At 71.5% G+C, this 51,942-nt stretch carries 47 protein-coding genes (1 of these 47 cut by a window edge); 22 read left to right on the top strand and 25 right to left on the bottom strand.

The features are described from left to right. Nucleotides 1-1,016, bottom strand: a 1,016-nt coding sequence (locus tag M8I34_RS15395) for an ATP-dependent 6-phosphofructokinase (RefSeq protein ID WP_250050030.1), incomplete at its 3' end; no start/stop codon positions are given. A gap of 231 nt (nucleotides 1,017-1,247) precedes the next feature. Here M8I34_RS15395 and pta point away from each other — a divergent pair. The 3 genes from pta (at nucleotide 1,248) to pyk (ending at nucleotide 6,078) form a co-directional block, all read left to right on the top strand. Then, the gene (pta, locus tag M8I34_RS15390) at nucleotides 1,248-3,344 is read left to right on the top strand and encodes a phosphate acetyltransferase (RefSeq protein WP_250050029.1); all 2,097 of its coding nucleotides are present in this window, start codon (nucleotides 1,248-1,250) and stop codon (nucleotides 3,342-3,344) included. Between the two features lie 48 nt (nucleotides 3,345-3,392). After that, complete coding sequence (locus M8I34_RS15385; RefSeq protein ID WP_250050028.1) at nucleotides 3,393-4,604, top strand: acetate kinase; 1,212 nt, start codon at nucleotides 3,393-3,395, stop codon at nucleotides 4,602-4,604. A 61-nt stretch (nucleotides 4,605-4,665) separates the two neighbouring features. After that, the gene (gene pyk / locus M8I34_RS15380; protein WP_250050027.1) at nucleotides 4,666-6,078 is read left to right on the top strand and encodes a pyruvate kinase; all 1,413 of its coding nucleotides are present in this window, start codon (nucleotides 4,666-4,668) and stop codon (nucleotides 6,076-6,078) included. Here pyk and M8I34_RS15375 read toward each other — a convergent pair. The 4 genes from M8I34_RS15375 to M8I34_RS15360 all read right to left on the bottom strand — a co-directional run bounded on the left by M8I34_RS15375 (nucleotide 6,065) and on the right by M8I34_RS15360 (nucleotide 10,241). Continuing rightward, nucleotides 6,065-7,255, bottom strand: coding sequence for a hypothetical protein (locus M8I34_RS15375; protein ID WP_374210913.1), 1,191 nt, complete (start codon nucleotides 7,253-7,255; stop codon nucleotides 6,065-6,067). The two genes, pyk and M8I34_RS15375, sit on opposite strands and share 14 nt — an antisense overlap. A gap of 85 nt (nucleotides 7,256-7,340) precedes the next feature. Beyond that, the gene (locus M8I34_RS15370; protein WP_250050025.1) at nucleotides 7,341-7,907 is read right to left on the bottom strand and encodes a DUF6114 domain-containing protein; all 567 of its coding nucleotides are present in this window, start codon (nucleotides 7,905-7,907) and stop codon (nucleotides 7,341-7,343) included. A 130-nt stretch (nucleotides 7,908-8,037) separates the two neighbouring features. Beyond that, nucleotides 8,038-8,655 (bottom strand): DUF6230 family protein, encoded by a 618-nt coding sequence (locus M8I34_RS15365; RefSeq protein WP_159470017.1) that lies wholly within the window; start codon nucleotides 8,653-8,655, stop codon nucleotides 8,038-8,040. Between the two features lie 611 nt (nucleotides 8,656-9,266). Further along, a complete protein-coding gene (locus tag M8I34_RS15360) occupies nucleotides 9,267-10,241 on the bottom strand; it encodes a tetratricopeptide repeat protein (protein WP_250050024.1) in 975 nt (324 codons plus the stop codon). Between the two features lie 403 nt (nucleotides 10,242-10,644). On the opposite strand from M8I34_RS15360, the gene M8I34_RS15355 reads away from it, so the two are divergent. Then, nucleotides 10,645-11,289, top strand: a complete 645-nt coding sequence (locus M8I34_RS15355; protein ID WP_250050023.1) for a TetR/AcrR family transcriptional regulator — start codon at nucleotides 10,645-10,647, stop codon at nucleotides 11,287-11,289. Between the two features lie 58 nt (nucleotides 11,290-11,347). Here M8I34_RS15355 and M8I34_RS15350 read toward each other — a convergent pair whose 3' ends face one another. Together M8I34_RS15350 and M8I34_RS15345 are read right to left on the bottom strand one after the other, a co-directional pair. After that, nucleotides 11,348-12,352, bottom strand: coding sequence for a GDP-mannose 4,6-dehydratase (locus tag M8I34_RS15350; RefSeq protein WP_250050022.1), 1,005 nt, complete (start codon nucleotides 12,350-12,352; stop codon nucleotides 11,348-11,350). Beyond that, nucleotides 12,349-13,512: a glycosyltransferase gene (locus M8I34_RS15345; protein WP_250050021.1), complete on the bottom strand. Its 1,164-nt coding sequence runs from the start codon at nucleotides 13,510-13,512 to the stop codon at nucleotides 12,349-12,351. The genes M8I34_RS15350 and M8I34_RS15345 overlap by 4 nt, the downstream gene beginning before the upstream one ends. 57 nt (nucleotides 13,513-13,569) lie before the next feature. Here M8I34_RS15345 and M8I34_RS15340 point away from each other — a divergent pair, with 57 nt between their 5' ends. Together M8I34_RS15340 and M8I34_RS15335 are read left to right on the top strand one after the other, a co-directional pair. Beyond that, nucleotides 13,570-14,292, top strand: a complete 723-nt coding sequence (locus M8I34_RS15340) for a response regulator transcription factor (RefSeq protein ID WP_250050020.1) — start codon at nucleotides 13,570-13,572, stop codon at nucleotides 14,290-14,292. After that, the gene (locus M8I34_RS15335; RefSeq protein ID WP_250050019.1) at nucleotides 14,289-15,692 is read left to right on the top strand and encodes a HAMP domain-containing sensor histidine kinase; all 1,404 of its coding nucleotides are present in this window, start codon (nucleotides 14,289-14,291) and stop codon (nucleotides 15,690-15,692) included. Before M8I34_RS15340 ends, M8I34_RS15335 begins: the two co-directional genes overlap by 4 nt. Nucleotides 15,693-15,781: 89 nt before the next feature. Here the strand turns inward: M8I34_RS15335 and M8I34_RS15330 are convergent, their stop codons facing one another. From M8I34_RS15330 to M8I34_RS15320, 3 genes are all read right to left on the bottom strand, one after another. After that, nucleotides 15,782-16,123 carry a hypothetical protein gene (locus tag M8I34_RS15330; protein WP_250050018.1) on the bottom strand — a complete coding sequence of 114 codons (342 nt, stop codon included), beginning with the start codon at nucleotides 16,121-16,123 and terminating at the stop codon, nucleotides 15,782-15,784. Nucleotides 16,124-16,154: 31 nt separating this feature from the next. Continuing rightward, complete coding sequence (locus tag M8I34_RS15325) at nucleotides 16,155-17,330, bottom strand: hypothetical protein (protein ID WP_250050017.1); 1,176 nt, start codon at nucleotides 17,328-17,330, stop codon at nucleotides 16,155-16,157. Between the two features lie 95 nt (nucleotides 17,331-17,425). Continuing rightward, nucleotides 17,426-17,764, bottom strand: coding sequence for a hypothetical protein (locus M8I34_RS15320; RefSeq protein ID WP_250050016.1), 339 nt, complete (start codon nucleotides 17,762-17,764; stop codon nucleotides 17,426-17,428). A 282-nt stretch (nucleotides 17,765-18,046) separates the two neighbouring features. On the opposite strand from M8I34_RS15320, the gene M8I34_RS15315 reads away from it, so the two are divergent. Further along, nucleotides 18,047-18,580: a hypothetical protein gene (locus M8I34_RS15315; protein ID WP_250050015.1), complete on the top strand. Its 534-nt coding sequence runs from the start codon at nucleotides 18,047-18,049 to the stop codon at nucleotides 18,578-18,580. 149 nt (nucleotides 18,581-18,729) lie between these two features. Here M8I34_RS15315 and M8I34_RS15310 read toward each other — a convergent pair whose 3' ends face one another. The 4 genes from M8I34_RS15310 to M8I34_RS15295 all read right to left on the bottom strand — a co-directional run bounded on the left by M8I34_RS15310 (nucleotide 18,730) and on the right by M8I34_RS15295 (nucleotide 23,013). Continuing rightward, nucleotides 18,730-20,430 carry a methylmalonyl-CoA mutase gene (locus M8I34_RS15310; RefSeq protein WP_030981996.1) on the bottom strand — a complete coding sequence of 567 codons (1,701 nt, stop codon included), beginning with the start codon at nucleotides 20,428-20,430 and terminating at the stop codon, nucleotides 18,730-18,732. 194 nt (nucleotides 20,431-20,624) lie between these two features. Further along, nucleotides 20,625-20,957: a DUF3817 domain-containing protein gene (locus tag M8I34_RS15305; protein ID WP_244418659.1), complete on the bottom strand. Its 333-nt coding sequence runs from the start codon at nucleotides 20,955-20,957 to the stop codon at nucleotides 20,625-20,627. Nucleotides 20,958-21,041: 84 nt separating this feature from the next. Further along, nucleotides 21,042-21,551 carry a MarR family winged helix-turn-helix transcriptional regulator gene (locus M8I34_RS15300; RefSeq protein ID WP_250050014.1) on the bottom strand — a complete coding sequence of 170 codons (510 nt, stop codon included), beginning with the start codon at nucleotides 21,549-21,551 and terminating at the stop codon, nucleotides 21,042-21,044. Nucleotides 21,552-21,594: 43 nt separating this feature from the next. Beyond that, nucleotides 21,595-23,013: an MFS transporter gene (locus tag M8I34_RS15295; protein ID WP_250050013.1), complete on the bottom strand. Its 1,419-nt coding sequence runs from the start codon at nucleotides 23,011-23,013 to the stop codon at nucleotides 21,595-21,597. An 83-nt stretch (nucleotides 23,014-23,096) separates the two neighbouring features. Between M8I34_RS15295 and M8I34_RS15290 the strand changes: the two genes are divergently transcribed. After that, nucleotides 23,097-24,077 carry a DUF5937 family protein gene (locus M8I34_RS15290; protein WP_250050012.1) on the top strand — a complete coding sequence of 327 codons (981 nt, stop codon included), beginning with the start codon at nucleotides 23,097-23,099 and terminating at the stop codon, nucleotides 24,075-24,077. 103 nt (nucleotides 24,078-24,180) lie between these two features. Here the strand turns inward: M8I34_RS15290 and M8I34_RS15285 are convergent, their stop codons facing one another. Then, on the bottom strand, nucleotides 24,181-24,492 hold the full coding sequence (locus tag M8I34_RS15285) for an MTH1187 family thiamine-binding protein (protein ID WP_250050011.1): 312 nt from the start codon (nucleotides 24,490-24,492) through the stop codon (nucleotides 24,181-24,183). After that, the gene (locus tag M8I34_RS15280; RefSeq protein WP_244418664.1) at nucleotides 24,489-24,839 is read right to left on the bottom strand and encodes a DUF3817 domain-containing protein; all 351 of its coding nucleotides are present in this window, start codon (nucleotides 24,837-24,839) and stop codon (nucleotides 24,489-24,491) included. The genes M8I34_RS15285 and M8I34_RS15280 overlap by 4 nt, the downstream gene beginning before the upstream one ends. Before the next feature lie 213 nt (nucleotides 24,840-25,052). On the opposite strand from M8I34_RS15280, the gene M8I34_RS15275 reads away from it, so the two are divergent. The 4 genes from M8I34_RS15275 (at nucleotide 25,053) to M8I34_RS15260 (ending at nucleotide 27,702) form a co-directional block, all read left to right on the top strand. Then, nucleotides 25,053-25,691 carry an AIM24 family protein gene (locus M8I34_RS15275; RefSeq protein WP_037838644.1) on the top strand — a complete coding sequence of 213 codons (639 nt, stop codon included), beginning with the start codon at nucleotides 25,053-25,055 and terminating at the stop codon, nucleotides 25,689-25,691. Beyond that, nucleotides 25,691-26,341 carry an AIM24 family protein gene (locus tag M8I34_RS15270; protein ID WP_030981978.1) on the top strand — a complete coding sequence of 217 codons (651 nt, stop codon included), beginning with the start codon at nucleotides 25,691-25,693 and terminating at the stop codon, nucleotides 26,339-26,341. The genes M8I34_RS15275 and M8I34_RS15270 overlap by 1 nt, the downstream gene beginning before the upstream one ends. Continuing rightward, entirely contained in the window at nucleotides 26,338-27,111 is a 774-nt protein-coding gene (locus tag M8I34_RS15265) for an AIM24 family protein (protein WP_030981975.1), read from the top strand. The genes M8I34_RS15270 and M8I34_RS15265 overlap by 4 nt, the downstream gene beginning before the upstream one ends. A 114-nt stretch (nucleotides 27,112-27,225) precedes the next feature. Then, entirely contained in the window at nucleotides 27,226-27,702 is a 477-nt protein-coding gene (locus M8I34_RS15260) for a MarR family winged helix-turn-helix transcriptional regulator (protein WP_250050010.1), read from the top strand. 57 nt (nucleotides 27,703-27,759) lie between these two features. On the opposite strand, the gene M8I34_RS15255 is transcribed toward M8I34_RS15260, so the two are convergent. Continuing rightward, nucleotides 27,760-29,184 (bottom strand): HAMP domain-containing sensor histidine kinase, encoded by a 1,425-nt coding sequence (locus tag M8I34_RS15255; protein ID WP_250050009.1) that lies wholly within the window; start codon nucleotides 29,182-29,184, stop codon nucleotides 27,760-27,762. Then, nucleotides 29,177-29,893 carry a response regulator transcription factor gene (locus M8I34_RS15250; RefSeq protein ID WP_250050008.1) on the bottom strand — a complete coding sequence of 239 codons (717 nt, stop codon included), beginning with the start codon at nucleotides 29,891-29,893 and terminating at the stop codon, nucleotides 29,177-29,179. The genes M8I34_RS15255 and M8I34_RS15250 overlap by 8 nt, the downstream gene beginning before the upstream one ends. 109 nt (nucleotides 29,894-30,002) lie before the next feature. Between M8I34_RS15250 and M8I34_RS15245 the strand changes: the two genes are divergently transcribed. Beyond that, nucleotides 30,003-30,710 carry a PepSY domain-containing protein gene (locus M8I34_RS15245; protein ID WP_250050007.1) on the top strand — a complete coding sequence of 236 codons (708 nt, stop codon included), beginning with the start codon at nucleotides 30,003-30,005 and terminating at the stop codon, nucleotides 30,708-30,710. Between the two features lie 878 nt (nucleotides 30,711-31,588). Here M8I34_RS15245 and meaB read toward each other — a convergent pair. Then, entirely contained in the window at nucleotides 31,589-32,548 is a 960-nt protein-coding gene (gene meaB, locus M8I34_RS15240) for a methylmalonyl Co-A mutase-associated GTPase MeaB (RefSeq protein WP_030981966.1), read from the bottom strand. Between the two features lie 73 nt (nucleotides 32,549-32,621). Then, complete coding sequence (locus M8I34_RS15235) at nucleotides 32,622-33,797, bottom strand: acetyl-CoA C-acetyltransferase (RefSeq protein WP_250050038.1); 1,176 nt, start codon at nucleotides 33,795-33,797, stop codon at nucleotides 32,622-32,624. Nucleotides 33,798-33,970: 173 nt separating this feature from the next. On the opposite strand from M8I34_RS15235, the gene mce reads away from it, so the two are divergent. The 7 genes from mce to M8I34_RS15200 all read left to right on the top strand — a co-directional run bounded on the left by mce (nucleotide 33,971) and on the right by M8I34_RS15200 (nucleotide 44,725). Further along, nucleotides 33,971-34,411, top strand: a complete 441-nt coding sequence (gene mce, locus M8I34_RS15230) for a methylmalonyl-CoA epimerase (RefSeq protein WP_030080125.1) — start codon at nucleotides 33,971-33,973, stop codon at nucleotides 34,409-34,411. Between the two features lie 208 nt (nucleotides 34,412-34,619). After that, entirely contained in the window at nucleotides 34,620-38,870 is a 4,251-nt protein-coding gene (scy, locus tag M8I34_RS15225; RefSeq protein WP_308372316.1) for a polarized growth protein Scy, read from the top strand. Between the two features lie 113 nt (nucleotides 38,871-38,983). Then, nucleotides 38,984-39,922 (top strand): cellulose-binding protein, encoded by a 939-nt coding sequence (locus M8I34_RS15220; protein ID WP_030981956.1) that lies wholly within the window; start codon nucleotides 38,984-38,986, stop codon nucleotides 39,920-39,922. Nucleotides 39,923-40,121: 199 nt separating this feature from the next. Continuing rightward, nucleotides 40,122-41,159 carry an ABC transporter ATP-binding protein gene (locus tag M8I34_RS15215; RefSeq protein WP_244418670.1) on the top strand — a complete coding sequence of 346 codons (1,038 nt, stop codon included), beginning with the start codon at nucleotides 40,122-40,124 and terminating at the stop codon, nucleotides 41,157-41,159. Nucleotides 41,160-41,162: 3 nt separating this feature from the next. Then, on the top strand, nucleotides 41,163-41,936 hold the full coding sequence (locus tag M8I34_RS15210) for an ABC transporter permease (RefSeq protein ID WP_244418671.1): 774 nt from the start codon (nucleotides 41,163-41,165) through the stop codon (nucleotides 41,934-41,936). Between the two features lie 183 nt (nucleotides 41,937-42,119). Then, nucleotides 42,120-43,406 carry an ABC transporter ATP-binding protein gene (locus M8I34_RS15205; RefSeq protein ID WP_250050006.1) on the top strand — a complete coding sequence of 429 codons (1,287 nt, stop codon included), beginning with the start codon at nucleotides 42,120-42,122 and terminating at the stop codon, nucleotides 43,404-43,406. Between the two features lie 425 nt (nucleotides 43,407-43,831). Beyond that, the gene (locus M8I34_RS15200; RefSeq protein WP_374210915.1) at nucleotides 43,832-44,725 is read left to right on the top strand and encodes an ABC transporter permease; all 894 of its coding nucleotides are present in this window, start codon (nucleotides 43,832-43,834) and stop codon (nucleotides 44,723-44,725) included. A gap of 69 nt (nucleotides 44,726-44,794) precedes the next feature. Here the strand turns inward: M8I34_RS15200 and M8I34_RS15195 are convergent, their stop codons facing one another. Beyond that, on the bottom strand, nucleotides 44,795-45,139 hold the full coding sequence (locus tag M8I34_RS15195) for a hypothetical protein (protein ID WP_030080108.1): 345 nt from the start codon (nucleotides 45,137-45,139) through the stop codon (nucleotides 44,795-44,797). 187 nt (nucleotides 45,140-45,326) lie between these two features. Between M8I34_RS15195 and M8I34_RS15190 the strand changes: the two genes are divergently transcribed. After that, nucleotides 45,327-46,376 carry an LLM class flavin-dependent oxidoreductase gene (locus tag M8I34_RS15190; RefSeq protein WP_250050005.1) on the top strand — a complete coding sequence of 350 codons (1,050 nt, stop codon included), beginning with the start codon at nucleotides 45,327-45,329 and terminating at the stop codon, nucleotides 46,374-46,376. 175 nt (nucleotides 46,377-46,551) lie between these two features. Here the strand turns inward: M8I34_RS15190 and M8I34_RS15185 are convergent, their stop codons facing one another. Then, the gene (locus M8I34_RS15185) at nucleotides 46,552-46,944 is read right to left on the bottom strand and encodes an SCO5389 family protein (RefSeq protein WP_250050004.1); all 393 of its coding nucleotides are present in this window, start codon (nucleotides 46,942-46,944) and stop codon (nucleotides 46,552-46,554) included. 249 nt (nucleotides 46,945-47,193) lie between these two features. Between M8I34_RS15185 and nucS the strand changes: the two genes are divergently transcribed. Continuing rightward, nucleotides 47,194-47,856: an endonuclease NucS gene (gene nucS / locus M8I34_RS15180; RefSeq protein WP_244418675.1), complete on the top strand. Its 663-nt coding sequence runs from the start codon at nucleotides 47,194-47,196 to the stop codon at nucleotides 47,854-47,856. An 83-nt stretch (nucleotides 47,857-47,939) separates the two neighbouring features. Here nucS and M8I34_RS15175 read toward each other — a convergent pair whose 3' ends face one another. The 3 genes from M8I34_RS15175 to M8I34_RS15165 form a co-directional block, all read right to left on the bottom strand. After that, the gene (locus tag M8I34_RS15175) at nucleotides 47,940-50,573 is read right to left on the bottom strand and encodes an ATP-binding protein (protein WP_250050003.1); all 2,634 of its coding nucleotides are present in this window, start codon (nucleotides 50,571-50,573) and stop codon (nucleotides 47,940-47,942) included. Nucleotides 50,574-50,911: 338 nt separating this feature from the next. Then, nucleotides 50,912-51,235 (bottom strand): STAS domain-containing protein, encoded by a 324-nt coding sequence (locus tag M8I34_RS15170; protein WP_006603077.1) that lies wholly within the window; start codon nucleotides 51,233-51,235, stop codon nucleotides 50,912-50,914. 147 nt (nucleotides 51,236-51,382) lie between these two features. Then, nucleotides 51,383-51,942: the 3' portion of a 3-hydroxyacyl-CoA dehydrogenase family protein gene (locus M8I34_RS15165; RefSeq protein ID WP_030081289.1), read on the bottom strand. 289 nt of this gene lie beyond the right edge of the window; only the last 560 of its 849 coding nucleotides appear in the window; its start codon lies off the right edge, out of view — the gene reads right to left on this strand; the stop codon is at nucleotides 51,383-51,385.

The following is a 51,942-nucleotide window of genomic DNA, read 5'->3' as shown; positions in this document are numbered from 1 at the left end:
GACTCGGCCTCGTCCATCCGCCAGGCGGGCACCGTCTTGAGCTCGGTGACCGCCTCGTGCAGCGGCACCATCGTGATGTCGGTGCCGCGCAGCGCGGTCATCCTGCCGAAGTCGCCGCGGTGCGCGGCCTCGACGGCGTGCCAGCCGAAGCGGGTGGCGAGCACCCGGTCGTACGCGGTGGGGGTACCGCCGCGCTGGACGTGGCCGAGGATGACCGGGCGGGCCTCCTTGCCGAGGCGCTTCTCCAGCTCGACGGCGAGGTGGTTGCCGATGCCGGTGAACCGCTCATGGCCGAACTGGTCGATTGCGCCCTTCTTGTAGTCCATGGTCTCCTCGGCCGGGTGGGCACCCTCGGCGACGCAGACGACCGCGAACTTCTTGCCCCGGGCGAACCGCTCCTCGACCATCTTGACCAGGTCGTTCACATCGAAGGGGCGCTCGGGCAGACAGATGCCGTGGGCGCCGCCGGCCATGCCGGACTCCAGCGCGATCCAGCCGGCGTGCCGTCCCATCACCTCGACGACCATGACCCGCTGGTGCGACTCCGCGGTGGTCTTGAGGCGGTCGATCGCCTCCGTCGCGACACCGACGGCGGTGTCGAAGCCGAAGGTGCGGTCGGTCGAGGAGATGTCGTTGTCGATGGTCTTGGGGACGCCGACGACCGGCATTCCGGCGTCCGCCAGCATCCGGGCGGCGGTGAGGGTGCCCTCGCCGCCGATCGGGATCAGGACGTCGATGCCGTAGTCCTTGGAGAGGTCCTTGGACTTCTCGCAGGCCTCACGGAGCCGGTTGCGCTCCAGCCGGGACGAACCGAGGATGGTGCCGCCGCGGGCGAGGATGCCGCTGACCGCGTCGAGATCGAGCTTGCGGAAGCGTCCTTCGAGGAGGCCCTTGAAACCGTCCTCGAAGCCGATGACCTCGTCGTCGTGTCCGGTGAGGGCGCGGTGGACAACAGACCGGATCACAGCATTCAGGCCAGGGCAGTCGCCGCCTGCGGTGAGGACTCCGATACGCATCGTGCTGTGTCTCCTGTGCTCGCTGTTGGTTCGTGTGAGCCGGTCCGATTGTTTCACGGACGACCGGCCCTCCCCGCATACACGGACCCCACCCCTACTGTCCTCGCACGGGCTCCGCAAGGGAAACTGGGAGAGCGACTTAGCTAGACACGCAGGTATTGTCAAGAGGGGCACGCCCGCAATAACGGCTGATTTTGACCTTGTGGCCATCGATTGGATGGGAGAGCACGCGTGACGCGCAGCGTGTACGTGACCGGTATCGACCGCGGCGACGGCCGCCAGGTCGTCGAGCTGGGGGTCATGGAGCTGCTGACCCGCCATGTCGACCGAGTGGGGGTCTTCCGCCCGCTGACCCACAGTGACGGGCCCGACCGGCTGTTCGACCTGCTGCGGTCCCGCTACCGGCTCACCCAGTCCCCCGACAGCGTGTACGGCCTCAGCTACGAGGAGGCCGCCGCCCTCCAGGCCGAACGCGGCATCGACGAGCTGGTCTCCCGGCTCGTCGAGCGCTTTCATGCCGTGGCCAGGGAGTACGAATTCGTGCTGGTCCTCGGCTCGGACTTCGCGGGCACCAATCTCCCGGCCGAGCTGAACCTCAACGCGCGGCTCGCCAACGAATTCGGCGCCGCCGTGCTGGCCGTCGTCGGCGGCCAGGGCCAGGAGGCCGAATCGGTGCGCGCCGAGGCCCGCAACGCCTACGGCGCCTACCACTCGATGGGCTGCGACGTCGTGGCCATGATCGTCAACCGGATCGCCCCCGAGCACCGCGAGGCCGTCGTCGACCGGCTCGCCGCCCGGCTCCCCGTGCCCTGCTACGCGCTCCCCGAGGACGGCTCGCTCTCCGCGCCGACCGTCGGCCAGATCGTGCACACCCTGGGGGCCGAGGTGCTGCTCGGCGACGACTCGGGCCTCGCCAGGGACGCCCGGGACTTCGTGTTCGGCGGCGCCATGCTGCCGACCTTCCTCAAGGCGCTCACCCCCGGCGCCCTCGTGGTGACCCCCGGGGACCGGGCGGACCTGGTCATCGGCTCGCTCGCCGCGCACAGCGCCGGAGCCCCGCCGATCGCCGGTGTGCTGCTCACCCTCGACGAGCGGCCGGGACCCGACATCATGGCGCTGGCCGCCCGCCTCGCGCCCGGCACCCCGGTGGTCTCCGTGCCCGGCGGCTCCTTCCCGACCGCGGGCGAGCTGTTCGCGATCGAGGGCAAGCTGAACGCCGCCTCGCCGCGCAAGGCGGAGACCGCGCTCGGCCTGTTCGAGCGGCATGTGGACACCGTGGAGCTGACGAACCGCATCTCCGTCGCCCGCTCCGGCCGGGTCACGCCGATGATGTTCGAGCACGAGCTGATCGAGCGCTCCCGCTCCGGCCGCCGGCGGGTCGTCCTCCCGGAGGGCGGCGAGGAGCGGGTGCTGCGGGCCGCCGATGTGCTGCTGCGCCGCGACGTCTGCGATCTGACGCTGCTGGGCGAGGAGGAGGCGATCCGCAAGCGCGCCGCCGACCTGGCCATCGACCTGGCGGGCGCCCAGATCATCGACCCGCAGACCTCCGAGCTGCGCGACCGGTTCGCCGAGCGCTACGCCGCGCTGCGCGCCCACAAGGGCGTCAGTGTCGAGCTGGCCTTCGACGTGGTCGCGGATGTCTCCTACTTCGGCACCCTGATGGTCCAGGAGGGCCTGGCCGACGGCATGGTCTCCGGCGCGGTGCACTCCACCGCCGCCACCATCCGGCCCGCCTTCGAGATCATCAAGACCAAGCCGGGCGCCCAGATCGTGTCCTCGGTGTTCTTCATGTGCCTGGCCGACCGTGTCCTGGTCTACGGCGACTGCGCGGTCAACCCGGACCCGAACGCCGAACAGCTGGCGGACATCGCCATCCAGTCGGCCACCACCGCCGCCCAGTTCGGCGTCGAGCCGCGGATCGCGATGCTCTCGTACTCCACCGGCACCTCCGGCTCCGGCGCGGACGTCGACAAGGTCCGCAAGGCCACCGAGATCGTCCGCGCGCTGCGCCCCGATCTGCTGGTCGAGGGCCCGATCCAGTACGACGCGGCGGTGGACGCGGCGGTCGCGCAGACCAAGCTGCCCGAGTCCGACGTGGCCGGCAAGGCGACCGTGCTGATCTTCCCGGACCTCAACACCGGCAACAACACGTACAAGGCCGTGCAGCGCTCGGCCGGTGCGGTCGCCGTCGGCCCGGTCCTCCAGGGTCTGCGCAAGCCGGTCAACGACCTCTCCCGCGGCGCCCTGGTCCAGGACATCGTCAACACCGTGGCCATCACCGCCATCCAGGCGCAGGGCGCCCAGCCCGGCGCCGGCCACACCGCCTGACCGGCCGCTCCTCCACTCCCGTCCCCGCACCCCATCGGAAAGCGCTACATGACTGCCACCGCCACCCGCGTCCTCGTCCTCAATTCCGGCTCCTCGTCGGTCAAGTACCAGCTGATCGACATGAACGACGGCACCCGGCTCGCCGTCGGCCTGGTCGAGCGGATCGGCGAGCAGACCTCGCGCCTGGCCCACACCCCGCTGGCCACCGGCGGCGACAAGCGGGAGACCGAGGGCGCGATCGCCGACCACGACGCCGCGCTGAAGGCCGTCGCCACGGAGCTGGCCGCCGACGGGCTCGGCCTCGACTCCCCCCAGCTGGCCGCGATCGGGCACCGGGTGGTGCACGGCGGGCTGAAGTTCACCGAGCCGACCGTGATCGACGACGCGGTGCTCAAGGAGATCGAGCGGCTGGTGCCGGTCGCGCCACTGCACAACCCGGCCAACATCACCGGCATCCGCACCGCCCAGGCGATGCGCCCCGACCTGCCGCAGGTCGCGGTCTTCGACACCGCCTTCCACGCCACGATGCCGGAGTACGCGGCCCGCTACGCCATCGACGTGGAGACCGCCGACGCCCACCGCATCCGCCGCTACGGCTTCCACGGCACCTCGCACGCCTATGTCTCCCGCAAGACCGCGGCGCTGCTGGGCAAGGACCCCTCCGAGGTCAATGTCATCGTGCTCCACCTGGGCAACGGCGCCTCCGCCTCGGCGGTGGCCGGCGGCCGCTGCGTGGACACCTCGATGGGTCTGACGCCGCTGGAGGGCCTGGTCATGGGCACCCGCTCCGGTGACATCGACCCGGCGGTCACCTTCCACCTCAAGCGGGTGGCGGGGATGTCGACGGACGAGATCGACGCCCTGCTCAACAAGAAGAGCGGTCTGATCGGGCTCTGCGGCGACAACGACATGCGGGAGATCCGGCGCCGGATCGACGAGGGGGACGAGCGCGCCCGGCTCGCCTTCGACATCTACATCCACCGGCTGAAGAAGTACATCGGCGCCTACAGCGCGGTGCTCGGCCGGGTCGACGCGGTGGCGTTCACCGCGGGCGTCGGGGAGAACGCCGCCCCGGTGCGGGAGGCCGCCGTCGCGGGTCTGGAGGAGATGGGCATGGCCGTGGACGCCTCGCTCAACGCCGTACGGTCCGACGAGCCCCGGCTGATCTCGCCGGAGTACGCCCGGGTCGCGGTCGCCGTCGTGCCGACGGACGAGGAGCTGGAGATCGCTCAGCAGACATACGCCCTGGTCAACGCCTAGGACTCGGTGTTTCCGCCTACCGAAATATTCCGCTCCGAAACAAACCGATAGGATTCCGCCCATGCGCCGTTCCAAAATCGTCTGCACCCTGGGCCCCGCCGTCGACTCCTACGACCAGCTGAAGACGCTGATCGAGGCCGGCATGAACGTGGCCCGATTCAACATGAGCCACGGGACCCAGCCGGAGCACGAGGAGCGGTATCACCGCCTCCGAAAGGCCTCCGAGGAGACCGGCCGCGCCGTCGGCGTGCTGGCCGACCTCCAGGGCCCCAAGATCCGCCTGGAGACCTTCGCCAACGGCCCCGTGGAGCTGGTGCGTGGCGACGAGTTCGTCATCACCACCGAGGACGTCCCCGGGGACAGGACCATCTGCGGGACGACCTACAAGGGCCTGCCCGGGGACGTGTCCAAGGGCGACCCGATCCTGATCAACGACGGCAATGTCGCGCTCCAGGTCGTCGAGGTCGACGGCCCGCGGGTGCACACCATCGTCATCGAGGGCGGGGTCATCTCCGACCACAAGGGCATCAACCTGCCGGGCGCCGCGGTGAACGTCCCCGCGCTGTCCGAGAAGGACATCGAGGACCTCAAGTTCGCCCTCAAGCTGGGCTGCGACATGGTCGCGCTGTCCTTCGTGCGGGACGCCAAGGACGTCCAGGACGTGCACCGCGTCATGGACCAGGTCGGCCGCCGGGTCCCGGTCATCGCCAAGGTCGAGAAGCCGCAGGCGGTCGCCAACATGCAGGAGGTCGTGATGGCCTTCGACGCCGTCATGGTCGCCCGTGGTGACCTGGCGGTGGAGTACCCGCTGGAGAAGGTCCCGATGGTGCAGAAGCGCCTGGTGGAGCTGTGCCGCAGGAACGCCAAGCCGGTGATCGTCGCGACCCAGATGATGGAGTCGATGATCACCAACTCCCGGCCGACCCGCGCCGAGGCGTCCGACGTCGCCAACGCCATCCTCGACGGCGCCGACGCGGTCATGCTCTCCGCCGAGTCGTCCGTCGGCGCCTACCCGATCGAGACCGTCAAGACGATGTCGAAGATCGTCGAGGCGGCCGAGGAGGAGCTGCTCTCGAAGGGCCTCCAGCCGCTGGTGCCCGGCAAGAAGCCGCGCACGCAGGGCGGCTCGGTGGCCCGTGCGGCGTGCGAGATGGCGGACTTCCTGGACGGCAAGGCGCTGATCGCCTTCACCAAGTCCGGTGACACCGCCCGCCGCCTGTCCCGCTACCGCGCGGCCCAGCCCATCCTGGCCTTCACCACCGAGGCGTCCACCCGCAACCAGCTCACGCTGAGCTGGGGCGTCGACGCCTTCGTCGTGCCGCACGTCGACAACACCGACGCGATGGTCGACCTGGTCGACGCCGAGCTGCTCAAGCTCAAGCGCTACAGCGAGGGCGACACCATGCTCATCACCGCCGTTTTCTGCGGCTCCCGAACGGGTCGGTGGCCCGGGGCGTTCCTCAGCCGGTCATGAACTGGTGCAGACCCGGGACGTGGAGGTTGCCGCCGAACTGGCCCGCCTGGTCGATCTTCACCTTGGTGAAGTACGCGAACGGGACGTTGATCGGCGGCGGGTGCTCGGGGTCGAAGACGATCGGGATCAGCCCGAAGAGGTTGCCCTGAAGCCGCTCGGTGTACATGGTCACCTTGCCGCCGCGGATCGTGGACGTGGACCCCTGGGACGCCTGGACGTGGTACTTCTTGCCGGACGCCCGGTCGTCGACGGTCTGGTGCAGATCGCCGATGTCGACGCTGTCCGCCGTGAACTTCAGGGCCTGCTTGGTGTGGCCGTTCTGCGTCTGGACATTGACGACGCCCTCGTAGTTCAGACCGCGCAGGGTGAGCGCGCTGGACTCCAGGTGCCAGGGGTCGTCGGGCAGGGTGGCGGGGGTCTGCTCGCCCTTGCCCTTCTGCTTGTTCTCGACGACGCAGGGGAACGCCTTCTTGCCGTCGGCGTCCTTGCCGTCGACGCCGCCGCCGGGCAGGGCGTTGTCCGCCGCGCCCACCGCGCCGTGGACGGTGTCGTTGACCGTCTTCGACCCGTTCTTGACGGTGTCACCGGCCTTGCCGGCGCCGTCCTTGAGGCCGTCGACCGTGTCCTGGACCGGCTTGGTGACCTTGTCGGTGGCGGATCCGGAGTCCTTGGCCGCGGACGGCGAGGGGCTCGGCGAAGCCGGCTCGGACGCCGAGGGGCTCGGCGAATCCGCCGGCTCCTCGGACTTGTCGCCGCCGAGGAGACCGCCGAGCGCGTCACCGATGCCGCCCAGCAGACCGCCGTCGTCCTTCTTCTCCTCGGAGGCCGACGGCGACGGGGTCGCGGAGCCCGAAGGCTCATCGGTCTTCGCGGAGCCGGACGGCGTGGACTCGGGCGCCTTGCCGTCGTCCTTGCCGGCCGAGGGCGAGGGCGAGGCGGAGGGCCCGTCGGACGGCTCGGCGCCGCCCTTGCCCTGCGCGTCGTCCTTCTGGTCCTTCGCACCGTCCTTGGACTTGGCGTCCTTCTCGTCCACCTTGTCCGGAGCGGTGACGCACGGGCCGTCCTTGAAGGGGCTCTTGGGCGCCGGCTTGGCTATCGCCATCTGGGGCGTCAGCCCCATACCCATGAGCACGGCGGACGGCATGGCGGCGATCGCTATCGCCTTGCCCGCGGGCACGTGGAGCCGAGTCAGCAGCGGCTTCCTCGGTGCCGCGTGCCTCGGCCCGGTTCTCGCCCCGGCAGCTGCGCTCTCGTGCAGCTCGTCACCCGGCACGGTGCCTCCCGTTCGTTCCGTTGGTCGGGCTCGTTCCTGACAGGTCGTCCAGTCCATTGCCCAACCCGGGACCGGCAGCCGGCGCGGGGTGCGTGGCGACCACCGGTCCGGCGACCGTGGTGCGGCCCGCCTCGTCGGCGTCGTCCGCGCTCCGGCCGGCCTTGCCCGGCGCCCAGGAGACTCCCAGCGCACCGCCGATCAGCCCCAGGAGGAAGCCGATCAGGAAGGCGCCGAAGTTCGAGACGACCAGGGAGACCAGAGAGAGCAGAATCGCCGCCACGCCCGCGAAGACGCGCGAGGCGGGCTGGAACCACATGGTCAGACCGAGCACGACCAGCAGTACGCCGATGATCAGCGAGCCGGCGCCGGCGGTGGTCGCCATGCGGACGGTCAGGGAACCGATCGTGAGATTCGCGTAAGGGATGTACATGATCGGGATGCCGGCCAGCAGAGTCAGCATGCCGCCCCAGAACGGGCGGTGTCCGCGCCACTCCCGGAACGAAAGCCGCTTGCGGCCGATGGTCTCGATCAGCCGTGGTCGCGTGTCGGCGCTCATGTCGTACAGCTCCTCGGGACTGGCAAATCGGTGGTTCTGTGCTGGGTGTCCTACTAGGCGCTACCCGGCGTACGGGCACGGGGAACGGCGATGGCCGTACAGCTCGCCCCGCGCCCGCACGCTCAGTGCGTCAGTAGCACTCGCTCTTGCCCTTGGCGACGCTCATCTTCAGGCCGCTGAGCTTGAACGTTCCGGCCGTCGTGGCCCATGCCTGCTGCCTGACGTGGGTCAGCGTGGCCGACTCGGCCTGCTGGGCGAACGAGCCCGGGTCGGCCTTGTCGCCCTTGTGCATGCCCGGGCCCTTGGTCGTCGAGCCCGCAGCAACACCGATGTCGATGTTGTTGAAGGTCGCGTCCGCGGACAGCTCGTCGAGGTCGATGTAGAGGTTCTTCGCCTCGACAGGCGTGTCACCGCCACCGGCCGACAGCTTCATCGACACATCGCCGAAGACCGGGACCGGCACGACTACCGACTGGCACAGGTTCTTGATCTTGGCGTTCGAGAACCCCGAGACCGCCACCGGGACCTGCTTGCCGCCCTTCTGGGCGTCAATGGCTCCGTACTGAACAAATCCGGTGCCGTCCAGCCGGTCTGTAGCGACCTTGAACTGCTGGCCGGACACGCTGAACGACGCCGCGAGCGCACCCTGCGAGAGGGCAACACCGATCGCGGCCGTAGCCGCGACGCTCGGGACCATGACGACGGCGAACCGCTTCCATCTGGTCCCGCCACGAGCCAGGGACTCCATGACTTTCCTCCTTCTCGGACGTACATCTCCGGTACGGGCCGCCGCACTTGGGAAGCCGTACCTGGGATGGGAGAAGTGCTACGTCCTCGGGAAGGAGAGCGCCTGTCTCGGAGGCACATCGTGTTCCGAATACCGGCGATCACCCCCGAGCGACAACCACTGGCCACGCTCTCGCGCAACCTCACTGGACAGGCCCTGCCGGGTGGGGCAGAGACCCCCCTGTCCAAGACCGGCGACACTGCCGCCGGCCACTCGGTGGGGACCCAAATACCCCGCGGTGCCGACCGGATGCCGGACTGCGGGAATGGACCGAGCGTGGCCGATCGTGGTCCATTCGCGGCCGCCGCACAAGGGGCTCGTTACTTGCGGGTAACGGCCCGATAACCACGCCACGACCCACCGAAATCAACCGGACACATACGGTCGCCACTAACGGTGAGGGGACATTGGGCAATTGCGCACACAGTGCCGCAAGGAGGTCGCTCAGACTTACTTGAAGTAACAGCGGCCACGATTACCAAGTTTTGGTAAAACGTGGCCGCTGTGTCGTTTGTTCGGTCAACGCGCGGAGGGCGTACTGGTCAGAAGCGGGCGACTGCGAAGACAGCGGGTCAGAACAGCACCCGGGCAAGGGCGGTACGCCCCGCCGTCACCCGCGGATCCTCCGCGCCGATGACCTCGAAGAGCTCCAGCAGCCGCCGTCGCGCGGCCTCCCGGTCGTCGCCCGCCGACCGCTTCACCGCGTCGACCAGCCGGCCGAACGCGTCCTCGACGTGCCCGCCGACCAGATCGAGGTCCGCGGCCCGGATCTGCGCCTGCACATCGGCCGGGTTCTCCGCGGCCTCCTTGCGCACCGCCTGCGGATCCAGGTCCTGCACGCGGTGCAGGAGCTCGGCCTGCGCCAGACCGAGCTTGGCCTCCGGGTTGGCCGGATCGTCGTTGAGCACGTTCTTGTACGCCTGGACGGCGCCGCCCAGATCGCCGGAGTCCAGCGCCTGGTTCGCGGCCTCCAGCAGGGCGTCGTAGGGACCGGCCGGCTCCGGGGCCTCGGCCTCCTGTGCCGGCTCGCCCGCGGCCTGCGGGTCGACGGGCGCTCCCACGATGCCGAACTGCTGCTCGGCGGCCTGCACCAGCTGGTCGAGCACGTCGCGGATCTGCGACTCGGGGGCCGCGCCCTGGAACAGCGGGATCGGCTGGCCCGCGACGACCGCGAAGACCGCCGGGATGCCCTGCACCCCGAACTGCTGGAACAGCATCTGGTTGGCATCGACGTCGATCTTGGCCAGCACGAACTTGCCGGCGTACTCCCCCGCGAGGCGCTCCAGCAGCGGACCCAGCTGCTTGCACGGCTCGCACCACTCGGCCCAGAAGTCGATGACGACCGGGACCTCGGTCGAGCGCTGTAGGACGTCCTGCTGGAACCCCGCCTCATCGACGTCGAACACCAGGCGGGCACCGCTCGCGGGTGCCTGGCCCGTACGGGCGGCCTCGGCACGTGCCTGCTCCGCCTTCTGCTTCGCTTCCCCCGCCGCCTTCACCGCTGCGAGGTCGACGACTCCACTCATGGACATATTGCGTGGCTGCATGGGTCCATCCTCCCCCCTGGGCGGGCCGTTCCGGAAAGCGATCCGGAAAGCGCTGCGGTCTGCGATGCGATCGGTGCTGCGGGCTGCGGTGCGAAGGGCCGGTCCGGTGCTGCCACCGGGCCGTTCGCCGGGCACCGCATCCCGTCCGCACGCCCCGCCGGAATGCCGGCGTACGTCCGGGACCGTTGCCCGATTCCGGCCCCGAGGAGGGCCGGAGTGCGGTCCCGAGGAGGACCGTCGTGCGCGGCCATGGGTCCCCACCCACGGCCAGTGGCTGTCGCTCTTACGCTACGACCCGTAGCGTAACTCGCCGTCGCCCCCGGGCAACAACCGGTTCCGGCCCCGTGGGGAGTGATCTGCCTCACGGGCGGCGTGGCCCGTACTGGCCGGTATGGTCGCCCGCATGCACCACTCAGCCAGCCCCCGGAAAGGCCGCACGGGCCGACCGCGCAGCGCCGAGACCGATCTTGCGATCCTCCACGCGACCCGTGCCGCGCTGGTCGATCTGGGCTGGGGGCGGCTCACCATGAGCGATGTGGCGGTCCGGGCCGGGGTCGCCAAGACCACGCTCTACCGCCGCTGGGCCAACAAGAACGAGCTCGTCGTGGACGCCGTGGCGGTCCTTTTCGACGAGCTCGAACTCCCCGACCTGGGCTGTCTGAAATCCGACATCGAGGGAGTGGTGCTCCAGTTCGGCGCGCTGCTCGCGCGGCCGGAGACCAAGACGGCGCTGATGGCCGTGGTGGCCGAGTCCACCACCGACGAGGCGCTGCGCGAACGGATCCGCTCGGCGATCGTCGACCGCCAGAAGCGGCTGGTCCTGCTCGGCCGCTCGCGCGCCCAGGCCCGTGGCGAGCTGCCCCCGGACACCCCCGGCGAGGAGGGCGAACAGGCGGCCGCCCGCAACATGGACCTGATCTTCGATGTGATCGCCGGGGCGATCGTGCACCGCACGCTGGTCAGCGGTGAACCCGTGGACGCCGCGTGGGGGCGCGACTTCACGGCGCTCTTCCTCACCGGGCTGTCCGGCCTGGGCGACCAGCGCTGAGGCCGGGCGCCGGGGGCCCGGCCGCGGCGCGGCACCGAGGTGCCGCGCCGCGCTCCGCTCAGACCTGGTAGCGGTCCGCCGCGAACAGCCGCAGGTTCTCGGCCACCCACTCCGACGTCCGCTTCAGCCCCTCCTCCAGGGAGACCTCCGGCCGCCACGAAGCCCACTCGCGGGCCCGGGAGTTGTCCGACAGCAGCCGCTCGACCTCGCTGCCTGCGGGCCGCAGCCGTTCGGCGTCCACCACCACCTCGGCCTCGCGGCCCGAGGCCGTTATCAGCGCCTCGGCGAGCGCCCCGATGGAGATCTCCCGCCCGGTGCCGAGGTTGACGACCTCGCCCAGCGCCCGGTCGCAGTCGGCCAGCGCCAGGAATCCGGCCGCGGTGTCGGTGACATAGGTGAAGTCGCGGGTCGGGGTGAGCGAGCCGAGCTTGATCTGCCGGGCGCCCGAGTGGAGTTGGGCGAGGATCGTGGGGATGACGGCGCGCGCGGACTGCCGGGGCCCGTAGGTGTTGAACGGCCGCACCACGGTCACCGGCAGCCCGAAGGCGTGCCGGTGCGACAGCGCCATCATGTCCGCGCCGATCTTCGAGGCGGAGTACGGCGACTGCGGCTGAAGCGGGTGGTCCTCACCGATCGGCGCGGTCAGCGCGGTCCCGTAGACCTCACTGGTGGACGTGTGCACCAGCCGCCGCACCGCATGCCGCCGGCAGGCCTCCGCGACGTTCTCCGTCCCGACGACGTTCGTCTGCACATAGGCGCCCGGTGAGTCGTAGCTGTACGGAATCCCGATCAGCGCGGCCAGATGGAAGACGGTGTCGCAGCCCGCGACCGCGTCCATCACCCGGCCCGCGTCCCGCACATCGCCCGCGACCATCTCGACCGGGCCGCCCGGCACGAGATAGCGCGCCAGATTTCCCTTTTCGGCGTACGGCTTGTAATGGACGAACGCGCGCACCTCGGCGCCGGCCTCCACGAGCATGTCGACCAGGACCGAGCCGATGAACCCCTCGGCTCCGGTCACCAGGACCTTACGGCCCGTCCACTGCTGGGTGTTGCTGCTCATGCTGACTCCTTCATCGTGAGGTGGTGGGGGGCAAGGGGGTGACCGGCCAGCGCCAGCGCCTTGGCGGCCAGCAGGTCGGCGGCCCGCGCATGGGTGCCGGGGTCGGCGGCCGCGCCCATCGCGGCGAGCCGGCCGGGGTCGTCGAGAAGCGGGGTGACCAGCTCGTCCAGCCGCTCGGCCGAGGTCTGCGGATCGGGCAGCAGCAGCGCCGCCCCGGCGTCGGACAGCACCCGCGCGTTGTGGGTCTGGTGGTCACCCGGCGCATGCGGATACGGCACGAGAACGGCCGGCATCCCGATCGTGGCCAGCTCCGCGACGGTCGCCGAACCGGCCCGGCACACCACGAGATCGGCGGCGGCATACGCCAGATCCATCCGGTCCACGTACGGCACGGCCTCGGCTACCGCGTCCCCGCCGTTCGCCGCCAGGAGGGCCCGGGTCTCCTCCAGGGCCGCGGGCCCGGTCTTGATCAGCAACCGGAGGTCCGTACGCCCCCGGTGGCGGCCGGCCAGGCCCACCGCCGCCTCGGTCAGCCGGGCCGCCCCGAGGCTGCCGCCGTTGACCAGCAGCAGCCGCGCCCCGTCCGGGACGCCCAGGGCCCGGCGGGCGGTGGGCCGCAGGCGCTCCCGGTTCAGCTCGGCCAGCGGACCGACCAGCGGCATCCCCACCGTCTCGGCCCGCGCGCCGCCGGCCAGATGCTCCCGGCTGCGGTCGAAGGCGACGGCGATGTGCGGGGTGAGCCGGGCCGCGAACTGGTTGGCCCGGCCGGGCACCGCGTTGGACTCATGGATCAGGCTCGGCAGCCCGGCCATCTTGGCCCCGACGATCACCGGGGCGCTCGGATAGCCGCCCATACCGACCGCGACCTGGGCTTTCTGTTCCTTGAGGATCGCCCGGCACTGGGCACCCGAGCGAAGCAGGGCGGCCGGGAGCAGATAGCGTCGGGCGCCCAGCGAGGGGTCGAAGGGGATCATGTCGACGGTGTGCAGCCGGTATCCGGCCTTCGGGATCAGCCGCGTCTCCAGGCCGCGTTCGGTCCCGACGAAGGAGATCACCGCATCGGGCACGGCCCGGCGGAGCGCGTCGGCGAGGGCGAGTCCCGGATAGATGTGGCCGCCGGTGCCGCCTGCACCGATCACGACGGAGAGTGGTGTGCGCATGGCCGCCACGCTCGCGATACGCCCTAAGAAGCTTCTAAGAGAGGTGTTTGGCAGCCTATGTCCATGCCGCCCACGCCCGGGAACACCCCAGCCCCCAAGATCCTCGTCGTCGACGACGAACCGGAGGTGCGCGCCGCCGTGGAGGACGGCCTCGCCGTGGAGGGCTATACGGTACGCGGCGCCGCCGACGGCCTGGCCGCCCTCTCGGAGGTCGCCGGCTGGCAGCCGGACGCCCTCGTCCTCGACGTGATGATGCCCGTCCTGGACGGTCTGGCCGTCTGCCGCCGGCTGCGCGCGCTGGACGACCGCACCCCGATCCTCGTCCTGACCGCGCTGGACTCGGTCAGCGAACGGGTCGACGGGCTCGACGCCGGCGCCGACGACTACCTCGTCAAACCGTTCGCCCTGGACGAGCTGGTGGCCCGCGTCCGGGCCCTGCTGCGCCGGGCCTCGACCGGCGCCGTCGACGACAGCCGGCTCTCCTTCGGCGATCTGGTAGTCGACCCCCTGACCCGCAGCGGCCACCGGGCGGGCCGGCCCCTGGAGTTCAGCCGCACCGAATGGGCGCTGCTGGAACTGCTGCTCCAGCACCCCGGACAGGTGCTGCCGCGCGAAGTCATCCTGGAGCGCGTCTGGGGCCGCGACTTCGGCCCGGACTCCAACTCCCTGGCCGTGTACATCGGTTATCTGCGCCGCAAACTGGAGGCGGGCGGCGAGCCCCGCCTCGTCCACACCGTGCACGGTGTGGGCTACCGCCTGGACCACGCGGACGGCGCATGACCGGCACCCGCGGCCTCGGGGCCCGCTGGCGGCGCCGCCGCCCGCTCCGCACCCGGCTGGCGCTGGCCGCCTCCGCCGCGGTGGCGGTGATGGCGCTCGGCATCTGCGCCGCCGCCTTCGCCATCATCAAATACCAGATGACCCGTCAGCTGGAACTGAACCTGAACCAGACGGCCACGCAGGCCATCCATCAGCGCCACGACTGGGGCCCGACGCCCAGTGACACCCTCTGCCAGTACCCGGCCTCGCCCTGTATCCAGATCGTGCCGTCCGACCCCGCCAAGGACCCGCGCGAGCCGTACGTCCTGCCCGTCACCGACGCCACCCGGAAGGTCGCCGAGGGGCGGCACACGCCGTTCTACACCAAGCTGACGGTGGCCGGGCAGCCGGTCCGGATGGTCACCATGCGCCTGGGGACCAAGGACGAGGCGGTGCAGGTCGCCCAGCGCTCCGACACCGTCGACCGGAGCGTAGAACAGGCCGCCTGGACGCTGTCCGCGGCCGGCGCCGCCGGCGTCCTGCTGGCCGCCGCCCTCGGCTACTGGGTGTCCCGTACGGGCCTGGCCCCGGTCGCCCGGCTCACCGCCACCGCGGAACGCATCGCCGCCACCCGCGACGCCGGCCACCGCATCGAACTCCCCGCCGGCCCCACCGCCCGGGAGGACGAGATCACCCGCCTCGCCACCAGCTTCAACACCATGCTCGGCGAGCTGGAACAGTCCGTCACCGCGCAGCGCCGCCTGGTCGCCGACGCCTCCCACGAACTGCGCACCCCGCTGACGGCACTGCGCACCAACGCCGAACTCCTGGCCCGCGCCGACCGTCTGACCGACGCCCAGCGCGACCGCGCCTCGGCCGCGCTGGGCCGTCAGCTGCGTGCGGTCACCACCCTCGTCAACGACCTGATCGAACTGGCCCGCGACGAGGAGCCGCAGCCCCTGGTGGAGCAGGTGCGCCCGGCCGCCCTCCTGGAGCACGCGGTGGGCGCGGCCCGCGAACACTGGCCGGAGATCACCTTCAGCATCGCCATCGCCCCCTCCGCGGCCGGCCTCACCATCCCCGGCGTGCCGCCCCGCCTGTCCCGGCTGCTGTCCAACCTCCTCGACAACGCCGCGAAGTTCTCCCCGCCCGGCGGCCCCGTTGAAGCCGAACTCACCTACACCTCAGGCGAGTTGGACCTGACGGTCCGCGACCACGGCCCCGGCATCGCGGCGGACGACCTCCCCCATGTCTTCGACCGCTTCTACCGCGCCAAGACGGCCCGCGCCCTGCCCGGCTCCGGCCTGGGCCTGGCCATGGCCCGCCAGATCGCCCGCGCCCACGGCGCCGAACTCACCGCCGAACGGGCGCCGGGGGGCGGGGCACTGTTCCGGTTGCGGGTGCCGGTCGCGGCGGCGTAGGGCGCGTCCGCGAAGTCCCGTCCGGGGAGAGCGGGCGAGCCCCACCCTCCGGGCGTTGGACGGACTTTGCGGACCCGGCCCAGGACCGCTCAACGGCCGCCCTCGGCCTCTTTCTCCGCCGCCTTCTCCTCGACCTCCGTACGGACCGCCTGCCGGTCCTGCGGCGACATCGACCGCCAGCTCTCCCGCATCCCGGAGAGCCCGTCGGTGAGCGCGCGGAACCCGGACGGGTCGTCGAGCGCATCCTTGAGTTCGAACCGCCCGCCCAGCACCTTGCGGGCGAGGTCCTGGAGGGCGGGCGGGGCGGACGCGCTGCTGCGGACGGCCCGCAGGGAGCGGGTGAGGTGCTCGTTCTGCTCCTGGGTCAGGTCCTTGTCCTCGACCGGGTAATCGCGGTCGCCAGGAGCGGTGAAGCCGTTACTGCTGTTCATGGAGTGGTTCCTCTCAACCGGAGCCGGGCTGTCAGCCGAAGGCATTGCGGACACGAGCGGCCTCGCCCTGGCCGTCTTCCGGGGCCTCGGTGTCGGGAATGCCGTCCGCCATCCGGGACCGGGCGCCGCTCGGCGGCGTGGCCGACGAAGCCGATCCGTCGGAGCTGCCGCCGGAGGACGAGGAACCGCCGGAGCCACCCTCGGACGAGGAGGCAGAGCCGGCGTCGGAGGTGCCGCCCTCGGACGTACCGCCCTCGGAGGTGCCGCCGTCACTCGCGTCCTGGCCCCCGGCCGCCGGCTCCGGGTCCTTGTGGCGGATGTCGTAGACGCCCCTGACGCCTTCGGCGGCCTCCTGCTGCCCCTCCCACATCTGCTTGCCACCCGCGGCGAAATCGCCGTGCGCGACCTGACCGACGCCCTGGGCCACGCGGTACGCGCCCGTTCCCGCCTTGCCGACGTCCTTGAGCTTGTCGCCGAAGCGGACCTTGTCCCAGTCCGAAAGGCCGTGCACGTCGTCGAGGTCCACGAGGGGCTTCGCCCCCGCCTTGACCGCGTCCCCGACCGAGAACTCGTCCTGTGCCCCGAAGTAGCCCTTGATTCCCTGCGAGGCGATGTTCTGCCCGATCCCCTTGGCCGCGTCCTTGCCGAGGTCCTTGGCCAGGTCCACCAGGATCTCCCGGGCGCCCTTGACCACCTTCTTCTCCAGCGCCTCCTTGACGGCCTGGAAGATTTTCGTCTTCGCCTCGGTCAGGATCCTGCGGACGACCACCCGGGTCGTCGCCGTGGCCGCGGCCGCCCCGGCCTCGGAGGCGCCCAGCGTGACCGGCGCGGCGGCCTGGGCCATCGCGAACTCGACGGCCAGCGCGATCAGCTGCACGATCACCGCGATCTTCATGATCATGACGATCGTGGCCACCACCTGGAGCACCATGGCGAGCACCTCGGCGGCCTCGGCGGCGTCATCGAGGTAGCCGTCGCCGACCTTCCTCCAGGTGTTGCCGAAGGCCTCCACCGCCTCACCGGAGTTGGCGCCACGCACGGCGTTCGCGGCGGTGCCGCCCTGCTGCTGGGAACGGCGGACGGCGGCGGCGAAGTCGCTCCAGGCCTCGGCCGCGTCCCGCATCTTGTCCTCGTCGACGTCGGGCCATTGGAAGCCCAGCAGATCGAGGACCCAGTCGACCTCTTTCGGCAGCATGATGGCGGCCACGGTGTGTCACTCCCCGGGTACCGCAGGAACTTGGGTGGGTGGGTGGGTGGGAGGCGGGGCGGGCGCGGGGCAGGTGTCCGCCGCCTGTCAGGGCGTCAGGGCGCGATGTCGGGGCGGTGTGCCGCGTACCGGGCAAGGTGATCGTGCTGCTCCTGCTCGGTGGTGTCGTAATGCGCGCCCATTGCCCCGAGCTTGCTGCCGATCTTGGAGATTTCCGCGCCGAGGTGCGGCATCGACTCAGCGATGCCCTCACTCACCGGCTTGTAGAAATCATTGAAAATCTTGACGAATTCGTCACTGCCCCACTCTTCGGCCTCTTTGAGAGCGGCCTGCAACTTCTTGGCGGCCGCGCCGAAATCGGAGCCGATGTCGTGGAAAACACCGCCCTGAGTTGTGAGGACGGCCGGGTCCACGTCGTACCCGGAGCCTGCCATGATTCGCCCCTGAACTGCATTGATAAGGACCGGATAAATCCAATGGCGTACGGTATCCGACACCCGCGGCAGTCGTGGCGAGAGAATCCTCAAGGATTTCTCGCACCCGGAACCGGCGCCCGATGACGTGACGCGCCCCCGGCCGTGGCCTTTGCGCCCCGCCAATCACCATGAAAGGGAACAAGTGCCATGCCCAAGTCTCCAGGCATGTCCGGCAAGAGATCATTCGGCGGCAAGTGTGCCTTTGCGGTCCTGCTTGTTGCCGTTCTGTCGGCCAGTGGCATGTTTGCCACGAAAGGGGTAACCGCGGCGGGTCTCACGGGCAGTCACGGAACCTTCACCGTCCAGGACTGCTATCCGCACCACAGCTCCAGCTCACGGTCCAGCTCGCGCTCCTACGACTTCGACTGCGACGGGACTTTCCGCTCGGACGACGGAAAGGCCACCGACGGCCAGGCGTCCATGAACAGCGTCGACACCGACTACCGTGCGGGAATCCGGCTCCCGGTCCAGGCACACGACGGCAGCACTCTTCTCAGCTTCCTGGCTTCGACGTACACCATCGCCAGCCGTGGGGAAGTCACGAAGAATTTCGTGATCGCCTTCTCGGTGCTCCTGGCACTCCCATTCCTGCTCTTCGGCTGGCTGACGGGCTTCGGCGAGACCGGCGGCACCATGCGTCAGATGCGGGAGACCTGGCGCGCCACCGCGGGGACGCGCACGCGCACCATCGTGCTCGCGTCGGCGGCAGCGGCCCTCTTCGGCATGATCGTCATCAGCCCCGTCCTCGGGTTCGTCCTGCCCACCGCAGGCTGAACAGCACGGACGGGCCGCCCTACGCGCCTTCGCGACCCTCGTGGTCCGCAGAAACGCCGGGGCAGGCAGGACCATGCCTGCCTGCCCCGGGCTGCCGTGGACTGCCGTGGACTGCCGTCAATCGTCCGAGGGTGGCCGGACGGCCGGCCTCAGAACCCCGCCGGCTCCGTGTAGACCCCCCACTCGTCCCGCAGCACTCCGCAGATCTCGCCGAGTGTCGCCTCGGCCCGTACGGCCTCCAGCATCGGCTCGATCATGTTGCCGCCGTCCCGGGCGGCTTCCAGCATCGCCTTCAGCGAGGCCTGGACCCGGGCGTCGTCACGGGCCTCCTTGCGCTGCGCGAGCGCCCGCACCTGCTCGCGCTCGACCTCGTGGCTGACCCGCAGGATCTCCAGGTCGCCGGTGACCGAGCCGTGGTGGCAGTTGACGCCGACGACCTTCTTGTCGCCCTTCTCCAGCGCCTGCTGGTACTGGAAGGCGGATTCGGCGATCTCGCCGGTGAACCAGCCGTCCTCGATGCCGCGCAGGATGCCGGACGTCATCGGGCCGATCGGGTGCTCGCCGTTGGGGACCGCCCGCCTGCCGCGCTCCTTGATCTGGTCGAAGATCTTCTCGGCGTCCGCCTCGATCCGGTCGGTCAGCGACTCGATGAACCACGAACCGCCCAGCGGGTCGGCGACGTTGGCGACACCGGTCTCCTCCATCAGCACCTGCTGGGTGCGCAGCGCGATCTCCGCGGCCTGCTCACTGGGCAGGGCGAGGGTCTCGTCCAGCGCGTTGGTGTGCAGCGAGTTCGTGCCGCCGAGCACGGCTGCCAGGGCCTCGACGGCGGTCCGTACGACGTTGTTGTACGGCTGCTGGGCGGTCAGCGAGACACCCGCGGTCTGGGTATGGAAGCGCAGCCACTGCGCCTTGTCGCTCGTCGCGCCGTAGACGTCCCGCATCCAGCGGGCCCAGATCCGGCGCGCGGCCCGGAACTTGGCGATCTCCTCGAAGAAGTCCAGATGCGCGTCGAAGAAGAAGGACAGGCCGGGGGCGAAGGTGTCGACGTCCAGCCCGCGGGAGAGGCCCAGCTCCACGTAGCCGAAGCCGTCGGCGAGCGTGTACGCCAGCTCCTGGGCGGCCGTCGCGCCCGCCTCGCGGATGTGGTAGCCGGAGACCGAGAGCGGCTTGTACGCGGGGATCCCGCGCGCGCAGTGCTCCATCAGGTCGCCGATCAGGCGCAGATGCGGCTCGGGCTGGAAGAGCCACTCCTTCTGCGCGATGTACTCCTTGAAGATGTCCGTCTGGAGCGTGCCGTTCAGGACCCCCGGATCGATGCCCTGCCGTTCGGCGGCCACCAGATACATGCAGAAGACCGGGACGGCGGGCCCGCTGATCGTCATGGACGTCGTGACATCGCCCAGCGGAATGTCCTGGAACAGGACCTCCATGTCGGCCGCCGAGTCGATGGCGACACCGCAGTGCCCGACCTCGCCCAGCGAGCGCGGGTCGTCGGAGTCCCGGCCCATCAGGGTGGGCATGTCGAAGGCGACGGAGAGGCCGCCGCCGCCCGCCTTCAGGATCATCTTGTAGCGCTCGTTGGTCTGCTCGGCATTGCCGAAGCCGGCGAACTGGCGGATCGTCCACGTCCGCCCGCGGTAGCCGGTCGGATACAGGCCCCGCGTGAAGGGGTACTCGCCCGGCCACCCGATCCGCTCGAACCCCTCGACCGAGTCCCCGGGCCGGGGCCCGTACGCCGGCTCGACGGGATCTCCCGAGAGCGTGGTGAAGTCCGCGTCCCGCTTCCGGGCGGAGTCGTACCGAGCCTGCCAGCGGCGGCGGCCCTCATCGATCGCGTCAGCGTCCATACCTTCGAATTTACTTGGACGTCCTAGTACTTGTCGACGGGAGGGGGATGTGAGTCGCGATACGCGTCACCGTGGTCACTGCCCGTAGTGGCCCGTGGGCAACGAAAACGCCCCCGTCCGGTGCAGGGACAGGCGCGTCGGAGGAGGCCGGCAGGGGTGCCGTCGGACCGCGCCGGGGGGCGGACCGGTGGGCGTCAGGCCTTCACCGGCTCCGGAGCGTCATCGGCGATCAGCGGCTCGACCTCGCGCACCACCTGGCGCTCCACGAAGAACGCAGCGGTGGGGATCGTGCCCGAGACCAGCACCCACAGCAGCTTGCCGAACTTCCACTTGGCCTTGGAGCCCAGGTCGAAGGCGAAGACCAGGTAGATGATGTAGAGCACGCCGTGGATCTGCGAGACGACGAGGGTGAGGTCCTTGCCCATCCCGAAGCCGTACTTGAAAACCATGCACGTGCAGAGCACCAGCAGCATCACGGCGGTGATGTAGGCCATCGCCCGGTAGCGGGTCAGGACGCTTCGCTTCATGCCCCGAGCGTATCCATCCGTTCCGGGGCGATCTTCGCCGCCCCCCTCGGACGCCGGACCCGCCGGGCAGGGTGCCGCCACCCGCTACTCGTCCTGGAAGTCCTCCGCCGCCACCCGCAGCGGCCGCAGCATCGCGAAGATCTCCCCGCACTCCTCGGCGTCGTACGCCCCGAGCCCGAAGTCCATCGCCATCAGCTCGCGGGTCGCGCTGTCACACACCTCGCGGCCCTTCTCCGTGATGGTGGCGAGCGTGCCCCGCCCGTCGTTCGGGTTCGGCCGCTTGGCGACGAGACCCGACTTCACCAGCCGGTCGACGGTGTTGGTCACCGAGGTCGGATGCACCATCAGCCGCTCACCGATCTTCGACATCGGCAGTTCACCGGCCTTGGAGAAGGTCAGCAGCACCAGCGCCTCGTAGCGGGCGAAGGTCAGTCCGTACGGCTTGACCACCGCGTCCACCTCGGCCAGCAGGATCTGATGGGCGCGCATGATCGAGGTGATGGCGGCCATCGAGGGCACGGCGCCCCATCGCTGCTGCCACAGTTCGTCGGCACGCGCGATGGGATCGAAAGCAAGGCTGAGCGGCTTCGGCACGCGTCCGACCCTACCCGGCGGTCATATGGTGGTCAGCCGTGTCTCAGGTTTCGGTACCGGGAACCGGGCCTGCCGGGTCCCGCACCGGACCGGACGGATCCCGCACCGGGCCGGACGGATCCCGCACCGCTCCGGCGGCCGACCGGACCGTTCCTCCCGGCCGCCCCTGCGCCGTACGCCGCACCTCCCGGATCACCGCGAGTACGCAGACCGCCCCCAGCACCCCGGCGGCCGGCATCACGACCCGCAGCGGTGCGTACTCCGCGGCGGCGCCGGCCAGCCCCATCGCCGACCCCATGACCGTCATCCGGCCCGCCTGCATCACCGTCATCGCCTGCCCCAGCAGCGTGTCGGGGACCGCGGCGACGAACCAGCGGTCGACACCGAAGTTGTACGAGATCCCGGTGCCGGTCAGCACGAGCAGCAGCACCGCCCAGCCGAGCGAGGGCTGCGCGGCGAAGCCGAGGGAGGGCAGTACGGCGAAGACGCCCATGGGGAACGTCAGCCGGGTACGGGCCCGCGGGCCGAGGAACGAGCCCGCCAGGCTCTCGGCGACCACCGCCCCGACGGGCATGCTGCACATCAGCAGCCCCATACCGGCGGGCCCGACGCCCAGCCCGTCGGCGTAGGGGATCAGCAGCGCCTCGGGGACGACGACGAACGCCGGCGGCAGCCAGGACAGCAACAGCAGCGCCCGCACCCGGCGGTCGGCCAGCAGCCGCCGCGCCCCGCCCAGCGAGGCCCCCACCAGGGCACCGCGCCCCTCGCCCCGTGCCCCGTCGCGCGCCGGCCGCGCCAGGGTCCCCAGCCGCAGCAGCAGGGCCGAGCCGAGGAACGTACCGGCGGTGAGCGCGAGCACCGCCGCCGGGGACACCAGGGCGAGCAGCAGGCCCCCCGCCCCGAACCCGGCGAGCTGTGCGCTCTGGTTCACGATGCGGATCACCGAGCGCCCCAGCACGAACAGCTCTCCCCCGCCGAGGATCTCCCCCAGCGTCGCGGCCCGGGTCCCGGCGAAGACCGGCGCGATGGCCGCGATCACACAGCGCAGCACCAGCAGGGCCGCGACCGGCGTGCCCGGCAGCACCATTCCCGCCGCCGCCAGCGCGCACAGCACATCGCAGACGACCAGCACCCGCCGGGCCGGGTAGCGGTCGGCGACGGCGGACAGCAGCGTCCCGCCGAGCACGTACGGCAGCAGTCCCAGCGCAAAGGTCAGGGCGCTCATCAGCGGCGACGCGGTGATCCTGAAGACGAGGACGGTCAACGCGATCTCGCAGACCACCACGCCGAGCGAGGACAGCAGATGCGCGGCGAAGACGAACCGGAACTCCGGGACGGCGAACACGGCGCGATAGCCGTCGGCGCGGACCTCGCCGGCGGACGGTCCGGCGCCGGCGGCAGCGCCCTCTTCGGGGCAGGCGGGAGGACGGCCCGACGGCGCGGGCCCGGAGGGGGAGGGCATGCGCGCAGCCTGCCGGACCCCGGCCCCGCCCCGTATTCTTTCGGCTCCAGCCGAATCCCGGGCCGGGGGGAGCGTGCACGGCCATGCCGGTGACCCTGCACTTCGGCGCCGACGACCTGCTCCGTATCCGGTTCGCCGTCTCGGCGCTGTGCGAGACCCATGAGGCCGTACGCACCCTGCGCCGCGCGGACCGGCACGGCTATCACACGCCGTGGCTGCGCCGGATGCGCGAGACGCTGGCCGGCCTGGACCTGACGCCGCTGTGGCTGTTCATGCCGTCGTCCGGCTACACCCCCGACTTCCTGGGCCGTCCGCCGGACACCCCGCTGGCCGGCTTCGACGACGAGCTGGCGCGGCTGCGCGCCACCGACCCGGCCCTGGCCGCCGCCGAGATGGCCAAGTCACTGGCGGGTACGCCGGGTGCCGCACAGTCGGCGCGCGGCCGGGCGGTCCTGGCGGACCCGGCGCGGGCCGTACGCGAGCTGGCCGAGGTCACCGAACGGGCCTGGCGGGTGCTGATCGCCCCGGACTGGCCGCGGCTGCGGGCACTGCTGGAGGCCGAGATCGCCTACCGGTCGCGCCAGTTGGCGGACGGCGGGCTCCAGCGGCTGTTCGCCGATCTGCATCCGCGGGTGTCGTGGTCGGGCGACACGCTCACCGTCCGCACCCGTACCGACGTCGCCCGGATGCAGGATCTGGACGGCCGCGGGGTGCTGCTGCTGCCCAGCGTCTTCGTGTGGCCGGACGTGGTCAGCGGTTTCGACCCGCCGTGGCAGCCGACCGTCATCTATCCGGCGCGCGGCATCGGCGGGCTGTGGACCGAGCCGGAGACGGGCCCGGCGCTCGCGCGGCTGCTGGGGGCGAACCGCGCCGCCGTACTGGCCGCCCTCGACGGGCCGTCGACCACGACGGCCCTGGCCCACCGGCTCGGCCTGGCGCCGTCCTCCGTCTCGGTGCATCTGTCCGTGCTGCGCGACGCCGGTCTGCTGGCCTCGCGCCGGCACGGACATCAGGTGCTGTACGAGCGCACGCCGCTGGGGATCACCCTGGCGGCGGGCGGGTGAGGCCCGGACGGGCGCTCAGGGGCGGCCCGGGGCTCGCTCGGGGACGTGACCTGATGTGCTCGGAGGTGTCCCCTGACTTCTTGCCCGGGGGGCCGGGGCCCGCTCAGGAACGGCCGGTGCCGCCCTCGGCGAGATAGCGCTCCACGGTCTCCACCTTCGAGGTCAGGCCGTCCGTGACGCCGGGCCGGATGTCGGCCTTGAGCACCAGGGAGACCCGCCCGGAGCGCGCCTCGACGGCCGCGACCGCGCGCTTGACGACGTCCATGACCTCGTCCCATTCACCTTCGATGGAGGTGAACATCGCGTCCGTGCGGTGCGGCAGCCCCGACTCGCGGACGACCCGGACCGCGTCGGCGACGTACTCGCCGACGTCCTCGCCGACGCCCAGGGGACTCACGGAGAAGGCGACGATCATGTGTTCAGGACGCCTTCCTTGCGGGCGCGCGCCGCGATCACGCCCGCCTCCTCCTCGCGCTTGAGGATCTTGTCCCCGAAGAGGCCGCCGAACGGCAGGATCGCCAGCACGAAGAAGAAGGCGACGCGCTTGACGGGCCACTTCGTGCGATTCCACACGTCCAGCAGCAGGACCACGTAGGTGATGAAGAGCAGACCGTGGATCAGGCCGAGCGGCATCACCAGGGAGTCGTAGTCGAAGGCCAGGCGGAAGCCGGTGCCGAAGATCAGCAGCGCCGGGAAGGAGAGCGCCTCCGGGATGGATGCCAGGCGCAGTCGGTGCAGGGCGGCGGCGGTCTTGATGTCCACGGGAACCTCGTTCGGGTGGCGGGCGAGGAGCACGGCTTGTGCAAGAGTTCACAAGCTCCGCCCCATTGTTACAGCCGCCTCGGCGATCTCGGCGCCGGGGGGAGGTAAGGGGCCGACCCGGGCAGGCGCCCGCGAGAGATCAGGGCGGGATCAGGGCGATATCAGGGCCAAAGGACCTGCCCCCCGCGGCCGCGGCCGACTACCGTCTGACCCGTGGCTCAGTTTCGGCTCCAGGGGAGCAAGGTGCTCGCCGTCGACATGACGGGCGACGCCGTCAAGGCGAAAAACGGTGCGATGGTCGCGTACGACGGCCAGATGGCATTCAAGAAGATGTCCGGCGGCGGTGAGGGCCTGCGCGGCATGGTCACCCGGCGGCTCACGGGTGAGCAGATGGCCGTGATGGAGGTGAAGGGCCACGGCACCTGCTACTTCGCCGATCGCGCCAGCGAGATCAACTTGGTGCAGTTGCAGGGCGAGAAGCTGTACGTCGAGGCCAGCAATCTGCTGTGCACGGACGCCGCGCTGCGTACGGGCACGACCTTCACCGGCCTGCGCGGCGCCTCCCAGGGCAACGGCCTGTTCACCACGACCGTCGAGGGCAGCGGCCAGGCGGCGATCACGTCCCACGGCCCCGCGGTGGTGCTGCGGGTCACCAAGCAGTACCCCCTCCAGGTCGACCCGGGCGCCTATGTCGCCCACACCGGCGACCTCAAGCAGCACTTCCAGTCCGGGGTGAACTTCCGCACCTTCATCGGTGAGGGCTCCGGCGAGGCCTTCCAGATCCGTTTCGAGGGCGAGGGCCTGGTCTACGTACAGCCCAGCGAGCGCAACACCGTGGGAGGTGAGGTCTGATGCCGTTCACCGTCCTCAATTCCCGCATGGTGGAGGCCAGGATCGGGCCGGGCCAGCGGCTGTTCAGTCAGCGCGGCGCGATGCTCGCCTACCGCGGCGAGGTCAGCTTCACCCCCAACATCCAGGGCGGCCAGGGCGGTGTCGGCTCGATGATCGGCCGCCGGATCGCCGGCGAGGCCACGCCCCTGATGACCGTCGAGGGCACGGGGACCGTCATGTTCGGCCACGGCGGCCATCACGTCCAGGTCGTCGACCTCACGGGCGAGACGCTCTATGTCGAGGCCGACCGCCTGCTGGCCTTCGACGGCGCACTCCAGCAGGGCACGATGTTCATGGGCTCGCAGGGCGGGGTGATGGGCATGGTGCGCGGCCAGGTCACCGGCCAGGGCCTGTTCACCACGACCCTCAAGGGCGTCGGCTCGGCCGCCGTGATGGCGCACGGCGGCGTCATCGAGCTGCCGATCACGCCCCAGCGCCCGGTCCATGTCGACCCGCAGGCCTATGTCGCCCACCGCGGCGACGTCCGCAACAAACTGTCCACGGCACTCGGCTGGCGCGACATGGTCGGCCGGGGCTCGGGCGAGGCCTTCCAGCTGGAGCTGTCGGGCCAAGGCACCGTCTACGTACAGGCGTCGGAGGAAAAGCTGTGACCGGTCCCGTCGTCCACGACGTCTCTTCGCTCCCCGCCGACGACAACGTCAACGCGTACGCCTTCAGCGTCGAACTGAACGGCCAGTGGTTCCTTCAGAAGGGGAAGATGATCGCCTACTACGGGCAGATCGACTTCCACGGCATCGGACACGGCCGCCTGGACCGCCTGGTCGCCGGAAGTTTCCATTCGCCATTGCACGCCGCGGACTGGGTCGTCGCCGAGGGCCGGGGAAAGATGCTGCTCGCGGACCGTGCCTTCGATGTGAACTCCTTCGACCTGGACGAGGGCAACCTCACGATTCGCGCGGGCAACCTGCTCGCATTTCAGCCATCTCTCGCGCTGAAACAGTCGATCGTCCCGGGCTTCCTCACCCTCATCGGGACGGGCAAGTTCGTGGCCGCGTCCAACGGCCCGGTGGTCTTCATGGAGCCGCCGCTCCGGGTGGACCCGCAGGCGCTCGTCGGCTGGGCCGACTGCCCCTCCCCGTGCCATCACTACGACCATCAGTACCTGCGGGGATTCCTGGGCGGACTGCGGGCGCACACCGGAATCGGCGGCGCGTCCGGCGAGGAGCACCAGTTCGAGTTCGTCGGCGCCGGCACGGTCCTGCTCCAGTCGACGGAGCAGCTGATGCCGGAGCTGGAAACCGGGGCGGTACCCACCGAGGCGGGCGTTCCGGGCGGGGGCGGACACGTCCCGCAAAGTGGCTCACAACTGCCCCAGCTACCCGGCAACCTCGGGAGCCTCCAGCGCCGCTTCGGGCTGTGAGCGGTAGTCTGCGGACGGTGACCTCGAACGTCTGACCAACGTCCGGCCCCCACCGGGACCGTCATCGCCCCCACGATTAATTCATTATTCAACTTTCACGGGTAGAATCATTCCATGACGACCGACAGCGACACCCCCTGGCTGACCGACCAGGAGCAGTGTGCCTGGCGCACCCACCTGGACGTCAGCAGACTGCTGATGCACCAACTCGAGCGCGACCTCCAGCCGTTCGGCCTGACGAACAACGACTACGAGATCCTGGTCAACCTCTCCGAGGCCGAGGACCGGCGGCTGCGGATGAGCGACCTGGCAGCCAGCACCCTCCAGTCCAAGAGCCGCCTCTCCCACCAGATCACCCGGATGGAGAACGCCGGTCTGGTGCGCCGCGAGAGCTGCGAGTCGGACCGCCGGGGCCTCTACGCGGTGCTCACGGACGAGGGCTGGGACACCATGCGCCGGGTCGCCCCGCACCATGTCGCCTCGGTCCGCAAGCACTTCATCGACCTGTTCACCACCGAGGACCTCCAGGCGCTGCGCACCTCGCTCTCCCCGGTCGCCGAGCACCTCCGCAAGGAGCGCGGCGGCCTCTGACCGTCCGGCCTCGGCCCCCTGACCGGGCCGGGGCCCCGCTGCCCGGGCCACGGGGGATCAACCGGCCACCGGCAGCCGCAGCTCGAACACCGACCCCGCACGCACGGCCAGCGAGCCGCCGTGCCGCTCCGCGACGTCCCGTGCGATGGCCAGCCCCAGCCCGGCCCCGCCGTCGTCCCGCGCCCGCGCGTCATCGAGCCGTACGAACCGCTCGAAGATCCGCTCCCGCTCGCTCTCCGGCACCCCGGGCCCGTCGTCCTCGACCCGCAGCACCACCCATTCACCGTCCCGCACCACGGCCACCCGCACGGACGAGACGGCATGCCGCTGCGCGTTGTCGAGCAGATTCCCCAGCACCCGCCCCAACTGACTGCGGGATCCGGCGACTTCCCCGTCCGCCAGCTCACCGATCTGCACCGGGACCCGGTCCGCGACCCGCTGCGAGCTCTCCTCGCGCACCATCGCCGCCAGACCGATCCGGGCATCCGCCGGCCGCTCCCCCGCATCCAGCCGGGCCAGCAACAGCAGGTCCGCCGCCAGCCGCTGCAACCGCACGGTGTCCTCCACCGCACCCGGCACGTCCAGCAACTCCGGATGCGCCACCCCCACTTCGAGCTGGGTGCGCAGACTCGCGATCGGGCTGCGCAGCTCGTGCGAGGCGTCCGCGACGAACCGCCGCTGCCGCTCCACGGACGACTCCAGCGCCGCCAGCGTCTCGTTGGTCGTCCGCGCCAGCCTGCCGACCTCGTCCTGCGACGCCGGCACCGGCACCCGCCGGCTCAGATCCGTACTCGCCGTGATCGCGGCCATCTCCCCGCGGATGCCCTCCACCGGCCGCAGCGCCCGCCGGGTCACCAGCCAGGTCACCCCCGCCACCACCACGAGCAGCAGCGGCAGCCCGATCAGCATGGCCGTCCGTACCGATCCCACGGCGTCCCGCTCCGGCGACAGTGCCGACCCCGCCCGCACCGTCACCTGCGCGCCGTGGGTGTCCTTGGCCTCCAGCACCGCGAACCGGTAGTCGGCCACCGTCCCGTCGACATTCGCGGTCCCGTCCCGGTAGTCGACCTCGTCATCGACCTCACCGGGCTTCAGCTGCACCCCGTCGTCATCGTCGTCATCGTCGTCGTCCCCCGACCCGGGCAGCCCGGCGCTCCCCGCCCCCGGCTTCGCACCCCCGACGGGCTTGCCGTCGACGGCCCGCACCTCGTCACCGGCCGCCAGCACCCGCCCCTGCTCATCGGCGACCACCACCGGATGCTCGTCACCGTCCGGCAGATCCAGCTTGTCGTACGCCGTGCCCGTCGCGATCTGCGAGGCCACCTCCCGCGCCGCGACCTGGGCCTGAAGCCCGACCTGGTCCGTAAGATGGCTGCGCAGCACCAGCAGCACCGCCGTCCCCGCCGCGATCAGCGCCAGGGCCACCACCACGGTCGCCCCGGCCGCCGCCCTGGCCCGTACGGAGCCCAGCACCCTACTCACCGGCCACCAGCCGGTATCCCGCGCCGCGCACCGTCACGATGTGCCCCGCGCCGAGTTTGCGCCGCAGCGCGCTCACATACACCTCGATGATGTTGACATCGCCCTCGTAGGCGAAGTCCCAGACGTGCTCCAGGATCTCCCCCTTCGAGACCACCTCGCCCGCCCGCAGCGCCAGCTGTTCCAGCACGGCGAACTCCTTCGCGGTCAGCGTCACTTCGCCGCCGTCCCGCTCGACCCGCTGCGCACCCTGGTCGATGACCAGCGCCCCCACCCGCAGCACCGGCTGCGCGCTCCGGCCGTGCCGCCGCAGCAGCGCCTTGACCCGCGCCACCAGCACCACATACGAGAACGGCTTGGTCAGATAGTCGTCGGCGCCGGTGTCCAGCCCCTCGGCCTCGTCGTACTCACCGTCCTTGGCGGTCAGCATCAGCACCGGCACGTCATAGCCGGCGGCCCGCAGCGCCGCGCACACGCGGTAGCCGTTCATCCCCGGCAGCATGATGTCGAGCACGATCAGGTCATAGCCGTCCGCGGTCGCCAGGCGCAGCCCCTCCAGCCCGTCGTGCACCACGTCGACCGCGTACCCCTCGGCCATCAGGCCCTTGGCCAGCGACAGGGCCAGCCGCTTCTCGTCCTCCACGATCAGGAGACGGAACGGGCGGCGCTCGGCGCCTGCGGCAGGACGGTGGTGGGTGACGTGCGGGTGCATGCGCCCACCATGCCATTCCGCAGCTGAAGCCCCCTTCAGGTGCCTTCAGCGTCCCTTCAGGTCCGTTCGGCCAGTGTGTGGGCACAGCCGATCGCAAGGGGAGAACAACATGAAGCGCCATCTCGTCATCGCCACCGCCGCCGCGGCCGCCCTCATCGCGGGCGGCACGGTCACCGCCGCCGCGGTCAGCGGCGGCTCCGGCTCCGCCCACACCGCCTCCGGCACGCAGGTCTCGGCGCAGCAGGCCGCCCCCCAGGCGGGCTCGGGCACGGCGCAGGTGCAGGACGGCCGTTCCAGCATCCCGATGCAGGACGACGACGCGGACGGCCAGGAGGAACTCCGCGAGGCCGACGCCGCCAAGGTGACCGCCTCGGACGCCGCGGCCGCCGCCCGCAAGGCCGTCCCCGGCACCGTGACCGGCCTCGACCTGGACGCGGACCGCGCCGGCCTGGTCTGGGACGCGGACGTGCTGGGCAAGGACGGCAAGTGGCACGAGATCACCCTCGACGCCGGCAACGCACGGGTACTCAACCAGCACGTCGACCACGAGGACGACGACGACCACGCCAGGGAGCAGGCCGCCGCCCAGAACGCGAAGACGGACGCCGCGGCCGCCGCGCGCACCGCCGCCTCGCACGGCAAGGTGACCTCCGTCGAACTGGACGATGACCACGGGACGAAGGCCGCCTGGGAGGTCGAGACGATCACGAAGGACGGCAAGGAGCACAAGTTCCTGGTCGACACCCAGTCCGGCAAGCTGAGCGTCGCCCCGCAGCACGACGCGGACGACGACGACAACGACGGCGCGGACGACTGACACGCGCCGCCCGATCCGGCCCTCGCCCACACCCCTGTGGGCGGGGGCCGTTGCCGTGGCATTGCGGCGTCGGGGGCGCAGGGAGGGCCCATGGTCGCCTCGCGGCTGGGACGGGTGCGCGTCGCCTGTGGCTGAGGCCGGACCCGGGGTCGGCTCGCGGCGTGGATCGGTGCGCGTTGCCTGTGGCTGAGGCCGTCTCGCCCACCCCCTGCGGGTGGTGGGCCGGAGGGGACGCCCGCTACCCCGTCCTCGGCGCGGGCGCATCTGGTACATACAGAAGGCACCCCGGCGTTCGCTCCGGTCCTGCGGGCGGTGCACCGGACATCCCCTCCGACCGCCGCACGTTGGCGACCGACCCGCCGTACCGATGACCGTTACGGCCCCGAGCCTCACCCCTTGGCAGAACACTGGACAACAGCCAGGTACGAACCACACCAGCACGTGGCAGGGCACTGCCCGGGCATGCCGCAGGTTATTGGCCACCCGGCCAAGTCGTCATTCGGGCCGCCCCGCCCCGGCTGAGGCTTGGCCGACGCCGACGCGTGTGATCAGTGACGGGACAGTGCCACCGGCCCGCAGACGGGAACGGGCGTAGGTCGGAGGGGATGTACCGGGGACCGCCCGCAGGACCGGAGCACACGCCGGGGTACGCAATCCCACGTACCAGATGCGCCCGCGCCGAGGACGGGCCCCGGTGCGTCCCCTCCGGCCCCCGCGGCAACCACGAACACCGAAAGCCGCCGGCCCCCACCGGCACAAGGGGAATCCACTGACGGTTCGGCCACGCCACCCAGGGGCGCGGGGAACTGCGCGACCAGCCACGACACAGCCGCAGCCAAACGAACGGCACAGCGGAAGAATCGGCCGCCCCGCGGCCCTCAGTCCCCGTTCGTCAACCCGTCGACCAACTCATCGGCCGCCCGGTACGGATCCGTCTCACCGGAGACGATGCGCTCGGCCAGCGCGTCCAGGCGCCGGTCCCCCCGCAGGTCACCGATCCGCTCCCGCAGCGCCGTGACCGCGATCGTCTCGACCTCGTGGGCCGCTCGGGAGCGGCGCCGCTCGGCGAGGACGCCGCGCTCCTCCATCCAGGCCCGGTGCTTCTCCAGCGCCTCGACGACCTCGTCGACGCCCTCGCCGCGTGCCGCCACCGTCTTGACGATCGGCGGCCGCCAGTCACCGGGCGTCCGGGATTCGCCCAGCCCCAGCATGTGGTTGAGCTCGCGGGCGGTGGCGTCGGCCCCGTCGCGGTCCGCCTTGTTGACGACGTAGACGTCGCCGATCTCCAGGATTCCGGCCTTGGCCGCCTGGATGCCGTCGCCCATACCGGGCGCGAGCAGCACCACGCTCGTATCGGCCTGGGAGGCGATCTCCACCTCGGACTGGCCGACACCGACCGTCTCGACGAGGACCACGTCGCAGCCCGCCGCGTCCAGCACCCGGATCGCCTGCGGCGCGGCCCATGCCAGGCCGCCCAGATGGCCCCGGGTGGCCATCGAGCGGATGTAGACGCCGGGATCCGAGGCGTGCTCGCTCATCCGTACGCGGTCGCCGAGGAGCGCGCCCCCGGAGAACGGCGACGACGGGTCGACGGCGAGCACGCCGACCCGTTTGCCCGTCTTGCGGTACGCCGTCACCAGCGCGGAGGTGGTGGTGGACTTCCCGACGCCGGGCGAGCCGGTGAGCCCGACCACATAGGCGTTGCCGGTGAGCGGCGCCAGGGCCGCCATCACCTCGCGCAGCTCCGGTGACGCCCCCTCCACGAGAGAGATCAGCCGCGCCACGGCCCTCGGCCGGCCCTGCCGTGCCTGCTCCACCAGCTGTGGGACGTCCACCATCGCCGCTCGGCTCCTTCGGTTCGCTCGTACGCGAATCGGCCCGCCCGTACGCGAGTCCGCGTACGGGTGTCGCTTACTTACCCGGTACGCGAATGATCAGCGCGTCGCCCTGACCACCGCCACCACAGAGCGCGGCGGCGCCCACGCCACCACCCCGCCGGCGCAGCTCCAGCGCGAGATGCAGCACGATACGGGCGCCGGACATCCCGATCGGGTGACCCAGCGCAATGGCGCCGCCATTGACATTCACCTTTTCCGGGGACACCCCGAGATCCTTCATTGACTGCACCGCCACGGCCGCGAACGCCTCGTTGATCTCGATCAGGTCAAGATCGCCGACGGTCAGTCCGTCCTTGCCCAGCGCGTGGTTGATCGCGTTGGACGGCTGGGACTGGAGCGAGTTGTCGGGGCCGGCGACATTGCCGTGCGCACCGATCTCCGCGATCCATTCGAGACCGAGTTCCTCGGCCTTGGCCTTGCTCATGACGACCACGGCGGCGGCACCGTCGGAGATCTGCGAGGAGGTGCCGGCGGTGATCGTGCCGTCCTTGGCGAAGGCCGGACGGAGCTTGCCCAGCGACTCGGCGGTGGTCTCGCCGCGGATGCCCTCGTCCTTGCTGAAGACGACCGGCTCGCCCTTGCGCTGCGGGATCTCCACGGGGGTGATCTCGGCCTCGAAGAGCCCGTTCTTCTGGGCGGCGGCGGCCCGCTGGTGGGAGCGCGCGGCGACCTCGTCCTGCTCCGGTCGGGCGATGCCCAGCCGGGTGTTGTGCTTCTCGGTCGACTCGCCCATGGCGATGCCTTCGTAGGCGTCCGTGAGGCCGTCGTGCGCCATCGCGTCGAGCATCTCGACGGCGCCGTACTTGAAGCCCTCACGGGACTTCGGGAGCAGGTGCGGGGCGTTGGTCATGGACTCCTGGCCGCCGGCGACGACGACGTCGAACTCACCCGCGCGGATGAGCTGGTCGGCCAGCGCGATGGCGTCGAGACCGGAGAGACAGACCTTGTTGACGGTCAGCGCGGGGACGCTCAGGGGGATGCCGGCCTTGACGGCGGCCTGGCGTGCCGGGATCTGCCCTGCCCCGGCCTGGAGCACCTGGCCCATGATCACGTACTGCACCTGGTCGCCGCCGATGCCCGCCCGGTCCAGTGCCGCCTTGATGGCGACGGCGCCCAGGTCGGCGCCGGAGAAGGTCCGCAGGGATCCCAGGAGCCGCCCCATCGGGGTGCGCGCTCCCGCCACGATCACTGAGGTGCTGCCGTTCGTGCCGTTCGTTGCAGACATGCGGTGCGGCCTTCCTTTGCAGGGAAGTTAACGAGGGTTCCCGTCAATGTACTGAGCGGTACGCGCCGGGTCACCGGCAAGCAGGTGTGATCGCGCGCACGTTGCGTAACCAGCCATGTGAGCGGTGCACTGGAGCCATGCTGACGCGAATCGACCACATCGGGATCGCCTGTTTCGACCTCGACAAGACTGTCGAGTTCTACCGTGCCACGTACGGCTTCGAGGTGTTCCACTCCGAGGTCAACGAGGAGCAGGGAGTCCGGGAAGCCATGCTCAAGATCAATGAGACGTCCGACGGCGGCGCCTCGTATTTGCAGCTCCTGGAGCCCACCCGCGAGGACTCCGCGGTGGGCAAGTGGCTTGCCAAGAACGGCGAGGGCGTCCACCACATCGCCTTCGGCACCGCGGACGTGGACGGCGACTCCGAGGCCATCCGCGGCAAGGGCGTCCGGGTCCTCTACGACGAGCCCAGGACGGGTTCGATGGGGTCCCGGATCACCTTCCTGCACCCCAAGGATTGTCACGGAGTGCTCACCGAACTCGTCACCGCGGCGCCCGCCACCTCCGAAGACCACTGACCTTCACCTTCCCCGGCCGGTAGAGTGCAGCCTCGGCCGGGGTACGGGAGTGGGGCTCGGTCCATACTCTGCCGATGATCTGACACCATTTCTTCGGAAGGGTCAGCTCCGATGGGCGCGAGTCCGGTACGACGTGACGTGTACGGGACGAGCGCCGCAGGACCGGAGACGGCCGCCACCATGACCAGGGGACGGATGGGACCGCGCAGTGCGGGGCAACGACCGCTACGAGGCTGACGACCACCTCTCGCAGTTCGAGGCCGAGATGGAGCGGCTGAAGAGCGAGCGGGACAAGGCCGTTCAGCACGCCGACGACCTCGGCTACCAGGTCGAGGTGCTGCGCGCCAAGCTCCATGAGGCGCGCCGCAACCTCGCGACCCGCCCTGCCTACGACAACGTCAGTCATCAGGCCGAGCAGCTGCTGCGCAATGCGCAGATCCAGGCGGACCAACTGCGTACGGACGCCGAGCGCGAGCTGCGCGAGGCACGGGCGCAGACCCAGCGGCTGCTCCAGGAGCAGGCCGAGCGGCAGTCCCGGCTGGAGGCCGAGCTGCACTCCGAGGCGGTCACCCGGCGCCAGCGGCTCGACGAGGAGCTCAACGAGCGCCGGCAGACCGTCGAATCGCACGTCAACGAGAACGTCGCCTGGGCCGAACAGCTGCGCGCCCGTACGGAGTCGCAGGCCCGCCGGCTGATGGAGGAGTCCCGCAGGGAGGCCGAGCAGGCGCTGGCCACCGCGCGGGCCGAGGCCCAGCGGCTGGCCGAACGCGCCCGGGAGCGGCTCGGCACGGCGGCCGAAGAGGCCCGTACCGAAGCGGAAAGCATCCTGCGCCGGGCCCGGACGGACGCCGAGCGGCTGCTGAACGCCGCGTCCAACCAGGCCCAGGAGGCCACCGATCAGGCCGAGCAGCTGCGTACCAGCGTCGGCACCGAGTCGGAGGAGGCGCGCCGCCAGGCCGCGGAGCTGACCCGCACCGCCGAGGCCCGCGTCCAGGAGGCCGACAAGGCGCTGCGCGAGGCGCGCGCCGAGGCGGAGAAGCTGGTCGAGGAGGCGCAGCAGAGCGCCACCAAGCGGCTGACGGCCGCCGAGTCGGACAACGAGCAGCGCACCCGTACGGCCAAGGCGGAGATCGCCCGGCTGGTCGGGGAGGCCACCAAGGACGCCGAGGCGCTCAAGGCCGAGGCCGAGCAACTGCGCGAGGACGCCCGTACCGAGGCCGACCGGCTGATCGCCGAGGCGGAGGAGACCGCCCGGTCCAAGGCGTCGGAGGACGCCGCGGCCCAGCTGGCGAAGGCCGCACGCACCGCCGAGGAGGTGCTGACCAAGGCGTCCGAGGACGCCAAGGCCACCACCAAGGCGGCCGCGGAGGAGGCCGAACGGCTGCGCAGCGAGGCCGAGTCCGAGGCGGACCGGCTGCGCGAAGAGGCACATGACACCGCGGCCCAGCTCAAGGGCGCGGCGAAGGACGACACCAAGGAGTACCGCGCCAAGACCGCCGAACTCCAGGAGGAGGCGCGGCGGCTGCGCGGTGAGGCGGAGCAGCTGCGCGCGGACGCGGTCGCCGAGGGCGAGCGGATCCGCAGCGAGGCCCGCCGGGAGGCGGTTCAGCAGATCGAGGAGGCGGCCGGGTCCGCCGAGGAGCTGCTGGCCAAGGCCAAGGCCGATGCCGAGGAAACCCGTTCGGGTGCCGTCGCGGAGAGCGAGCGGGTGCGGACGGAGGCCATCGAGCGGGCCACGGCGCTGCGCCGGCAGGCCGAGGAGTCCCTGGAGCGGGCCCGTTCGGAGGCCGAGGAGCTGCTGACCGAGGGCGCCCAGGCCGCGGAGATGGTGACCACCGAGGCCGAGGAGTCCGCCGCGCGGCTGCGCGTGGCGGCCGAAGAGGCCGCGGAGGAGCTGCGGACCGGCGCCCAGGCCGAGCTGGACCGGCTGCACCACGAGGCGGAGGAGAAGGTCACCGCCGCCGAGGAGTCGCTGCGCGGTGCCCGCGCGGAGGCGGAGCGGCTGCGCCGGGAGACGCAGGAGGAGGCGGCCCGCCTCAAGGCGGAGTCGGCCGAGCGGCGCCGGCTGCTGACGCAGCAGGCCGAGGAGGAGGCCGAACGGCTGCGGGCGGAGGCCGCTTCGGACGCCTCGTCGGCACGCTCCGAGGCCGAGTCGGTGGCGACGCGGCTGCGCGCCGAGGCGTCGGCCGAGGCGGAGCGGCTGAAGGCGGAGGCGCAGGAGACCGCGGACCGGGTGCGCGCCGAGGCCGCGACGGCCGCGGAGCGCACGGGCGCGGAAGCGGCGCAGGCGCTGGCCGCGGCCCAGGAGGAGGCCGCACGGCGCCGCCGGGAGGCCGAGCAGCTGCTGGGCGACGCCCGCGAGGAGGCCCACCAGGAGCGGACCGCGGCGCGCGAGCAGAGCGACGAACTGCTGGCGGCGGCCCGTACGCGGGTGGGCGAGGCGCAGGAGGAAGCCGAGCGGCTGGTCGAGGAGGCGGACCGGCGGGCCGGCGAACTGGTGGCGGCGGCCGAGCAGACCGCGCAGCAGGTGCGGGACGCGGTCGCGGGGCTGCACGAGCAGGCCGGTGAGGAGATCGCCGGGCTGCGTTCGGCGGCCGAGCACGCCGCGGAGCGCACGAAGGCCGAGGCGCAGGACGAGGCCGACCGGGTCCGCCGGGACGCCTACGAGGAGCGGGAGCGCGCCTCGCAGGACGTGGCGCGGGCGCGACAGGAGGCCCAGGAGGCGACGGAGGCCGCGAAGTCCCTGGCGGAGCGGGCGGTTTCCGAGGCCATCGAGGAGGCCGAGGCGCTCCGCACCGAAGCGGCCGGGGTGCTGGACGAGGCACGCCGGGACGCCGATACGGCGCGCTCGGAGGCCGCCGACCAGGCCGACCGGCTGGTGTCGGAGGCGACCGCGCAGGCCGAGAAGCTGGTCGCGGACGCCTCGGCGAAGGCGCAGCAGCTGCGTACGGACGCCTCGGATGCGCTGGCGGCGGGCGAGCAGGACGCGGCACGGGCCCGTGCCGAGGCGCGCAACGACGCGAACCGGATGCGCTCGGACGCCGCGGAGCAGGCCGACCAGCTGGTCACCGAGGCGCGCACGGAGGCCGAACGGATCGTCACCGAGGCGACCGAGCTGACGTCTTCGGCGCAGGACGACGCGGACCGTACGGTCCAGGAGGCCCAGCAGTACGCCGAGCGGCTGCGGGCCGAGGGCGAGCAGCAGGCGCAGTCCCTGGTGGCGGAGGCGACCGAGGCGGCGGAGCGGCTGCGGTCCGAGGCGGCCGAGGTGGTCGAGAAGGCCCGTCTGGACGCCGAGCAGACCGGCGACGAGGCGCGCAAGGCGGCCAACAAGACGCGTTCGGACGCCGCGCAGCAGGCCGACGAGCTGATGTCGGAGGCCGCGACCGAGGCGGAGCGGCTGCGCACGGAGGCGGCGGAGACCACCTCGGACGCCGAGCGGGACGCGGACCGTACCCGGGCCGATGCCCGCGAGCAGGCGGACCGGATGGTCGCGACGGCCACCGCGGAGGCGGACCGGCTGCGGGCCGAGGCGGCCGAAACGGTCACCGCCGCACAGGAGCACGCCAACCGCACCCGTAACGAGTCCGCGAAGCTCAAGGAGGACGCCGAGGCGGCGGCCGAGCAGACCCGGACCGAGGCCCAGCAGGAGGCGGACCGGCTGCTCGACGAGGCACGCAAGGACGCCGCCAAGCGCCGCGGCGACGCGGCCGAGCAGGCGGACCAGCTCGTCGCCAAGGCGCAGGAGGAGGCGCTGAAGGCCGCCACCGCCGCCGAGGAGCAGGCCGACACCATGGTCGGGGCGGCCCGCAAGGAGGCCGACCGGCTCCTCGCGGAGGCGGCGTCCGACGGCAACGAACGGGTGGAAAAGGCGCGTACGGACGCGAACACCCTGCTGGAGGAGGCCCGCCGGGACGCCACCGGTATCCGCGAGCGCGCCGAGGAGCTGCGCCAGCGGATCGAGTCCGAGGTCGAGGAGCTGCACGAGCGGGCCCGCCGGGAGTCGGCGGAGACGATGAAGAACGCCGGCGAACGGGTCGACAAGCTCATCGCGCAGGCCACCGCCCAGCAGGTGGAGGCCGAGGAGAAGGCCGACCGGATGGTGGCGGACGCGAACAGCGAGGCGAGCAAGGTCCGGATCTCGGCGGTGAAGAAGGCCGAGGGCCTGATCAAGGAGGCCGAGAACAAGAAGGCCGCGGCGGTGCGCGACGCGGAGCGGATGCGCAGCGAGGCCGAGACGGAGGCCGCCCGGATCGTGGACGAGGGCCAGCGGGAGCTGGAGGTTCTGGTGCGCCGGCGCGAGGACATCAACGCCGAAATCTCCCGCGTTCAGGACGTTCTGGAAGCCCTGGAGTCGTTCGAGGCGCCCGGCGGAAACGGGGAGGGCAAGGGCGCCGGAGTGAAGGCGGCCGCGGGCGCGGGGGCAACTCGTTCGAGTGGCAAGCAGTCTGAGGGGTAGCCACTCAAATGAGGGGTCATTCTCCAGATCAAACGGGCATTGACTCGATGACACGCCGTTGTGACCCCTAGGATTCTCCTTATCACCTCACCGGTCTCTTCGACAGGAACCCCATGAGCGACACTTCCTCCCCTTTCGGCTTCGAGCTCGTGCGGCGTGGGTACGACCGCGGTCAGGTGGATGACCGCATTACGAAGCTTGTCGCCGATCGCGACAGCGCGCTGGCCCGCATCACGTCGCTGGAAAAGCGGATCGAGGAACTGCACCTCGAAACGCAGAACGCCCAGGCGCAGGTCAATGACGCCGAACCGTCCTACGCGGGCCTCGGTGCGCGCGTGGAGAAGATCCTCCGCCTCGCCGAAGAGGAAGCGAAGGATCTGCGCGAAGAGGCCCGCCGGGCCGCCGAGCAGCACCGTGAGCTGGCCGAGTCGGCCGCCCAGCAGGTCCGCAACGACGCCGAGCAGTTCGCCACGGACCGCAAGGCGAAGGCGGAGGACGAGGGCGCCCGGATCGTCGAGAAGGCCAAGGGCGAGGCGTCCACGCTGCGCGCCGAGGCGCAGAAGGACGCGCAGTCCAAGCGCGAGGAGGCGGACTCCCTCTTCGAGGAGACCCGCGCCAAGGCCGCGCAGGCCGCAGCCGACTTCGAGACCAACCTCGCCAAGCGCCGTGAGCAGTCCGAGCGCGACCTGGCCTCGCGTCAGGCCAAGGCCGAGAAGCGGCTCGCGGAGATCGAGCACCGCGCCGAGCAGCTCCGCCTGGAGGCCGAGAAGCTACGTACGGACGCGGAGCGCCGGGCCCGCCAGACGGTGGAGACCGCGCAGCGCCAGGCCGAGGACATCGTGGCGGACGCCAACGCCAAGGCGGATCGTATCCGCAGCGAATCCGAGCGCGAGCTGGCGGCGCTGACCAACCGCCGCGACTCGATCAACGCCCAGCTGACCAACGTCCGCGAGATGCTGGCGACGCTGACCGGCGCGGCGGTGGCCGCGGCCGGCGCCCCCGGCGAGGAGGAGACCACCTCCCGCGGCGTCCCCGCCCAGCAGACCCGCTGACTCCCCCAGCTGTCGCCGGGAGGTACCCCCACCCCCGGCTGACGCTGGGTGGTGCTATCAGGCAGGTTTCGCCCCGGTCCGGACCGCGCGCCCCCGTACCGCCTTCTGTGGCGGTGCGGGGGCGCTGTGCATATGGGGGGTCAGCCGGGCGGCCCCGCCCCGGTGGCAGGGGCCACAGGGCGCGCCTAGCGTGCTCTACATGATCGAGCTCGAGGGGCTGACCAAGCATTACGGCGACAAGGTCGCCGTGGACCACCTCACGTTCACGGTGCGGCCCGGTATCGTCACGGGCTTCCTCGGGCCCAACGGCGCGGGCAAGTCGACGACCATGCGGATGATGCTCGACCTGGACAACCCGACGTCGGGAACGGTCCGGATCGACGGCAGGCACTACCGGCAGCTGCGGAATCCGCTGACGTACATCGGCGCGCTGCTGGAGGCGAAGGCGGTGCACGGCGGCCGCAGCGCCGCCAACCATCTGCTGTGTCTGGCGCAGAGCAACGGCATTCCCCGTCGCCGGGTCGGCCAGGTGCTGGACACCGTCGGGCTGTCCGCCGTCGCCAGGAAGCGCTCGAAGGGCTTCTCGCTCGGGATGAGCCAGCGGCTCGGTATTGCCGCGGCGCTGCTCGGCGATCCGCAGGTGCTGCTCTTCGACGAGCCGGTCAACGGCCTCGACCCCGAAGGCATCCACTGGATCCGCAATCTGATGAAGAACCTGGCGGGCCAGGGCCGGACGGTCTTCGTCTCCTCCCATCTGATGAGCGAGATGGCGCTGACCGCCGAGCACCTGATCGTGATCGGGCAGGGCCGGCTGATGGCGGACACCTCGATGAAGGACTTCATCCACCAGAACTCCCGGTCGTACGTCCGGATGCGGTCCCCGGAGCAGGAGAAGCTGCTCGATGTGCTGCACGCCGAGGGCATCGAGGCGGTGGCGGTCGGCAACGGCTCGCTGGAGATCGACGGGGTGCCCGCCGACCGGCTGGGCGAACTGGCCGCCGGGCATCAGCTGGTACTGCACGAGCTGAGCCCCCAGCAGGCCTCCCTGGAAGAGGCGTTCATGCAGCTGACGGCCGAATCGGTGGAGTATCACGCGCACGACGGCGAACCGGTGCCGGCCCAGACCGGAGGGTCGCCGACGGCGCAGCCCCCGGGAGCACCGCAGCCGGCCGGCACACGGCCGGGCGCGCCGCAGCCGACCGGCTGGGGTGCGGACTGGCAGAAGAAGAGGAGCTGACCCATGGCGGTGGCCGGGCAGGTCATTCGGTCGGAGTGGACCAAGATCAGGTCGGTGCGGTCCACGGTGTGGACGCTGGGCATCGCCGTCGTGGTCACCATTGGGCTGGGCGTGCTGATCTGCTCCCTGGCGAGCAGCGACTTCGGCTCGATGCCGGCCAGGGAGCGGCTGGCGTTCGACGCCACCAACATCAGCTTCGCCGGAATGGGGCTGGGCCAGCTCGCGATGATCGTCTTCGGGGTGCTGGTGGTCTCGAACGAGTACAGCACCGGCATGATCCGTGCCTCGCTGGCGGCCGTGCCCCAGCGCGGCACCTTTCTGTTCTGCAAGCTTCTCGTGGCCACCGCGCTGGTCTTCGTCGTCGGCCTGGCGACCAGCTTCGTGACCTTCTTCGCCGGACAGTCGGTACTGGGCGAACTCCGGGCGGACATCGGCGATCCGGGCGTATTGCGCGCGGTGATCGGCGGCGGGCTCTATATGACGCTGATCGCGCTGTTCTCGATGGCGGTCGCCACGATGCTGCGCAGCCCGATGCTCTCGCTGGGCATTCTGATGCCATTCTTTTTCCTGATTTCCAACATTCTCGGAAATGTCTCGGCGACCAAGAAAATCGGCCGCTATCTGCCGGATCAGGCGGGTTCGAAAATCATGCAGGTGGTGACGCCGGCCGGCGACGATGTGCCGTACGGACCGTGGGGCGGGCTGGCCATCATGATCGCCTGGACGGCCGCGGCGCTTATCGGCGGATACGTACTCCTCAAGAAGCGAGACGCCTGACCGGCCACGCCGGCCCCATGCCGCCCCCCAACCACCGCGGGCGCAAAGAAAAACGCGGCGCGGCACGGCGGGACGGCCGAGGACGAGGGGAATTGACGGGAACCGTCAACCGCCGGATAGCCTCCTAACCCTCACGGGGGCACGAGGCCGCCTCTGCCCCGGACATCTCGCGAGGGGCGGAGAATGATCGAGGCAGTCGGCCTGACAAAGCGCTACGGCGCCAAGACGGCCGTGTACAACCTGTCGTTCCAGGTACGGCCGGGCACGGTGACCGGCTTCCTGGGGCCCAACGGCTCCGGTAAGTCGACCACGATGCGCATGATTCTGGGCCTGGACGCACCGACCTCGGGGCGGGCCACCATCGCCGGCCGTCCCTTCCGCAGCCTCCCCAACGCCCCGCGCCAGGTGGGCGCGCTGCTGGATGCCAAGGCCGTGCACGGCGGGCGCAGCGCGCGCCAGCATCTGCTCTCGCTCGCCCAGCTGTCCGGCATCCCGGCCCGCCGGGTCGACGAGGTGCTCGGGGTGGTGGGTCTCCAGGACGTCGCGGGGCGGCGCTCCAAGGGCTTCTCGCTCGGCATGGGCCAGCGGCTGGGCATCGCCGCGGCACTGCTCGGCGATCCGCAGGTGCTGCTCTTCGACGAGCCGGTCAACGGCCTCGACCCCGAAGGCATCCTGTGGGTGCGCAATCTGATGAAGCAGCTGGCCTCCGAGGGCCGTACGGTCTTTGTGTCCTCGCACCTGATGAGCGAAATGGCACTGACCGCCGAGCACTTGATCGTGATCGGCCGTGGACAGCTGATGGCGGACATGCCGGTCAAGGACTTCATCTCGGCCAACTCCGCCGATTTCGCCCGGGTGCGTACGCCGGACACCGAGCCGGCGCAGCGCGAGAAGCTGACCGCCGCGATCGGTGAGGCGGGCGGGCAGACCGCGCCCGAGCCGGACGGTGCGCTGCGGGTGACCGGGCTGCCGCTCCCCCGTATCAGCGAGCTCGCGCATCAGGCCGACGTCCGGCTGTGGGAGCTGTCGCCGCACCAGGCGTCGCTGGAGGAGGCGTACATGCGCCTGACGCAGAGCGCCGTGGACTACCGCTCGACGGCCGACCCGCGGGGCGGTCTCCAGGGCGCCCCCGGCGGGTACGCCCCGCAGGGTGGCGCCCCGCAGGGCTTCGCCGGCGGCCCGGGGTACGGGGCCGGTCAGCCCGGTGTCCCCGGCCAGGTTCCGGCCGGCGTCCCCGGCCAGGGGCAGCCCAACCCCTATGCCCAGCAGGACCCGTACGCCCAGCAGGCGCCCGGGGCCCCAGGGCCGGGGTATCCGCCGCCCGCGCAGGCTCAAGGTCACCCGTACGGGTCGCCCGAGTCCTACGGTGCACCCCACCCGTACGGGCAACAGCCCGCCGCGCCGATGCCGCCGGCGGCCCCCGCCGCCCCTGCCGACCAGCCCACGCCGCACCACGAGGACGCCCGATGACCAGCCCTCAGCAGCCGCAGCCCCAGCCGCAGCCTGAGCGCGGACCCCACGACACCGGCGCGCACGAGCAGCCGGTGCCGGCCGCGCCGCCGATGCCGCCCGCCGCGCCGCCGGCCGCACCTGCCCAGCAGCAGGGCATGCCGCCCCAGGCACCGCCCGCCGGGCCGGAGCAGCCCGGTCAGCAGCCGGCACCGCAGCAGCCCGCGCCCGCCAAGGAGGCCGGCACGATGATGCTCCAGGCCCAGCAGGCGCCCGGGCAGCCCGCACCCGCCAAGGAACCGGGCACCATGGCGCTCCAGGCGCAGCAGGCCCCCGGGCAGCCCGCACCGGCCAAGGAAGCCGGCACGATGATGCTCCAGGCCCAGCCCTACCCCGAGCCCCAGCCGCTCGCGGCGCACGGTCCGGGCAAGGACGCGGGCACGATGATGCTCCAGACCCAGGCACCGCCCCAGGCGCAGGCACAGGCCCAGGCCCCGGCCCAGCCCCCGCAGCACCCGGCCCCGCCGCACCCCCAGCAGGCCTTCGCCGGCGCGGCGGGCGGCTATGTCTCGCCCATCCCGGTGCGCCCCACCCACCTCGGCCATGCGCTGGCCTCCGAGTGGACGAAGATCCGCTCGGTGCGCTCGACGATCTGGACGCTGGGCGTGATGCTGCTGCTGATCCTCGGCATCGGGCTGCTGGCCTCGCTCGCGGCGGGCTCGGAGCGCGAGCTGGATCCGCTGCTGGGCGTCGGCTTCGTCGGTGTCCTGCTCGGCAGCCTGTGCGTGATCACCCTGGGCGTGCTGTCGATCTCGTCCGAGTACGGCACGGGCATGATCCGTACGACGCTGACCGCCTCCCCCGGCCGCGTGCGGATGCTGACCGCGAAGGCGATCGTCTTCTTCGCCCTCGCACTGGCGCTGACGACGGTCGCGACCACCCTGGTCGCCCTGCTCGACAGCGCGATGCTCAACGGCCCCGCACCGACCGCCGATCAGTGGCTGCGCGCCACCCTCGGTGCCGGTCTGTATGTCGCGCTGCTCGGTCTGCTGGCCCTGTCCGTCGGCACCCTGCTGCGGCACTCGGCGGGCGCCATCAGCACGATGATGGGTGTGGTGCTGCTGCCGATGCTGCTGGCGCTGTTCCTCCAGGGCGAGAGCCTCAAGGACATCCAGCGGGCGCTGATCGAGTACTCGGTCCCCAGCGCCCTCGCGACGCTGTACGACATTCCCTTCCTCAGCACCGGCCCGACCGGCTGGACCCCGCTGTGGATCCTCGCCGGGGTGACCGCGGTGGTGCTGGGCGGCGCCTATGCGGCCATCATGCAGCGCGACGTCTGACGCCGCGCCCGCCGCTCCCCCGCAGAGCCTGTCGTCGCGCCCCGCCCGGGGCGCGGAGGCGGGCTCTGCTCAGTATCGGGGCGCGTTCCTGGACCGCTGGAGCCGCGCGCTCCGGCGGTCCCGTGCGTTCCAGCACGCCTTGTGCCAGTGCCGGCGGTCCTCGACGTCACCGTGCTGCGGCCAGGCGACGACATGCGGCACCCCGGGCGGAATCTCCTGGTCGCAGCCGGGGCAGCGGTAGTGCTTGGCCGCGCCGCCGCCCCCGACGGGCCGGACGACCCAGTCCTCGCCGCGCCACTCCTCGGTGGTGTCCCAGCCACCACTGGGAGGCGCCCCCATCCGGCCGTAGTGGTCACCGCCCGGGCGGTCGATGGGCTTCGCACCGCCGTGCTGGCGATTTCGGCGCGGGGACACAGAACACCTCGGCTATGTACGGAGTCACGGGCTGTCACCAGCGTACGCGGCGCGGTCAGGGGTGGACGCCGCTCGGCAGGATTCTGCGATCATCGGGAAATTTCCCGTCAGGCCGTGCCCTGGGCACGTGTCACACGTTGTTGCCTGTAAGGGGGGAGTCGCGTCGGCTGCGAGGAGGCAGAGAGCGATGCGCGTTGGGGCTTTCATCCTGGCCGCTCAATTTCCCGGTCAGGGACAGGGGGAAGCACTGCACCGCGCGGTGCGCTCCGCGGAGGTCGCGGAGGAGGCCGGACTCGACGATGTCTGGCTGGCGGAACACCATTTCGTACCCTACGGCGTCTGCCCGAATGCGGTGACGCTGGCCGGGCTGCTGCTGGGGCGGACGCGCCGGATCGGCGTCGGCACGGCGGTGAGTGTGCTGCCGACCCAGCATCCGGTAGCCCTCGGTGAGCAGGCGGCGCTGCTGCATCTCACCACCGACGGGCGGTTCACGCTCGGCGTCGGCAGGGGCGGTCCGTGGATCGATCTGGAGGTGTTCGGTTCCGGGCTCGCCGCGTACGACCACGGCTTCCCGGAATCGCTCGATCTGCTGATGCGCTGGCTGCGGGAGCCCCGGGTCGGCGCGCAGGGCGAGCGCTATACGTTCCGCGAAGTAGCGGTGGTACCACGCCCGGCCGAGGCGCTGACGGATCCGTACGATCCGGGAGCCGGTGCCCTGGGCCCGCCGGTGGTGGTGGCGTGCACCTCCCCGTCGTCGGTGCGCACGGCCGCCGAGCGCGGGCTGCCGATGCTGCTGGGCATGCACTGCGGCGACGAGGAGAAGGCGGAGATGGTCGCGCTGTGGCGGTCGGCCGCCCGGGAGGCGGGCCGGGACGGCGACGAGGTGGCCGCGGCCGAGCATGTCTCGGCGGGCGTGGTGCAGATCGCCGACACCCGCGAGGCGGCGGCGGAGACCCTGACGAAGGCGATGCCCGGCTGGCTTCAGCAGGGTCTGGGCGCGCATGTGACGGTCGACGGCCGCTATCGCGCGATGCGTGATCCGCTGGCCTATACGGAGTTGCTGTGCGAGCTGCACCCCGTCGGCCCGTCGCAGCTGTGCGCGGACCGGCTGGCGGCGACCTCGGAGCGTACGGGCATCACACGGTTCGCGCTGCTCGTCGAGGGCTCCGGTGACCTCGCGGCGACAGAGGAGAACGTCCGCCGGCTGGGCACGGAAGTCCTGCCGCAGCTGGGGTGACCGGAGCCGGCCGGGCGGACGGCATGCGGGTGCCGTGTGCGGGTAAATGTGCCTGTGATGCGGTGGTGCGAGGGCGCCGTACCGGAGAGAGGTCAGCTTCTGATGAGTGGTGCTGCCGCTGGCGCACCGGCGCGGTGTGTGTCACCACCGTGTGCAGCAGCGGCAGCAACTTCGTTCAGCAGTCGCGGAGTTCGGGCGACTGGTTCAGCAGCTGACCCCGGATGGAGGTGAAGCGGGCCAGTCGGTCGTCCACCACCGGGTCGAGCGGGAAAACCGCGACGCGGTGGCAGTTCTGAAAGGCGAGCCGCACACCGAAGTGGCGCTCCAGCGAACCACGTATGGCGTCACTCGCCAGGGCGCGCAGCAGCTGGCCGCGTGCCCGCTCGTCCGGCGGCGGCGTCTGATTGTCGGCGAACTCTCCGCCGTCCACCTTCAGCTGGGCCACCAGAGAGCTGATCATCCCCCATGCATAGGGCAGGGAGGTCCGGACGCAGTCGACAAATGCGGCTTCGTCGACCTCGCCTCGCTCGGCCTGTTCGAGGAGGGCCGGTGAGACGTCGAGCGACATGAGGTTCTCCTCTCGCGGCCCCGCCGGGACGGACAGGGCCTAGGGACGGGACTAGGGGCTTTGCGACGGAGCGTGTTCGCCTCACAACCCCCCGCTTCAACGGTATGCCGCGCAAGAGGCCCGCACCAGGAGATTGCACATACAACCGGCCATTGGCGAGCGCCGGGGGTGCGGGGATTTCCCCCGGAAAGGCACCGTGGTCCAGGGCGAATCGCGTGGGGGCCCTCCGGTCGAGTAGCGTTTCGCCCCATGCGCCTCGTCATCGCCCGCTGCTCCGTGGACTACGCGGGCCGGCTCACCGCCCATCTCCCCTCGGCCCCTCGCCTCATCCTGGTGAAGGCGGACGGCTCCGTCTCCATTCACGCGGACGACCGGGCCTACAAACCCCTCAACTGGATGTCGCCGCCCTGCACTCTCAAGGAGGGCGACGGCGAGGTGTGGACGGTGGAGAACAAGGGCGGCGAGAAGCTCATCATCACCCTTGAGGAGGTCATGCACGACTCCTCGCACGAGCTCGGCGTCGACCCGGGGCTCATCAAGGACGGGGTGGAGGCGCACCTCCAGGAGCTGCTCGCGGACCGGATCGAAACCTTGGGCGAGGGATACTCCCTGATTCGGCGTGAATACCCCACTGCCATCGGCCCGGTGGATATCTTGTGCCGGGACGCCGATGGCCAGACCGTCGCCGTCGAGATCAAGCGGCGTGGTGAGATCGACGGTGTCGAGCAGCTGACCCGCTACCTCGAACTCCTCAACCGCGACCCGCACTTGGCGCCGGTGAAGGGGATCTTCGCGGCCCAGGAGATCAAGCCGCAGGCCCGGGTGCTGGCCACCGACCGCGGTATCGGCTGCGTCGTCCTGGACTACAACGCACTGCGCGGCATCGAGGACGACAAGCTCCGCCTGTTCTGACCCCGTGCGGCCCTCTGGCGGCCGCCGAACGCAACGGCCCCGGTACCTGTACCGGGGCCGTTGCGCTGCTCTCTGCGGGGCCGTCAGCCGGCCGGGGCGCTCTGCGTACCGGAGGAGGAGGGTGCCGTACCGTCCGACGGCGTGCCGCCGCCGGGGGCCGGTGCTCCGTCGGACGGAGTGGTGCCGGAGCCGCCGGAGGAGCCACCGGACGGGTTGGCGGCCGACTGCGACGGGCTCTGGGTCGTCGGCTTGCCCGTGGGGTCCTCGGTGGGCGTCGGATCCGTCGGCTCGTCGGTGGGTTCCGTCGGCGTCGGGTCCGTCGGCTCGTCGGTGGGCGGGCGCGTATGGGTCGGGCGGCCGGTGGGCGTGGTGGGCCGCCCGGTCGGATCGGTGGGGGCGGTCGTCGGGTCGGTGGGCGCGGGGCTCGACTCGGTGGGCGAGCCGCTGGTGGCGGGGTCGCTGACCGAGGGCGACGGGGTCTGCGCGTGACCGGGGGTGCCGGGCCGGGTGGTGCCGGCGGCGGTGGGCGGCACACCGGAGCCCGTACCGGGCTGTTCGGCCGGCAGGTCGGTGCTGTCGCCGTCGTCGGTGGTCTGTTCCGTGCTGACCTTGTCGTCATGGGGCTGGTCGCCGCCCGTCGCCCCGAGGGTGACGATGGTGCCGAGGACGGCCGCCAGCAGCGCGCCGGCGCCCGCGGCCACGGCATTGCGGCGCGCCCCGCCGAACACCCGCAGGACGCCCCTGCCGGTCTTGGTACCGCCGGCGGCCGGGACGGACGTGGTGGCGGCGGTGGCCGAGGCACCCCGGGCGATGATCGTCGCCGCGGCCTCCTCGGCGCGCGGCACCCGCAGCTTGGCGGTCGAGACGCCATCACGCGGCGTCACGGCCCGGCCCTTCGGCGCCGCCCGCTGCGCGGCCGCCTGCGGCAGGGCCGTGGTGGCGGCCGCGGCCGCGTCGGCCCGCGAACGGTCGGTGACCAGTGCCAGGGCACGCCGTCCGGCCACCGCGCCGTTGCGGTCGGAGAGCACCCCGCGCAGCCCGATGGACGCCTCCAGCTCGGCGCGCGCCCGGTCGAGGCTGCCGGTGCACAGTGCCAGCACACCCAGCTCGTGGTGGAAGTAGGCCTCTTCGGCGACCTCGCCGGCCAGCCGCGCGGCCTCCTGGCCGTGCCGCAGGCTGCGCTCCCAGGCGCTCCACTGCAACGCGGCGGCGAATGCCGGGGCGGCCGTACGGGCGAGCAGCACGGCCGCGCTGGCGTGCCCGCTCTCCCGGCTGCCGGTCAGTACGCCCATCGCGGCCAGCGCCACATCGGACTCGGCGGCGGCCCGCTCGGGGGTGACCGAGGGGTGACCGGCCCACCAGGCGTAGTGCTGGGCCGCGGTGTGCGCCCGTGCGGCGGCGCCCTCCGCGTAGCCGGCCGCCGCCAGCTGGTCCTGGACGGTGGCGGCGAGACGGTAGTGGCTGCCGACCGGGGTGATCAGACCGCAGGCCAGCAGCTCGCCGAGGGCGGCGTCGGCGTGGGTGTCCTGGGTGAGGGCCGGCAGGTGCGCCTGGTGCGGCAGCTCGCCGCCGAGCGCGACGGCGAAGCGCAGCGTCTCCTGGGCGGCGGCGCCGAGCCGTGCGGCGAGCAGCGGGGCGGGGGCGGCGGCCTCCCCGAGGGACGGCAGCAGCACCTCGGGGCGCTCACCGGGCTCGACGTCGGGGCCGGCGGGGTCGGTGGCCGTCCCCTCCTCGGGGAAGGCGGCCGTCCCGGGGAAGGCGGTGGTCCCCGCCTCGGGGAACAGGCCGTAGCCGTCGTCGAGGGCTCCCGGCCCGGCCCGCATCCGGTCGTACTGCCGCAGCAGGGCGGCGGCCTGGACGAACCGCAGCGGCAGCCCCTCGGACTCGAACCAGAGGTCGGCGGCCCAGGCCTCCTCGTCGTCGGTGAGCGGCCGGTCCACGGCACGCGCCAGCAGCCGGGCGCAGGCGTCGCGGCCGAGTCCGCCGAGGAAGACCTCTTCGAGGTGGGAGTCGGCGCTGGGGGCCGCGACATCGGGAGTGGCGGCGATCAGGAAGGCGCATTCGGGGGTGGCGTCGAGCAGCTCGTCGAGCGCGGCGCCGCCGAATTCCAGGTCGTCCAGGACGACGATGGCGCCGATCTCGGCGATCATGCGCAGCAGTTCGGGCCGGTCGGGGCGGTGCTGCGGGGCCCGGTAGACGGCGGTGAACAGCTCGTACAGCAGGTCGGTGGCGGTGCGGTGGTAGCCGGAGAGCCGGATGACGCCGTCGGGGGCGAGGTCGGCGCAGCCGGCGGCGACGGCGTCCAGCAGCCGGGTGCGGCCCGAGCCGGCGGGGCCGGTGACGCGCACGGAGCGGCCGCGGGAGAGCAGCCGGACGAGGCGTTCGGTGTCCTCGGTGCGCTCTTCGAGCGCGGCCTGGTGGCCGGCGAATCCGGGCGGGCCCGGGGGCAGCGGGGGCGCGGCGGCGCGAGCGGCCGCGGCGCGTTCCTCCGGGTCGAGCCTGCCGGGGGCGTCCGGGCGCTCGCCGGGCGGGCAGGGTTCTATTTCGCTGCCGTCGACGGGGTTGACGGTGACGAGATAGGCGCCCGAGACGAGCCGGACGACGCGGGCGAGCCCGCCGGAGCCGCCGCGCGCGCCGCCGAACGCGGGGGCCGGCGGCTCGGCAGGTCTGCCCTGCTCGCCGTACTCCTCAGGTCCCCGGTCAGGGTTCGGGTCCATGCTGCAAGCTCCCAGATCTGGCGTGCCGACTGCGCTTCCGGCCGTCCGCACTCCCCCGGCTCCGGCAGGTCGTCCTCAGCCGTCGCGTCTGGTCCGGTGCCCGCCGCGGATGATGACATACGGGCGGGAACCGAACCTTAGACCTGGAGAGCGGGCCGGTGCACCGGCGGGGGCCGGTCCTGACCAGAACTTCCTGGATTGGTCGGTATCACGCGGTTTACGACATTTCTGCCGCTCAGCCTCTTCAGTTTTCGTCACGCTTTGAGGTGCGGTCCTGATCGCCCGGGAGGGTGTCCCGGCCCCGTGTACGGGAGCCCGGGCGGCCGACCGCACCTGCCTCACACCCGGGGAAGCGTTTCCGCTTCGATGCCGCCCTCGATGGCGAGGATGCGGTGCAGCCGGGTGGCGACCAGCAGGCGCTGCATCTGGGGCGGCACTCCGCGCAGCACCAGCCTGCGGTTGACCCGGCCGGCGCGGCGGTGCGCGCCCATGATCACGCCGAGGCCGGTGGCGTCCCAGGAATCCAGCTCGGTCAGGTCCAGCACGAGATCGCCCCGACCGGAGTCGACGGCGGCGTGCAGGGCCGTACGGGCGTCCGCCGCGCTGCGGACGTCGAGGCGGCCCCCGACGACCAGCTCGGCGTGGTCGCCCCTGATGTGCATATGCGCTCCCCGATGTCATGGGTGGTGACGCCTGGACGTCTACAGATCTGACTGCCTCTCATGCGGCGAAGTTGCCGCCTGTAAGCGAACCGATACCGAATTCACCCCGTGGGGTGACCCCATCGGTCCAATGGGGCTGACGCGGCATCAGTGCTTGTAGAAGCCCTGCCCACTCTTGCGACCGATATCGCCCGCATCGACCATTCGCCGCATGATCTCCGGCGGCGCGAACTTCTCGTCCTGGGACTCGGTGTAGATGTTGTCGGTGGCGTGCATGAGGATGTCGACGCCCGTCAGGTCGGCGGTGGCCAGCGGACCCATCGCGTGACCGAAGCCCAACTTGCAGGCGATGTCGATGTCCTCGGCGCTGGCGACGCCGGATTCGTAGAGCTTGGCGGCCTCGACGACCAGCGCCGAGATCAGGCGGGTGGTGACGAAGCCGGCCACATCGCGGTTGACGACGACGCAGGTCTTGCCGACCGACTCGGCGAACTGCCGGGCCGTGGCGAGGGCTTCGTCGCTGGTCTTGTAGCCGCGCACCAGCTCGCACAGCTGCATCATCGGCACCGGCGAGAAGAAGTGCGTACCGACGACCCGCTCGGGACGGGAGGTGGCCGCGGCGATCTTGGTGATCGGGATGGCCGACGTGTTGGAGGCCAGCACCGCCTCGTCCTTGACCAGCTTGTCCAGCGACTGGAAGATCTCGC

It is taken from the genome of Streptomyces sp. MCA2 (genome assembly GCF_023544705.1).
In the GTDB taxonomy this organism is placed as follows: domain Bacteria; phylum Actinomycetota; class Actinomycetes; order Streptomycetales; family Streptomycetaceae; genus Streptomyces; species Streptomyces decoyicus.
This window is presented reverse-complemented; position numbering and strand designations above follow the sequence as displayed.

What these genes read in the sequence shown, in the direction of transcription:
- M8I34_RS15385 (WP_250050028.1), top strand. Translation starts at nt 3,393, where the DNA reads ATGACTGCCACCGCCACCCGCGTCCTCGTCCTCAATTCCGGCTCCTCG.
- pyk (WP_250050027.1), top strand. Translation starts at nt 4,666, where the DNA reads ATGCGCCGTTCCAAAATCGTCTGCACCCTGGGCCCCGCCGTCGACTCC.
- M8I34_RS15370 (WP_250050025.1), bottom strand. Translation starts at nt 7,907, where the DNA reads ATGAGCGCCGACACGCGACCACGGCTGATCGAGACCATCGGCCGCAAG.
- M8I34_RS15365 (WP_159470017.1), bottom strand. Translation starts at nt 8,655, where the DNA reads ATGGAGTCCCTGGCTCGTGGCGGGACCAGATGGAAGCGGTTCGCCGTC.
- M8I34_RS15360 (WP_250050024.1), bottom strand. Translation starts at nt 10,241, where the DNA reads ATGCAGCCACGCAATATGTCCATGAGTGGAGTCGTCGACCTCGCAGCG.
- M8I34_RS15355 (WP_250050023.1), top strand. Translation starts at nt 10,645, where the DNA reads ATGCACCACTCAGCCAGCCCCCGGAAAGGCCGCACGGGCCGACCGCGC.
- M8I34_RS15350 (WP_250050022.1), bottom strand. Translation starts at nt 12,352, where the DNA reads ATGAGCAGCAACACCCAGCAGTGGACGGGCCGTAAGGTCCTGGTGACC.
- M8I34_RS15345 (WP_250050021.1), bottom strand. Translation starts at nt 13,512, where the DNA reads ATGCGCACACCACTCTCCGTCGTGATCGGTGCAGGCGGCACCGGCGGC.
- M8I34_RS15340 (WP_250050020.1), top strand. Translation starts at nt 13,570, where the DNA reads ATGTCCATGCCGCCCACGCCCGGGAACACCCCAGCCCCCAAGATCCTC.
- M8I34_RS15335 (WP_250050019.1), top strand. Translation starts at nt 14,289, where the DNA reads ATGACCGGCACCCGCGGCCTCGGGGCCCGCTGGCGGCGCCGCCGCCCG.
- M8I34_RS15330 (WP_250050018.1), bottom strand. Translation starts at nt 16,123, where the DNA reads ATGAACAGCAGTAACGGCTTCACCGCTCCTGGCGACCGCGATTACCCG.
- M8I34_RS15320 (WP_250050016.1), bottom strand. Translation starts at nt 17,764, where the DNA reads ATGGCAGGCTCCGGGTACGACGTGGACCCGGCCGTCCTCACAACTCAG.
- M8I34_RS15315 (WP_250050015.1), top strand. Translation starts at nt 18,047, where the DNA reads ATGTTTGCCACGAAAGGGGTAACCGCGGCGGGTCTCACGGGCAGTCAC.
- M8I34_RS15310 (WP_030981996.1), bottom strand. Translation starts at nt 20,430, where the DNA reads ATGGACGCTGACGCGATCGATGAGGGCCGCCGCCGCTGGCAGGCTCGG.
- M8I34_RS15305 (WP_244418659.1), bottom strand. Translation starts at nt 20,957, where the DNA reads ATGAAGCGAAGCGTCCTGACCCGCTACCGGGCGATGGCCTACATCACC.
- M8I34_RS15295 (WP_250050013.1), bottom strand. Translation starts at nt 23,013, where the DNA reads ATGCCCTCCCCCTCCGGGCCCGCGCCGTCGGGCCGTCCTCCCGCCTGC.
- M8I34_RS15290 (WP_250050012.1), top strand. Translation starts at nt 23,097, where the DNA reads ATGCCGGTGACCCTGCACTTCGGCGCCGACGACCTGCTCCGTATCCGG.
- M8I34_RS15285 (WP_250050011.1), bottom strand. Translation starts at nt 24,492, where the DNA reads ATGATCGTCGCCTTCTCCGTGAGTCCCCTGGGCGTCGGCGAGGACGTC.
- M8I34_RS15270 (WP_030981978.1), top strand. Translation starts at nt 25,691, where the DNA reads ATGCCGTTCACCGTCCTCAATTCCCGCATGGTGGAGGCCAGGATCGGG.
- M8I34_RS15260 (WP_250050010.1), top strand. Translation starts at nt 27,226, where the DNA reads ATGACGACCGACAGCGACACCCCCTGGCTGACCGACCAGGAGCAGTGT.
- M8I34_RS15250 (WP_250050008.1), bottom strand. Translation starts at nt 29,893, where the DNA reads ATGCACCCGCACGTCACCCACCACCGTCCTGCCGCAGGCGCCGAGCGC.
- M8I34_RS15245 (WP_250050007.1), top strand. Translation starts at nt 30,003, where the DNA reads ATGAAGCGCCATCTCGTCATCGCCACCGCCGCCGCGGCCGCCCTCATC.
- meaB (WP_030981966.1), bottom strand. Translation starts at nt 32,548, where the DNA reads ATGGTGGACGTCCCACAGCTGGTGGAGCAGGCACGGCAGGGCCGGCCG.
- mce (WP_030080125.1), top strand. Translation starts at nt 33,971, where the DNA reads ATGCTGACGCGAATCGACCACATCGGGATCGCCTGTTTCGACCTCGAC.
- M8I34_RS15220 (WP_030981956.1), top strand. Translation starts at nt 38,984, where the DNA reads ATGAGCGACACTTCCTCCCCTTTCGGCTTCGAGCTCGTGCGGCGTGGG.
- M8I34_RS15215 (WP_244418670.1), top strand. Translation starts at nt 40,122, where the DNA reads ATGATCGAGCTCGAGGGGCTGACCAAGCATTACGGCGACAAGGTCGCC.
- M8I34_RS15210 (WP_244418671.1), top strand. Translation starts at nt 41,163, where the DNA reads ATGGCGGTGGCCGGGCAGGTCATTCGGTCGGAGTGGACCAAGATCAGG.
- M8I34_RS15205 (WP_250050006.1), top strand. Translation starts at nt 42,120, where the DNA reads ATGATCGAGGCAGTCGGCCTGACAAAGCGCTACGGCGCCAAGACGGCC.
- M8I34_RS15200 (WP_374210915.1), top strand. Translation starts at nt 43,832, where the DNA reads ATGCTCCAGACCCAGGCACCGCCCCAGGCGCAGGCACAGGCCCAGGCC.
- M8I34_RS15190 (WP_250050005.1), top strand. Translation starts at nt 45,327, where the DNA reads ATGCGCGTTGGGGCTTTCATCCTGGCCGCTCAATTTCCCGGTCAGGGA.
- M8I34_RS15185 (WP_250050004.1), bottom strand. Translation starts at nt 46,944, where the DNA reads ATGTCGCTCGACGTCTCACCGGCCCTCCTCGAACAGGCCGAGCGAGGC.
- nucS (WP_244418675.1), top strand. Translation starts at nt 47,194, where the DNA reads ATGCGCCTCGTCATCGCCCGCTGCTCCGTGGACTACGCGGGCCGGCTC.
- M8I34_RS15175 (WP_250050003.1), bottom strand. Translation starts at nt 50,573, where the DNA reads ATGGACCCGAACCCTGACCGGGGACCTGAGGAGTACGGCGAGCAGGGC.
- M8I34_RS15170 (WP_006603077.1), bottom strand. Translation starts at nt 51,235, where the DNA reads ATGCACATCAGGGGCGACCACGCCGAGCTGGTCGTCGGGGGCCGCCTC.